Origin of the sequence: Lelliottia sp. CFBP8978 (assembly GCF_034046055.2) — a bacterium.
GTDB lineage: Bacteria > Pseudomonadota > Gammaproteobacteria > Enterobacterales > Enterobacteriaceae > Enterobacter.
Genome location: NZ_CM188253.1, coordinates 574794 through 631809, shown reverse-complemented (window position 1 = coordinate 631809; position 57016 = coordinate 574794). Strand labels below are relative to the sequence as shown.

The following is a 57016-nucleotide window of genomic DNA, read 5'->3' as shown; positions in this document are numbered from 1 at the left end:
ATCACAATCTGCAGATTGTTGCCGTTGCGAAGGGTCCCCAGCGCCCCGGCGGCTTTCAGTGCTTTATCATCCATGACCCGCGCCGGATCGTTGATCACCAGCCGAAGACGCGTCTGGCAGTTACTGATGGTATCGACATTTCCCGCCCCGCCAACGCAGTGCAGGATCGCAATCGCCTTCTCACGGTCGGGCTGTTTTCCCGCCGCTTTTTTATCGCGGTAATCCTGTTTGGAATAAAGGCGCACGTCGTCTTCATCCTCGCTGCGGCCCGGCGTCAGGATGTTGTATCTGAGGATAACGTAGCGGAAGACCACAAAGTTGATCGCCGCAAAGCCAAAGCCGATCGCCAGATGGATCCAGATCAGATGCGCATGGTTTTGCGCGTAGAAGATCCAGTTAAACAGGATCATATCGTTCATCCCGCCGCCCATAAAACCGACCACACCGGCCATATACAACACCATGCACAGCACCGCGCCAATCAGCGCATTTAACAGATACAGAACCGGGGAAATAAACAGATAGGTGAACTCAATCGGCTCGGTGATCCCGACGCTCATGGCGGTGATAATCGCCGGAACCACCAGTGCCGCCACTTTTTTCTTCTGATTTTTATTGGCGGTGGCATAAATCGCCAGCCCCGCGCCCAGCGAGCAAAAGACGCTGATATTGCCGTAAAGCGAATAACCACCCGCCGGGAACTGTTCGCGCAGCGGCACGCTGGAGGCCGCATAAGTCGAGACGTTCTCAATCCAGTGAGTGTACAGGCCACCGTCGACGACCGCCGGGCCGAAGAAGAACGGGAAATAGACAAAACGGTGCAATCCCGTCGGCACCAGAATGCGTTCAACAAAGGCAAAAAGCCCCATCCCCAGTACATCAGCTTCGATGTAGAACGTCTGCATCGCATTAATGCCCAACTGCACTTTTGGCCACACCAGACAGGTCAGCCACGCCAGTGGGATCATGATGAAGAAGGAGATGATAAATACCAGCGCCATGCCCTGGAAAATCGAGAAGTAGTCGTGCAGTTTTTTCTCGAAAAAGCGGTTATGGATCCAGGTGACGATCCCGCCAACGATCAGCGAAAAAACGATGCTGGTATCGAGCGTTTTGATTCCTCCCACCAGCGCCAGCCCGCTCTGCCCGCCAACCTCCTGATTAAAGTTCACGCCAAAATCCGCGCCCCAGAAAGTGAGCATCCCGTTGGTAAAATAGTTAAACGCCATGTAGGAGAAAAAGGCCACCAGCGCCGCGCGCGCCTGGGCCGATTTTGCCAGGCCAATCGGCAGCGCCATACAAAACAGCAGCGGGAAGTTGCGGAATATTGTCCAGCCGCCGGACTTCAGAATGGTCATCACTTTGAAGAAGTTAGAGTCCGGATGGGCCAAATCGCCCATGATGTCGGGCATGGTCAGGATGTTGGTGACGGCCAGCAGCAATCCGGTAAACGGCAGGAAGGCTATCGGGACCGCCATCGCGCCGCCAAACGTCTGGAAGGCGCCCATGATATTGCGTTTTTTCATTTATTATTATCTCCAGCTATCCGCTCTCGCGGGTCAGGTCACAGAGGTTTTTTCAGGCCAGTCACCCTGCTCCATCTCCAGCAGGAGCAGCATGGTTAACGCCTGAGCGTAAGGAACCGGGGCCATCGCGATATCGCAGTAATACTGAATATCCCAGCCCAGCATGGTGCCGCGTGACGCTTCGAGGACAATTCCGTTGTCGTCAATACGCGCCATCACCGCGTCAAATGCCCGCAGCGCGTTCGCGCTCACGGCTTCATCCAGAATGCCCATCCGCACACCGCGCAGCATGCCGTAGGCGATCCCCGCCGTGGCGGACGACTCCTGCGGTGAGAGCGGATCGTCGAGCACCGTATGCCACATGCCGTTGTCAGCCTGCAGTTCACACAGCGTGCGCACCTGCCGCGACACCACCTGCGACAGATAACGGCGCACGCCAGTATCCAGATGCTCTCCCATCAGTTCGATAAACTCCGGGATCGCCACGGTGATCCACGCGTTACCGCGCGCCCAAAACGCCCCGGCAAAATGGTGCTTATCGACAAACGTCCAGCCGTGATACCACAGCCCGCTGGCCGGATCGCTGAGGTAGCGGGTGTGCAGCAAAAACTGATATCCGGCTTCGTCGATCAGATCGCGGCGATTGAGCACGATGCCCGCCACGCCAAGAAACAGACAGGTCATAAACAGCGTGTCATCCCAAAGCTGGCCGGTATTCGGCTGCTCTTTCACCACATGCTGAAAACCGCCCTCTTCGGTTTTGGGTAAATCGCGCAGCAGGGCGTCGGCCCAGTCATTCACCGTTTGCAGCAGATCCTGACGCTGCTGCTGCCCCGCCACCAGCGCCAATGCGATCATCGGCGCGGTGGTGTTGATCTGCATTTCCGGCAGCCCTTTGCGGATCTGCGCGTCATACCAGCCGAGGATCGACTGTTGCAGCGCCGTATCCTGCTGGTACGCGGCATAACGCCAAAAGCCGTACAGTCCGACACCGATTTCCCACTCCCACTCTTCAAAGTGGATGGCAAACCCGTCGCTGGTCCCCACTTCGTCGAGATTTTTCAGCCGACAAAAACCACGCACCACGCGGTCCAGCGTGCTTGTTAACCCTTCCTTGTTCATGCTGTTACTCCCTTGCGTACCACGCGCGGTTCACCGCCGTTCAGGGGTGGAAAAGGTGGGAAATCGGTCAACCTCACCTCTCCCCGCTGCGGATGACGCAAAGTGGCCGTCTGCGTAGCCGCATCGACATGCAGCTCAAGTGCCGCGATGGCGGTACAGAAGTCAGCAAAGGCCGCGTCATCGCCGTAACCCGCTTCGAGATACCACGCCACATCGCGCCCGAAGGCCCGACACTCGGTTCCGGCCGTTAATCCCTGCTCAATCGTGTGCAGAGGAGCGGAACACAGCACCGCGGCAAATGCCTGACCCGCACGCACGATGCGGGCGTGCGTCGTCGCGATCAGCTGCTCAAACGCGTCGATGGGTAAATGGATGTGCGTCCACGGCAGGGCGTTTTCCGGTTCGATGTGCCAGAGCATTAACGCGCAGTTTTCCACCTGCGTGACGCGCGGCATCACGCCGTTTCCGGCCCAGAACGACGGACGTTTTTCGCCGCCTGGCTCGGCTTCGCCCGGATGATTTATCCAGATTTTGGCGTCAAAACGGGAGGCAAATTGCAGATCGACAAGATGTTGCTGATGGCCAGGCTCGCCGGTATGGTGATCGACACACGACGACAAACTGACGCCTGGCGCTTTCCACACGCAGATGTTGCCGCCGCCGCAGGTGTACCAGGCGGACAGCTCGCCCTCTGTCATCGTCGCGTATTCTGTCGATACGGATGGCGGCACGTAGTCGCTGGCGCAGAACAGCGGCAGCGAGGCGCATTTGCGGTTATATCCGCCGTTGCCCCAGGCCACCGCGCCGTAAGCGGAAAGCTCGGTCAACATGCCGGCCAACAGCTCTTTTTCGTAAACGCGTCCCATCGTGCCAGCGGCCACTCCGCTCTGGTAATGCAGTGCGCTTTGTAACATCAGGCGGTCAATCAGCTGGCCTGCACGGGTGCGAATCTGCTGGCTGTCGGCCATCTGATACAGCGCAAACAAGCCAATATAATCCACGGGATAATAGGGCGCGGAGTTCCACTCAACGAAGCCGTGAACCTCAATCGCATCAAACCACTGCATCAGCCGCGCTTCGGCAATACTCTGCTGCTCGCGTCCGCTGCGACCCGAGGCAATAAAACGCTCGTTCGGGAAAAACTGCCCGGCCAGATATTGGGCGGTATGGAAGCACAGCGCGTGGTTTTCGCTCCAGAACCACATCACATCGCAGCCCGGCTCGTCGATCCAGTAGCGATAGCCCAACAGGGTTGATTTGACGCGCCGCCACAGTGGCGCAGGAAAGTATTCCCCCTGGTGATAGCGCCAAATCCACAGCAGCGGCACCAGCGAGAAATCAGAGCAATCTTCCCGCGCGCTGATGCGCTTCAGGGTGCTGTTCAGCAGGCTTTCACACTGCGGGCCGTACTCACGCAAATGCATCATCGCCAGCAGGCGGCTGGTGCGGTCCATTCCGTTTTCTGCGATATAGCGCAGCGCCTCCTGTTTGCGTCCGTTAAGCGTGTTTGCGCGGGTGAGCGCGGGCGCATCGGGCATCACGTTGATCCCCATCTGACGCGTCAGCGCCAGGTCGTCGCATTGCAGGGTCAGGCGCAGCTGATAATGTGCCTCGCCGATATCGTGCGGCAATGGCAGAGTCAGCTCGCTCTGTTTCGCGTTTAGCGCACCAAAATCGAGGGTTTGCGGGGTGAAATTATCGTTGCCCATCCCGCGGATCTGCGCGCGAAGACGGATGCCCTCCGGCGCGGGAACGTTGCTGTGCAGGCGCACGGTATGGTTGTACGCGGCCAGCTCAGGGCGCAGTCCGCGCGCAAACTGACTCAGGGTATCGACGATAGCCCCGCTTTTACCAGGCAACGCCACGCCGAGGACGGTGTCACTCAGGTAAATCATTTGCAGGGCAAATATCGTGTCGCGTTCGAACAGCTCATCAAGATGGATCAGCAGGCTGTTTTTGCCCGCCTTTAACCCCAGCGTCACCTCGACATACTGCATCGCATTGCGCGTGAACGGCGTAAAGCAGGCCGCTAATTCGCTCTCAATCCACAGCCGAACGCCCCCGCAGGTGCCGATCCGGAACCTGAATTCTCCGCTGTAGGGAGCAAAAAGATCGACCGTCAGCCAGCGTTGAAGATGAAAAGGTAAATGGCGGAAATCAGAAAAGGAGACCGTGTCATTTTCGCCGGTGAAGGTCACTTCATGACAGGGCAGCGCCTGCGCGGGATCGACCACGCGCAGAGCATGCGTCTGGCGAAATACGCGGCGACAGAAAGCGTCCTCTTGCGGGCCGGAGCCATTGCGAAAGTGATAGTCGATCGTCGGATCGCCCGCCTCTCCGGTATAAAATTCAGCAAAGCGCGCTTCCTTCGCCTCTGAAAACAGAAAACGCGTGAGCGCGTCGCCCTGTGATAACTGCCAGTCACCCTGTGACATCTCTTCCTCACCTTCCCACGACGAATACATTACGCGTATATCATCAGCGGATTGCGGTGATTAAACGAGCACCCATTATTGGGGATTGGCGGGATCTGCCTGACCACTCACAAAGCGATCCACCGGCAGAGAAACGATGTGATAACGATCACACCTTATCGCAAACGAAAAAAAGGCGTGTGACGGCGATCGCGCGCGCAGTACGCAACGCGATCGCATGAGGTGATATTGATCACAGTTTGAGCGGCGTTAGCCCTTCAACGCTTTCAGTTCGACGCTCAGGCTATCCGCCAGCGCCCGTACCCGCGAGGCATCAAACAGGACGTGCAATCCGGGCGAGGCATCGGCGTGTTTCGTGCAGTAGTCTTCCATCTCAGACGCACTCCGATACAGCTCCTGAATATTAATCTGGCAGATTTCACGCATGCTCCAGCTGTTTTCGACCTCGCGGGCAAAGCGCAGGGTGAAGAAGGCTTTTTGCGCATGCAAAAACAGATGGCAGTAGATGGCAAAACCCTGCCACTCCTCAAGCCAGCGGCGTTTTAGCGCATACGGAAATTCGGCCCGGTCACTAAAGCGCAGCGCCTGTTCCCGCAGGGCCAGAGAGGCATCGCGGGCGTCGTCTTTCTCCTGCGCGATCCGCGTCAGGCAGGCGGCCGAGGTTTCAACATCGCTGGCATCAAAGGTGATATCACGCTCCGAACCGGGTAACCAGTGGTTGCGGTTGAGCTGCCCGTAAAGGCTCCACACCGCCTGGCCGTAGCTTTCCGGCACCTGACTGTGACGATGGAAAACGTGATCGCGCACGTAAATCGCCTTATACAGCACCTGTCCGGCCTGCTCCAGCAGCGAGGTAAATTCGTCGAAAATATCAGGATCCGGACGCCAGCCGTAACTTTCGTCGAGCCAGTATGTCATCAGCCGATCGGTGGAGAGATGCACGCCATCGCTGGCCAGCATACGGCTACAAGCCACCAGATTGCACTCGCTCAGCGTCCCCATGATCCAGTGGTTATCGACGCCCTCCCAGCTGGTTTTACACACCGCGCCCCGGATCGCCGGATTGCTGCGACACCACAGCAGGCGGCCCTGGAGTTCATCAATGCGCGGGAACGGGAAAATCCCCCAGCCCACCTCTTCGCCCACCAGATCGATATCCGCCCAGACCTCGCGTTCGTGAACAGCCAGCAGCGCCGGATTGTTGGGGAATGACGGCCAGAAACGCTCAGGGGTGAGTTTAATCGACACGCTTACGCTCTCCGGCAGCGGGCGGATCGCCTCCAGCACGTTACCGAGATCGTGATTGCCCGCCGGGAAGACCCGCAGCACCAGATGCTTATTCTCTTTCTGCATCGTGCGCGACAGGGCATGAAAACAGCGGCTGTACAGCGCAAAACTGCGTTCATCCCGCTGCGGTAAATTTGCGTTGTCCTGCGCCTCCAGCTCCCAGTTAGGACGCGAGATAGGCAGCAGACCGTCGGTATTGGAAATCGCCACCAGCAGGCCGCTCAGCGCCGGGATCCGCTGGCAAATCAGGGCCACTTTTTCGCTGAGATAATCGCACCAGAAATCAATGTCGAAGCGCACGCCGTGGCCGGGTTCAAACAGATGGGGATGCGCCAGCAGCAGGTCCGTGGGGAAGTTCAGCTCTTTGGCCTGCAGATAAAACCGCAGCCCTTTTTGCTGGCACAGTAATCCGAGACGATTGAGATAGACGCAGCGGGCGCGCTGTTGGCTGGAGAGGCGGTCATTATATTGATGAGGTGTATAGCCTTTCGGTGAAACCAGTTTGTCGAACAGATCGACCTGTCCGACAATCACGGTATTGAAATCATGCGCTACGGCATAATCCACCAGCTCACAGGCCTTATCCCAGTTCCAGTAAGCCTGATTATTCAGCTCCAGCGCCCTTGTCTGCCACATCCGTCCATTCCTTTTGTCGCCCCATTAACCGGCCAACAGTGATATCACAGAACGGAAAAAATGTGTGTGTCATCCTTCGCGAATGACGTAGCGCGTTGGCTCAAAGCAGTTGAGGATCAGATGAACCAGGAACACCAGCGTCAGGGTGGCGAGCAGCGCGACGGTGACCGAGACAATGCGATACAGATCGCTGAAGACCAGGTCGCCATCGGGATGCATATTCTGTCCGAACATAATCCCGATGGTGGTAATACTGGCGAATCCCACACCGGCACCGACCTTTTCCATCACATGCAGACGAGCGCCAAACGCCAGTCCGAGGCCAATCAGCGGCATCATTAACACCATATGGCTGCTGTGGTCGTAAAGCACCAGCTGCATCACCAGAATGTACAGACACCCGAGCACCACACCGACCACGCGCCAGATCGAGCTCATCACCGCCCCACGATAGTTCATCGGGAACAGGATCAGCACGCCCGCCATCAGCGCCGACAAAGAATCGCTGAGATCGCTTATCTGAAAGACGACAAAAATCAGCGTCGCCACCGTACCGGAAAGCAAAGATTCGTGCCGCACGCGCGCGGCATTTTTCTCAATCAGCGGCGGGCGTTGACGCGGCTCCACGTCCGGCAGCAGGTAGTGCATCAGCGCACTCAGGCACACCGCCATCACGCTCGCTTCGATATTGGAAAACAGCAGCGTGTGCCAGTTGGTGGTGGGATAGCTCATAAAATTGAGCATCACGCTCTGACACACCACGCCCATTGAGCCAAACAAAAACAGCGGTCCCTGGCTCATAAAGCGAAAACGCATCACGTACAGTGCAAATACCACCAGCGTCATGATCACCGGCCATTGCGACAAATAGCCGATGATAAACACCATTTCGACGCAGTTCAGCGACGCGCTAAAAACAAACTGCTTTGCCACCTGGCGGTTAAACACCGGCACGAGGGAGAGCAACATGATGGGGTACACCACGTAAAAGACGCCGTAGGTGGTGTTGTAAAAGCTCGAGATACTCAGCGCAATCATCCCGGCAAAGACGATGCGCAGCGTCTGGCGAAAATCATTTGCCGTATAGACGATGTTGTCGTGCGGGGTGAAGACCCGCGCAAGAGTATTAATAGACATAATGCAAAAGGCTGACGAGATGGATTTGCAGTCCGGAGAAGAACCGTGCGAACGGGCCTTCACTGTTATAGAGCTGCACCGTGGCGCGTGCGCCGGTAGGCAGATGCTTCGGCAACGCTTCATCCAGCGCGATATGAATGCGCATACGCTGGGCGTCGCGCACCCAGCGGTTGGAGGTTTCCGGTTGCGAAAGCTGACCGTTTACCGCTTCCTGTCCGGCCAGAATACCGGCATCGCTGCTGGTGACGTGGGCGTGGAAAACGTGTCCCGGGAAAGCATCAAACACCACGGCGGCATCCGTCCCCTGATGGGTATGACGCAGACTCTTCTCTCTAAAATCCGCGACGATGTCCATCTGATTATTGACCAGCGCCAGCGCGGCAGAACCGGAAGAGGCGTAAAAACCGGGGCTAAGCTGCACGTTGCTCACCGTTCCGTCGGCTTCGGCATAGACCTTTGTCCAGTTCAGGTTCAGCTGCGCCTCTTCCAGCGCGTTGCGGTATTTTTGCAGCGTCACATTGCGCTTTTCGTCACGTTCGCCGCGCTGAATGCGCAGATTGCGGATGTTCGCGTCCAGATTCGCCACCGACTGCTCGCTGCTCTGCCAGGTGGTGCGCACTTTATCCAGATCCGATTGCGAGACGTTTTGCATCGTGCTCAGACGCTGATAACGATCGAACGTCACTTTGTCATTCCGGGCGGTGAGCTGTGCCGTTTTCAGGCTGGCCTGCGCCGCGATAATTTGCGCATCCAGCTGCTGATTAGACAGACGCGCCTGTTCGAGCGCGATCCGGGCCGCCTCGACTTTATTACTGAACGGCGTCGGATCGAGCTCAAACAGCAGATCGCCCTTCTTAACCTGGCTGTTGTTGTGGACATGCACTGCCGACACATAGCCTGAAACCCGCGCTGATACCGGCGTCACCACGCGCATGGCGGTCGCGTCCGGCGTCAGCGGGATCCAGATATCCGCGACGATAAAATAGACAAACATCAGCAGGAAAGAGGCAATACTCACCCTTACCCAGCGGGCAAATTTTTGTTCAGGAGTCATTATTTTTGGGTCTTGTTATCTTCTTCGCGGATTGTCCGCAAATTGCAGGCGATTTGATTTAATGTTGCGCTGAAAATCGCAAGATGTTCAGGAGCAATATTCTGCGACACGCGTTCCTGAAAATTCTCAATCACTCGGGTGAGCGTTTTCAGTACCGCTTTGCCATCAGGCGTGAGTGTGAGCAGCCGGATGCGTTTGTCATAAGGCGATGTCGCACGCAGCAGATACCCTTGTTTTTCAAGCTGGGCCAGGGTGCGCATCAGCGGCGGCAGTTCGATACCCTGCACTTCCGCCAGCTCGCTCACCGAGACATTATCTCCCAGCTGTTTGAGCTGCATCATCACCGTCCAGCTCGACTGGGTTAACCCCGTATCAAGAATGGCGTCATCAATGACTGCGCGCCACTGACGCACAATCATGGCCATCCGCATGCCCATCGGCCTGCGGCAGAACAGATCTTCTTCGCTCACGGGAAATCCTCTCATCACTCACGGTCAAGATAATAGTTATCAGGGTAAGTATCAAGAAACGATATGAGAAACAGCAGGAATTGCGAAAGTATCTGGAGGTCAGCGCCCCTGCCCACGGTGTGAGAAGGATTCGGAAGAGGGAGATAAAGACGGGATGCAGACGATCCCCTCTCCCTTTCAGGAAGAAGGGCCACCGCGCGGGATTATTCCAGGTTAGCTTTGTTCAGACCATATGCCGCATCCATTGCGCCTGGCTCCATGCGAGAGGTGATCCCCAGGCGGTTCCAGGCGTTGATGGCGACAATGGCGAAGTTCAGCTCTGAAATCTCGATATCGGAGAAGTGCTCAGACACGCTGCGGTACAGCTCATCGCTGATCCCTTCCGGGCTGATTTGGGTCAGCGCTTCGGTGAAGGCCAGCGCCGCTTTCTCGCGAGCGCTAAACAGCGGCGACTCGCGCCAGACGGACAGGTGATAAAGACGCAGTTCACGCTCACCGGCGATTTTCGCTTCTTTCACATGCATATCCAGACAGAAAGTGCAGCCGTTCAACTGGGAAACGCGAATGTCGATCAGGTGCTTCAGCGTCGGATCAATGGCGGTTTTACCGATCGCCATGCTCAGGTCGGAGAGCGCTTTGGCAAGTGCCGGAGTAACTTTGTGATGGTTGACGCGAGTGCTCATTGTCTTTCCTCTTTTTGTGCGGCATATCAAATGCGATGGGGTAAATTTACGCCGATCATGACATAGTAAAAAGGTACAAAAAGCATGAAATGAGGTAGGACATGAAATCGGGCTATCACGCGATTTACACCCGCTATCGCGACAATATTACGCGCGGCATTCTGAAGCCTGGCGATAAAGTTCCCGCCATTCGCGTGCTGGCTGAAGAGCTAAAGGTGGCGCGGAAAACCGTCGAAACCGCCTACGCGATCCTGACCGGAGAAGGCTATCTGGTGAGCCAGGGCGCACGTGGTACGCGGGTGAACCCCGATCTGAACGTGCCCGCCGGACAAAAAGATCCCGCCGATCGCAGCACCGGCGCCCTGCCGGAATCCCTGATCAGCCAACGCGAACGCCCTGGTTTTTTGCGCCCCGGTATTCCGGCGCTGGACAGTTTCCCCTATAAAAAATGGCTGCTGCTGGCGGGCCAGGCGACGCGATCGATGCGTCAGGAAGAGATGCTCAGTCCGCCGGTGATGGGCTGGTATCCCCTGCGCCAGGCGATTGCGAGCTATCTGAATATTTCGCGTGGTTTGTCATGTTCGGCGGAACAAGTCCTGATCACCAGCGGCTACAGCGGCAGTTTACGTTTGATCCTCGACACCCTCGCCAGCCGCCGCGATAAAGTGCTTTTTGAAGATCCGGGCTATTTCATGGGCCAACAGTTGCTGAAACGCCTCGTGCCGCGTCTGCATACCGTGCCTGTGGATCGCTCCGGTATGGATACCGACTATCTGCTGCGCCATCATCGCGATGCCCGCTTCGCCATCGTCACCCCTTCACATCAAAGCCCCCTGGCGGTCACGCTCTCGCTTCCGCGTAAACAGCAGTTGCTCGACTGGGCGGCGCAAAACGAAGCGTGGATTATTGAGGACGATTACGACGGCGAATTTCATTACACCCGCAAAGTGCTGCCGTCTCTGAAAAGCCTGGATCGCCACGATCGGGTTATTTTCATGGGAACCTTCAGCAAAACCGTCATGCCTTCGCTGCGAATGGGCTATGTCGTGATGCCTGCCAGCACAGTGGATGCGTTTACCGACTGCGCGGATATTGTGGCCAGCGGCCAGCCGGTGTTGACCCAAAAAATCCTGACGTCTTTTCTGAATGATGGCCACTTCTTCCGCCATCTCAAAAAGATGCGTTCGCTGTATCAACAGCGCCGTGACTGGATGATTGCCGCGTTACAGGAGGTGTATGGCGAGCGGTTTTTCACCGAGCAAAACGACGGCGGTATGCATATCGTCGCTTTCCTGACCAAAGGCAGTTGCGATCGCGAAGTGGCTCGCTGCTGGCAGGCACACCAGCTACAGGTTAATGCGTTATCTGAATGGTATTTCGGCTCGGGCAAACGCTTTGGACTGGTGATGGGCTACAACAACGTGCGCTCTTATGAAGAGGCCCTGCTTCTGTTACGACGCCCACAGGCAGAGACGCTTCGGTTAATTGATTGACCGAATCCGGACCTGGGAATATTCGTAGGTGTGCGTGATCCAACATCTCTTTATACTCTGCGGGCTTAATTTGTCGATATCCGACATGATTCTAAGGACGAGAAAATGAAGTCAATTCTGGGATTTGATTATCTTTTAACACCCCGCGTGCTGGTATTTTTCTACTGGATCGCCATGCTGTTGATTCTGCTTGGCGGCGTATATTCCATGTTTACCGAGCACCTGATTGCCGGCTTTTTCGGCATGATTTTCAGCCTGATTGGCTGCCGCGTGATGTTTGAATTAATCATGGTGGCGTTTAAAAATAACGAATATCTGCGCCGCATTGCGGAAAACACCAGCAAAACGACAGTAGAATAATATTCAGGCATTTATCTGCCGCCGTGCAGATAAATGCCCCCTTCCGGCTTTAAATATTGCACGCGTCATTTCGTGTTAAACCCACATCCCGTAACTGCTCGTCGCTCATCCCCTGCAATATCCGACGCGTCTGTTCGCGACGACGCCATTTAGCCCATGCCCGCCAGACCAGAACAAAACCCATAAACGGCCTGAAGGGACGATTTTCGTGAAATTCCATGATGCTCTCCTCACTCGGTTTGAGGCTCTATCATCGTGAAATCCCTTTTTGCAATACAGATTCAAAAACAACTTTTCTTTAACATACAGATCCGCTAAATATGAATCTGCATGGCGATTTTCGCCGCTATCTGTACTGGTTTGATAATCTGTATGGTGAAAACTGAGGATACAGCATGACGCGCTACCAACATCTGGCCAATCTTCTGGCACAACGCATCGAACAAGGGCTGTATCGTAGTGGCGAGCGACTGCCCTCGGTGCGGGCATTAAGCCAGGAGCACGGCGTCAGTATCAGCACCATTCAGCAGGCTTATCAGATCCTCGAAAATCTTCAGCTGATTACGCCTCAGCCGCGTTCCGGCTACTTCGTGTCTCAACGCAAAGCCCAGCCGCCCGTCCCCGCGATGACGCGCCCGGTTCAGCGTCCGGTTGAAGTCACCCAATGGGACGAAGTGATGATGCTGCTGGATGCACGCGGCGATCGCGAGATGATCTCTTTTGGCGGCGGTTCACCGGATCTGACCCAGCCGAGCCTGAAGCCGCTGTGGCGCGAGATGAGCCGAATTGCGCAGCATAATCCGTGCGAAATGTTGAGCTACGACATCCTGGAAGGGCGCAAAGAGCTGCGGGAGCAGATCGCTCGTCTGATGCTCGACGGCGGCTCGACCGTCTCGCCGGAGGAGATTGTGATCACCAACGGCTGCCACGGTGCGCTCTCAATTGCCCTGCTTTCCGTCTGCAAACCGGGGGACATCGTGGCCGTGGAATCCCCTTCGTTTCATGGCACGATGCAGATGCTGCGCGGGTTCGACATCAAAGCGATCGAGATCCCAACCGATCCCGAAACCGGGATCAGCATCGAGGCCCTGGAGCTGGCGCTGGAGCAGTGGCCGATCAAAGCCGTGATTCTGGTGCCCAACTGTAACAATCCCCTCGGGTTCATCATGCCGGAGGCGCGCAAACGTCAGGTTCTGTCTCTGGCGCAGCGCCACGATATTGTCATCGTAGAAGACGATATTTATGGCGAGCTGGCGGCGGAGTATCCTCGCCCGCGCACCATTCACTCGCTCGATATCGACGGCCGCGTGCTGCTGTGCAGCTCATTTACAAAAACCGTGGCGCCAGGACTGCGCGTTGGCTGGATTGTGCCGGGTCGTTATTACGATCGGGTGATGCACATGAAATATGCGGCAGGCGGTTTTAATGTTCCCGCCACGCAGATGGCGGTCGCCGCGTTCATCCGCGACGGCCATTATCATCGTCATGTGCGCCGTATGCGTCAGATTTATCAACAAAACATGGAACGCTATACCTGCTGGGTGCGTCAGTATTTTCCCGCCGAGATTTGCGTGACGCGCCCGCAGGGGAGTTTTTTGCTGTGGGTAGAGTTGCCGGAAAACGTAGATATGGTCTGTGTCAGTAAGCAGCTGTGTCGCCTGAAGATTCAGGCCGCCGCCGGCTCGCTTTTTTCTGCCTCCGGGAAATATCGCAACTGCCTGCGCATTAACGTCGCGCTACCGCCCAACGAAAAGCATCGCGAAGCATTAAAGCAGATGGGTGAAGCGATTGTCATTGCGATGGAGGAGTGATTTTTTTGCCGGGGGGCGGCAGAGCCTTACCCGGCGTACACAACGATCAATAAATCGTAGGCCCGGCAGGCATAGCGCTACCGGGCTTCAGACAGAACGGACTCACATCAGAACGTCCAGGACACACTTCCCACGATGCTGCGCTCGGCGCCAAAGTAGCAGTATGAGAGCGAGTTACAGGCCGCCACGTAGTTTTCATCGGTCAGGTTATTAACGTTAAGCTGCGCGCTCAGCCCTTTCACACCCAGCTTCGACAGGTCATATCCCACAGCCATATCCACCAGCGTATAAGACGGCAGCGTGTGCGTGTTCTGGCGATCGCTGGTCACACCGTTAACGTAACGCACGCCGGAGCCGATAGTCAGACCATCCAGCGGACCAGTTTTGACATCATAACTCAGCCAGGCGCTGGCCATGTTACGCGGGGCATACACCGCCCGTTTCCCCTCTTCTTCCTGGCTGCTCTTTTTATAGCGGATATCCGTGTAGGTATAGGCCGCCTGCATACGCAGACTGTCGGTTAACTGGCCGATCGCTTCCAGCTCAACGCCCTCAGATTCGATTTCACCGATGGAACGATACGGATCGGTCGGCTCTTCTTTAGTGGCGATATTTTTCTGATTAATGCGGAACACCGACGCGCTGAACTGGCTGTTCATCCCCTCCGGCTCCACCTTCACACCGGCTTCCCACTGCTTGCCTTTCATCGGATCGAGGATCTGACCGTTCTCATCGGCAAAGCTGGTTGGAGTAAACGCCGTGGAGTAACTGATATACGGTGCTACGCCGTTATCGAACAGATACAGCAACGCCGCACGGCTGCTGAAGTTGTTCTTATCCAGATCGCTACGGGTATCATTGAGTTTGTCGATATTAGAGACGCTCACCTGGTCGTAACGTCCGCCAAGCGTCAGACGCCAGCGGTCAATCGACATCTGATCCTGCAGGTAGTAGCCCGTCTGGCGCAGCTTGTGCTTCTCTTTGCTGTACATGCTGATATCGTCAGGCTTCGCGCCATACACCGGATGGAAGGCATTAATCGGCGGGAAGCTTCCATAGTATCCGGTGGTGTTGTTACTGCGATCCTGATAATCCAGACCGATCAGCACACGGTGATTGACTGCCCAGGTATCGAAGCTGCCGTCGATCTGGTTATCAAGCGTGATGGCATTCATTTTCTCGTCAGAGCCGGAATAGCCGCGATTCAGGTCGGTTTCGTTGAGCCAGCCCGACGCGTAAACCTGATTCAGCTCGACTTTGGTGTGCAGATAACGCAGCTTCTGTCGCACCGACCAGCCGCTATCGAACAGATGTTCGATGTTATAACCCACCATATTCTCGCGGCGATCGTATTTATCGTAATCGTCCTCGCCTTCAAAGAAGTTATTGGAAATTTTCTTGCCATCATGTGGAACAACGGTTCCCTCATAAGGTAAACCGGAGTGGCTGCCGCCTTCAGGATCGCGATGCAGATAGGCCATCAGGTCGAGGCGCGTATTGTCGGTGATGCGCCAGGTCAGACTGGGCATCAGCGCGTAGCGTTCCTCTTTCAGCGGCCCGAACTGGGAATCGGCGTAACGGGTCATCCCACTCAGCCGCGCCGCCACGCGGTCGTTATCGTCCAGTGCGCCCGTAACGTCAAACATCGCGCCGCGCTGATCGTTATTGCCGGCGAACAGTTTGATCTCGCCGCCCGGATCGAATGACGGTTTACGCGAAGTGAGCGCAACAATCCCGCCCGGCGATGAGCGACCATACAGGACCGATGCCGGACCACGCACCACTTCAATATTTTCCAGGAACCACGGATCGACCACCAGTGAGCTGTGGGAATTCGTGTCGCCCATCATCTTCAGACCATCGAGATAGACGTTATCCAGGCTGCCGTCCGAGAAACCGCGCAGCACGATGTAATCAAATCGATTCGAAGCGCCAATCTGGTTGCTGTAAACCCCGGGCGTGTAGCTCACCGCCTGTCGTACGCTGGTTGCGCCCTGCTCTTCGAACTGCTCGCGCGTCACGATCGACACCGACTGCGGGGTTTCGATATCCGGCGTTTCGAGTTTGGTCGCGCCACTCTGCATTTGCGACGTCACCACAACGGTTTCGGTTTTCGGCGTTTCCTGCGCCAGCAAAGGGAATGCAACAGTACCGGTCACCCATCCCACGAGCAGTGCTAACCGCGATTTAGCAAACATGAAAATCTCCAAAGGCGTTTCTAATTGTTAATAAGAATTATTGCCTTTTTGAGATCGCAAATAGCTATGCGCACCGCCAGGTTACGTATGCGCAATGACAAACCGCACGTAACGCATTCGCGTGATGGGGAAAATTGGGTTAGCCGTGCCTGCGCACGTTGCCAGGAGAGAGACCGTACCGACGGCGAAAGGCGGTGGAGAAGTTGGTGGCATGCTGATAGCCGGACAGCCACGCGGCCTGCTGGACGCTGTGCCCTTCCAGCAGATAGCGGCGCGCCAGCGCAAGACGACAGTCGCGCAGATAATCAAACACCGTACAGCCATATGCCTGACGGAACTTGCTGCGCAGGCTGCTTTGACTCATCGCCGCCTGACCGGCCAGTTGCGCGAGGGTATATTCCTGTTCCGGAGAGTGTTCCAGCAAACGGCGGATCTGTTCCAGGCGCGCATATTCACCGCACACCGGCACTGAACAGGCATCTGTCTGCTGCTGGCAATGGTTCAGACCGTGACCCAGCAGCTGATACATCAGCCCTTCGAGCAGTAATTGACGCGACAGTGTGCTTAAGCCCCGCTGCTGTGCGTGCTGGATCCCGCTTAAAACGCATTCCGGAACCTGCCAGATAAAGGCTGGCACCTGCAAAGCCTGCCATTCCTGGAGTAGCGTTTCCAGTAAGCTCTCGCGATCGGTATCGTTGGGATAAACACCGAACGAGAGGGTTTTCAATGTGCTGTCAGCATCGTGACGCGCACTCATGACCTGCTGTTCGCTCAACCGGGAGCTGAACGCCATGCCGGAGCGCACCTGATACTCTTTACCGTTCAGCGCCAGCGTGACGCATCCTTCAAGCACCACCAGCATATAAAGCGGGCTGCTGTGGCGGGAAGTGGTTTCATAGGGCTGAAGAACGCGCACGTTCGATTGCGTTAACGAAATGCCGGAGGAGAGAGTCATCTCTTCGACATCACCGTGCAATACGGGGGTGCTGCTGACAACGCTGTCGGTCAAACGCGGGAAGTGGTAGTCAATGCCGTAGCGCTCGCCAAAACCGATAAAGTCTTCAACGCAGAACAGACGTTTGGAACACATGGGTAGGCTGGCGGAGCTGTTCATAAAAATTCCAAAAGATGAAAATACGTCTCAACCATAGCACTGCCAGAACATGACAACAATTGCCAGCGTCAGGCCGGAAAACGGCCCATGATCAAACTTAAATCTGTAGAGAGCAAAAAATACTATTTTTTATGTTCTGTGACCTGCTAAAGACTATAAAAATCAGGTAATTCCCATTGGTTGCCGTATCCATTAGACTGCCAGGTCCACACTATCCTTAACCTTATCTTGTAGCGTTTGAAATGGCTATTCTCAGCAAAAAAATAGTAACGGTAAAAGAGGCGCTTGAAAAATCGCTTTCTATTCCGGATTACCAGCGCCCGTATAAGTGGCAAGAATTACATGTCAATCAACTTGTTGATGATATTATCCAGCATCGGAATAAATCGCGATATCGTCTTGGAACACTCGTTCTGTATAAAGACAAGTATGACAGCGAGTTAGAAGCTGTTGTTGACGGTCAGCAACGTCTACTGACACTCAGCCTTCTTTGCGCGCTATTCGATCCACATCAGCAATACTGCTCTCCCTCCCTTCTTCAACATGCATTTAATAACAGTATCACGCAGCAGAATGTGGAAAAAAATGCCGGATTGATTCGTCGGCGACTTAACACATTATCCGCCAGCGATCGGTCGCAAATTTATCAATACCTTCTGCATAGCTGTGAACTCATTTGCGTGACACTGGACAACCTAAGCGAAGCATTTCAGTTCTTTGATTCGCAAAATGCCCGAGGCAAGACGCTTGAAGCCTACGATCTGCTGAAAGCCTTTCATCTGCGTGAAATGGAGGGGAACAGCTCTGAAGAGCGGCAACATTGCGTTGAAAACTGGGAAAAAAACGTTACCCAGGATGATAAACTCTCAACCCGCCCCGACCTCGACAAGTTAATGAGCAAAACGCTCTTCCCTTTACGCTGCTGGACAAACGGTGAAGCTGGCCATTCGCTCACTAAAAACCAACTCCATATTTTTAAGGGCATTTCAGCCAATAAAAAAAACTGGCGGTACACCACCAGTCTGCTGGCGTTAGATAAGATGGTCACGGAATTTAATCTCGATCCAAAGCGCAGTATTGATAATTCAAATATGGTTTTCCCTTTCCAGATTGATCAGCATCTGATTAATGGAAAACGTTTCTTTGAATATATTGAGTATTACGGCGCGCTCTATGAATCGCTGTTTGATCCTAAAAATTCCCCCGTTAATTCTCTGCTGCAACTCCTCACACACTATGACGGTGCAACCCGTACAGGTGATCGCTACGTGCGGAATCTCTTCAATTGCGCGCTACTTTACTATTACGATCGGTTTGCCGACGAGCACCTGGATAAAGCGGCTGAAATCTGCTTTGCGTGGAGCTACAGGCTACGCCTCCAGTATCATCGCATCACCATCGAAACGATCGAAAATGCTGCGCTCAGCCACAACGGACTGCTGTGGAAAATAAAGCTGGCTCAACAGCCAGGCGATATCCTGAATTACCTGGTTCCAGTGATCCATCAAAATGATATCAAAGGAACTAAGATCGACCCGCTAACCGAGGCGTTAAAGGAAAAAGGCTATGTTCAACCAGGCATATGAGCAAAAGGACGTGGCCGCATTAACGGTCGGTCAACTGTTTCACAATGATCATTACACTATTCCTATTTATCAGCGTAATTACGCCTGGGGGCAGGAGCAGATCGAGCAGTTAATCCTGGATATTTGGGACGTTGCCCGCAATAACAGGGGAGACAATCACTATTTCATCGGCAGCCTGGTGGTGGCACAAAGAGGCCATAACCACTTCGAAACCATTGATGGTCAACAGCGACATACCACACTGAGTATTTTACTCTCGGTGATGAAAAACGCGTTCTCCCTGCCATTACCGGGAATAAAGGGCATTAATCTCCATTTTGACTGTCGCGTTAAATCGGACGCCACGCTCAGCAGCTTATTCGAAACAGGTCGCGCGCCCGATGACGAGGATGCTGTTGAATCGTCGGTATTGCGGGCCTGGAAAATCATGGTCAGTTTCATACAAAAAATGGACATTGATCGCTCTGCATTCCTGCGCTATTTGCTGGAAAATGTCGTGCTTTTGCGCGTTGTTGTGCCTGCGGATACCGATTTAAACCACTATTTTGAGATAATGAATAATCGTGGCGAGCAGCTGGAAAAACACGAAATCCTCAAAGCCCGTTTAATGGATAAATTAGGCAATGGAACCGGGGATTCCGAACGAGCCGCATTTTCGATCATCTGGGATGCCTGCGCCAATATGCACCGTTATGTGCAGCTTAGCGTTCATCACTCCTTACGCAATATATGGTTTGGCAATGACTGGAATGAGATCCCCCAGCATTTTGAGAAGCTTTTGCACCCTGATCTGAATAAAGATCAACGTGAAACAAGCCGTACTCTGCATGATATTATCTTCCATCCCAAAGGGGATGGCACCGAAACGGCCCACTCTCATCATCCTGATGAAGAACAACCCGGCACGTTTGGTTCGGTGATTACCTTCCCGAATTTTCTGCTGCAGGTACTTCGTCTGGCGGATCGCGATACACCGCTTGATGACAAGCGTCTCCTTGAAACTTTCACAGCAAACGACCCGGATCCTCGGCAGTTCATTATGCAGTTGTTGAAATGCCGGATGCTGTTCGATCGCTACATCATCAAACGTGAAAATGATGATGAGTGGAGTCTTAAAGCCCTGACGCGTTATGAAAAGAGTTTTAGCTATACGAGTTCGTTTCCTCAGTCAGAAAAACCGTCAATCAGAGAGCGTAATATTCCGCATAACGTGAACGCGATTATGTTGCTGTCGATGTTCCACGTATCATTTCAGGCACAAATCTATAAATACTGGTTGAACGGAGCGCTGTACTGGCTGAATAAATATACTCAAGCCGATCGACTGAACGTAAATGCCCGGGAGTATCTCAATTATCTTGAGAACATGGCTAACCACTTTTTACTCGACCGCTTATCGGATCACGCGAGTGAACAAAATTATGACTTTGAGGTGCTGGAAAATACCCCGACCGCTTTCCCGTCTGAACTCGACGAGTCGCCATTACATCAGGGGACGGGTGTACAAAACTATATCTTTAACCGCCTCGACTATCTGCTGTGGGTGAATCTGAAAAATAAAAATCATTTTGACGGTGTCAATATGCAATACATCCTCAAACGAGCGGAAAAATTTACGTTTACCTTTCGCACGTCAGTCGAACACTATTGGCCCCAAAACCCCCTGGGCAATGCCTCACGACTTGAAGCTTCTCAGGATTTGGAAAAAGGTGCCGATAATTTTGGCAACCTTTGCCTTATTAGCCATAGCAATAATTCAAAGCTCAGTAACCATTCCCCTCTTGCGAAGAAGGATCATTATGAGAAAAGCTCTTACGCCGAAAGCCTGAAACAGGTATTCATGATGAGCTATGACCAGTGGGGACCGGCAGCGAAAGACAACATCGTCCATCACAAAAAAATGATGGTAAATGTTCTGCTCTACCGGCGCTAACTTAATGATAACGAAAGGAACGCGATACAGTGACTCATTCAATGACACCCTTTAAATTACAGGTCAGCAAAGGTGCACTCCCCACCGTTGAAATAGATATGGACATGCTGGATAAAGCAGGCCTGACGCTTGATGATTTTGTGGGACCAGTGCTCTCCGCTCTTGCTCGCTGTTCGCCTCACCCGAGCTGCACAATTTATCTGTACATGACCAATAGCGTTAATTTTATGCGTCATTGCTGGTCTGCCTTTTTGATTATTGATGGCAAAGAGGAAGTCCTTAACGCATTTGGCGATGCTATTCGCTATAAAAAAGAGAGTGAATCGCGCTTCAGCGACGAAATTCCAGCGTCACAGGGGACTCCCCTTTATCATCTTCAGGACGGCACAGCGTGGGTGATGGAAGATGGGGAATGGAAGCCGATAGAGAGTGACGAACAGCTGATTGAATACGATTACGAAGAAGAGGAAGAAGAGTCGGAGGAGGAAACAGACGCAGCACCGGCCACCCGAACAAACTCGAAAAGCCGCCAACGCGCCGCTCGCAACGATGCCCGCGTCGGAGGGATTAAAAAAACCATAGAGACGCTATTCGGCTTGCCAGAAGGTTCCGTTGCGCTCATTGGTCCTGATGGCCGGGCGCTACGCGCCGATGCCTTCATTCGCACATTACGTGCCCGCTGGGATTATAACGATTAATCCGCACAATACCCTGCGGCGGAAATACCCCCACCGCAGGGCTTTTATGCATTACTCTTCGAAGTACCAGTAACCCTGATTAATCAGGTCAGTAAGCTCCGCGACAAACGCCGGATTTTGCAGCGCATCGCCCAGTTCGTTCTGACCGAATTCGGTGTAACGGCACAGCACGTCAGCGGCTTTAGCATCCGATGTCTCCAGCTGTTCGCTGTTGATAAAGAAGCTGTCGCCGATATTCAACACCCGCAGACCGCTCAGGCGAGAGAGCGTTTCGCCGCCGAGCAGCGCATCCAGCACCTCTTCTGGCTCATACGGTGGTTCCGCCGCGGCGATATCCAGCTCATGGCGCGGGGTGCTGACAAAACTGCCAAACCATTTTTTGAACTCTTCCGGCTGGCTGATCATCTCGATCATCATGCTACGCAGGCGATCAAGTTCGTACTGCTCCACGCGGCCAGGATGTTCGCGACAGATCAGATCCGGATCGCTGTAGTGCTCACCGCCCAGATCGTTTTCCAGCGCGTAATCGGCAAAACTGCTGATCAGATCGCGGCCATTTGGCCCACGGAAGCCGACGGAGTAGTTCAGCGCCGTTTCATGGGTAAAGCCGTCATGCGGGAATCCAGGCGGAATATAGAGAATATCGCCCGGTGCCAGATCTTCGTCGATGATCGGCTCAAACGGATCGACATGCAGCAGCGCCGGATGCGGGCAGAACTGACGCATCGGTAGCTTGTCACCCACGCGCCAACGGCGGCTGCCCATGCCCTGAATGATAAACACATCGTATTGATCGATATGCGGGCCAACGCCGCCGCCAGGCACGGAATAAGAGATCATCAGATCGTCGAGACGCCAGTCCGGCAGTACGCGGAACGGACGCACCAGCTCGGCGGACGGCATATGCCAGTGGTTTACCGCCTGCGCCAGCAGCGACCAGCCGGTTTCACCGAGGCCATCGAAGTGTTCAAACGGGCCATTGCTCGCCTGCCACTCGCCGTTGAAATGGCTCACCAGACGACTGTCGACTTCCGGTTCCATTGCCAGGCCCGCCAGCTCATCTGGCGTGATCGGATCGATAAAATTCGCAAAGGCATTTTTCAGGACGACAGGTTTTTTTTGCCAGTATTTTTCGAGGAATTCCGGCCAGTTGAGATTCAGTTGATACGCCATGGGAAGCACCCGTGAAAAGAGAGTCAGGCGCGATTATGGAAGAGGTGCAGTCAGGCTGCCTTGTCGTGGGTCAAGTGGCGGTGAAATCCATTGTCCGTCACCCCATCGAATGACACTCCGTGACAGTTTCATTCTTTATCGTGATCGCGTGTTTCATCACGACTTATATCGTTAATTTATCAGAGCGGTCACGAGGCTGGCATGAGCAATTTCACTGAACTCCCGGTTTCCGGCAACGTTAATACCACCGTAATGGTGTATGTCCGTCAGAACTGTCCGTCCATGTTCGCGCCCGTCGCCCATGCACTTCCGGCAGGCAGTCCGCTGACTGTTTGCGGCGCAGTGGTCGGGGATGCGGTTGAAGGCAACGCGCACTGGTATCGGGTGGGAGAAAACACATTTATTTGGGCGGGGGCCTGTACGCGTCTGGAGCCGTACCCGGAATTCCCGGAAAGGATAAAAACAAACTGGCTGGCGATCATTTTGCATGAACGCTAGCGCCCGTCATCCGGGCGCCAGCGTGAACGATTAATCCAGCTTCAGATCGTCGTAATGGGTAATGATTTTGCCCACGATTCCGTAATCCAGCGCCTCGGAAGGCGACATCCAGAAATTACGGTCAGTGTCTTTTTTCACTTTTTCCAGCGGCTGTCCGGTGGCATCCGCGATCAGCTTATTCACTCGCTCCAGCATACGGATGATTTCACGGGCTTCGATCTCAATATCCGTCGCCTGGCCACGCACGCCACCCAGCGGCTGATGGATCATAAAGCGGGTATTTGGCAGAGAATAGCGATGCTCTTTTTTCGCCGCCAGGAAGATGGTGATCCCTGCGCTGGCCACCCAGCCGGTGCCAATCACGTGGACTTCCGGGCGAATGAATTTGATGAAGTCGTGAATGGTGTCACCCGCTTCAACGTGTCCGCCCTGGCTGTTGATGTACAGCTTGATAGGGTCGTTGCTCACGCTTTGCAGTAAGATCAGCTGGGTGATCACTTTCTCTGCCAGCGCCTGGTCGATTTCACCGGAGATAACAATCGATCGTGAGTCGAGCATCTTCTGCTGCAGTGCGCTCGTACCTGTTTTCCCTTCTGTTTTTTCCGTATCGCGATCTTTCTGTGTGATGTGCATTATTCTTATCCTCGGTTTTTAGCGCTCAAAATCAGAGTGTAGCCTGTTTTACCTGGCAAAGTCCTCAGGCGCACACAATGCGAACATCCTGCATGGCGAACGCGCTGAGCATATCTTGCTCCATACTGGCTTCTACCACCAGCACATCTATCTCACGGCTTTTCGCCACCACAAAACGCGCCACACCGGGGATCTTATCGGTGGTCAACGCGACGAGGGTTTGGTTGCTTTGCGCAATCACCGTTTTCTTGAACTCGCAATCGGCAAAATCAAATCCGGTCAGCCCCATCTCAGGATCCATCGCGCAGCCGCCGATAAAGGCCTGATCAAAAATAATCCCCTGGATCTGGCTGGCCGCAGTCGCCCCGACGGCGCCCCCGCAGCCGCGCTGGAGCTGGCCACCGGTCATGATCACGTCGCACAGCGGATGACGAAGCAGTTCTGCCGCGATGACCGGAGAGTTAGTCACGATCGTCACGTTGAGATCCGCGGGCAACGCTTTCGCCAGCGCCAGATTCGTCGTCCCCGTATCAATAAAAATGCAGCCGCCCGGTTTGATGAGTGTTGCCGCTTTTTGCGCGATTATGTCTTTTTTTGCAGGATTTTTTTGTTCGCGGCTAAAGAAATTGCCAGCATCCGGTAGCTGAAGCACCGCGCCACCGTAGACCTTTTTACAGATGCCTTCTTTGCTAAGCTCATGTAAATCACGACGAATAGTATGCTCTGACACCTTCATCCGGGCAGCGAGTTCCGCGCAGACCACTCTGCCGTTCTCCTGAAGGATCGTGCGGATCAGGTCTTGTCGTTGTTCCGGAAAAGCAGCATAATCGAGCATAAAGAGTCCTGTTAAAATCTAAATCGAGCATCAATGCGCATAATGTTGCATGACGCTTACCCTGTCAATCCACAGAGCCAACCCGCGAGCATGATGATGAAAAGCCCTGTTCAGCCCCGGCAGTTGCTGGCCAGTAAACCTGATGACGGATTCTGGTTTCAGCCCGTCACTCATACCGAACGATCCCGGGAAAAGGTGCGGCGGGAAGAGCTTCCTGCTCGTTTTCAGGAACCGTGTTCAACCAGGCATATCAGACAACGAGGGTTAATATGAAAATCGCACACGTCGCACTCTGGACCCGCCACCTGGACGCTCAGGTGCAGTTCTGGGAAACGATTTTTGCTGGTCGCTGCAACGCGCGGTATGTCAGCCAGAATCGTCCCGGCTTCGAATCCCACTTTATTACGCTGGATGACGGGCCGACGATTGAGTTAATGACGTTACCGGAACTTCCTGAAGCCCCCGTGTTTCCGGAATTTGTCGGGTGGGCGCACATCGCGATCAACGTGGGGGCAAAAGCAGTTGTGGACACCATGGCCGAGAATGCCCGTCAGACCAACACGCTGTTAAGCGCACCGCGCATGACGGGCGATGGCTATTATGAAGCCGTGATCGCCGATCCGGATGGCAACCGGATCGAGCTGGTGGGCGAGTAATCCGCTACACGGGTGGCCTGGAATCCCCCGTTCAGGCGACCATCACAGGAATGACGCGCATTCCGGCACATTTTTCAGACGTATTTTTTCTCGTTTTCAATGGCTCCAAAGCCTTTTGCGTCTTAACGATAAAACTGCATACCGGCATACGGTTTTTCCCGACACGCCGCCAGTCGCGCGGCGAGATCGCCCACATGCAGCTCCAGCTTGTGTCCGTCCGGATCGAGAAAATAGAACGACGCCCCTTCGCTTTTATTGCTTTTCCAGACTGTCACACCGGCTTGCTCCAGCTGGCGTGAGAATGAGTCGAAATCTTCCGGGGCAATGCTAAAAGCGTAGTGAGTGTAATCGCTCTTCTGTGGCGGCACGTTTTTGCGGGTTTCATCAAAGGAGAGGCACAGCCAGAGATCCCCGCAGGTCAGGTAGGCTCCGGTGTCCCACTGCGCATGCAGCGATAACCCCAGCAGATCGCGCCAGAACGCCACGCTGGTGGGCAGGTGGCTGACCGCCAGCGTGAGGTGGTTAAGTGACTGCAGCATGGCATTCCCCTTTTGTATTTTGCGCAGAACATGATACGGTAATTTCATGAACAGAAAACACACCACCCGCGCTTTACATCACAACCTGTGGTGGCTGCCTTCCTGAGGGCGGCCCGAATTTCAGTTCTTCATATTCAGATAGCCGCCGAAAGGCGGCTATTGCATTTCAGAGACGTCTTTCGGCTTTTAAACCTTAAGGAGTCTTGCATGAACAGTAAAACCACCATTCTGACCGGCGATCGCCCCACCGGCCCTTTGCATCTTGGCCACTATGTCGGCTCGCTGCGCCAGCGCGTTGCCCTGCAGCAGGATTATCAACAGTTTGTGCTGGTGGCGGACCTGCAAGGTCTGACCGATAACGGCAGCAACCCGCAAAAAATCCGCGATAACATCCCCGAAGTGTTGGCCGATTATCTGGCCGCGGGTATCGACCCCGGGCTCACCACGATTTGTCTGCAATCGGCCCTGCCCGCGCTGGCAGAGCTCACCGCGCTGTATATGAATATCGTCACCGTCGCACGCGTGGAACGTAATCCGACGGTGAAAAACGAAATCGCGCAGAAAGGATTTGCCCGCACGCTGCCTGTCGGTTTCCTGGTTTACCCTGTCAGCCAGGCGGCGGATATTACCGCTTTCAAAGCGGAGGTGGTGCCGGTTGGCGATGATCAGCTGCCGATGATCGAACAAACCAACGAGATCGTGCATAAGATGAATAGCCTGCTGCCAGCGCCGGTGTTACGCCACTGCAAGGCCATGCTGAGTGACACCAGCCGTCTGCCGGGCGTGGACGGCAGCGCCAAAATGTCGAAATCACTCGGCAATACGCTGCACCTTTCGGCAAGTGAAGAGATGATTCATCGCGCGGTCAGCGCCATGTATACGGACTCTCACCATTTGAAAGTGAGCGATCCAGGGCAGATCGAAGGTAACGTGGTCTTCACCTGGCTCGATGCCTTTCATCCGGATAAAGCCAAAGTGGCGGCAATGAAAGCCCATTATCAGCAAGGAGGCCTGGGCGATCGCGCCTGCAAAAACGAGCTGGAAATCTGCCTGCAGGAGCTGATTGCGCCAATGCGCGAGCGCCGGGCGACCTTTATTCAGGACAAAGGGATGCTGATGGCGTTGCTAAAAAAAGGCAGCGAACGCGCGCACGACGTCACACAGCACACCCTGAGAGAAGTAAAACGCGGGCTGGGCATTCCGGTGTTCTGAAGGAGAGGATGACGCCTGGCGGGCAGGCGTTGTCACTGGGTGCGCATGGCGGAGTAGAGCGAGCACAGCTCCTGCAGGCTCTTGGTCCCCATGCGTTTCATCAGCCCGTTGCGTTGTACGCTGACCGTCGTGGGGCTGACTCCACGGATACGGGCGATATCATCCAGCGAGTGTCCGCGCAAAATAAGCCGCATGATCTGTTGCTCGGCGTTGGTAAATTTAAACGTATCGGGCAGGTAGCCTGCACTTTGGTTTTGTGCCGATAACAGGCTCATCACCCTGAGCGCCTGACGCAATTCATCCACCGTCAGCTTTTCTGACAGGCAGAGCTTTAATAGCCCCGGAAACAGGCGGTTGAGCGAATCAAAATAGCGCTCGGAGGTGATAAATATGGCGTGGTGCTCCGGCGGGCTGCTGAAGAACAGAGAGTACATTTCCTGGATATCCATTCCGGAGGTGACGTACACGCAGGGCGGATCGCCGCTCGCACCCGCTCCCCGCTCACCACGCAGCTGCTTCAGTATTTTCTCAATGCCATAAATGAATAAACGATCCTTTCCGTAGATGGTCATATTGAGGCTCCAGAGGTCACGATCTTTTTATTATCCTCCCCGCAGGCAGGCTTTTCTTCCGAGTGTTATATCGACAGCCGGGCAGATCAATGCTCCCTGCCCGCTCGTTTAGCTTTCGTTTAAGTTCAAAACCGCAAAAGACGCCTTGTCTCTTTCACAGCGATATTTTCAGATAAGTTTACGGCATTTTTAATGTCGTGTGTCACGCATCATCCAGGAATAAGTTTACCCTCACTTTATACCCTGTCTCAAATTGGCTATATCACATTATGAAAAACGACCCAAAAAACACCACAACACACTGAATAATAAGATAATAAAATCATTAGGATTATCTTTATAATTATTAAATAAAATAATTTTTATCTCTTATTCATATTCCGATCTCGATCTCAAAACATCATTTCAATTTGTGTAAAAGTTTATTCCATAAAATACAAATGCCTTTTAAGGCCGTCAACACCAGGGCCTGACAGAATAATGTGTGGTGAATCCCCCTCAGCGGTGGGGTCATGCTGGCATGAGGAAATCCTCAATGAAATTTCGTTTTTATGGACGGATTAGGAAATCAGCGCCTAATTCACCGGGAGGCACCCGGCGCCACACGCCTTTTTAATTGTTTCATTTTTACCACTATGTCTGCTTTCTGGCAGAGAACATCTTATACCTTTGGAAAATAAAAATAGAGGACCCCTATGTTTCGCTCATTATTATTATTCACCGTCCCTTTTATGAGTATCGCCGCACACGCTGTCACCTTCGATTATCGTCATGAAATGAATGACAGCGGGGGTAATAACCATAAAGATCGACTGGTTATGTCTCATCGCTTCGCAAATGGTTTTGGATTATCACTGGAAGGGAAGTGGAAAGGCTCACAGGATAAAGACAAAGCCTTTGATGAAACCGTCAGTAATGGCACTGAAGTGGTGGCGAGCTACGTCTATAAAATCAATAATACGTTCCAGATTGAACCGGGTTTCTCGCTGGATACCAGCTCGTCTTCAAATAACTATCGCCCCTATCTGCGCGGTAAAGCCAACCTGACCGATGACGTGAGCGCCTCCCTGCGCTACCGCCCTTACTACAAGCGTAATTCCGGCAATATCGGGACCACCAAAGACACCTCGGAAAACGGCTATAACCTGACCAGCGTGCTGTCGTGGAAATTCCTGAAAGATTATCAGCTCGATTATGAACTGGACTATAAAAAAGCCAATTCCGCCGGCGTTGTGCTGGCTGATAATGAAAGTTACGACTGGACGCATGATTTTAAGCTGACCTATAAACTGGATAAAAACTGGTCCCCTTATATGGCCATCGGTAATGTCTCCGGCAGCAAAGTCACGGATGAACGGCAAACACGTTACCGCGTCGGCGTGAAATATTCCTTCTGATGAAAGCTAAATAGCCTGATAAAAATAAATAAGGGTTTATTAAAACCCTTATTTTTATAACGAGGAAAATAATGAAGACGTCAAGAATAGCTCTGGCAGTCAGTTTTCTGAGCCTCTTTTCATTCAGCGCTGCCGCCGCGCAGGAGAGCCAGCGTCTGAGCAGCGTGAAACAGTTCGCGGATGCGGTTTTCGACAAGGCTGGCGATCGCTATGGTCACAACGTGCCCCTGCTGGCAAACGGCGTGGATCCGCGTACCGGCAAGCAGCTGGAATGGATTTTCCCGGATGGTAAAGCCGCGGTGCTGTCGAACTTCTCGGCCCAGCAAAATCTGATGCGGGTGCTGGCGGGGTTAACCAGCCTCACCGGCGAGGAAAAGTATAAGCAGCGGGTCGAAGAGAATATTCGCTACTACTTTGACCACTATCAGGACGCCAGCGGGCTACTGCTGTGGGGCGGACATCGCTTTATCGACCTGAAAACCCTGCAGCCGCAAGGTCCGAGCGAAAAGGAGATGGTCCACGAGCTAAAGAATGCTTATCCCTGTTACGACATGATGTTTGCCGTCAATGACAAGGTCACCGCGCGCTTTATCAAAGCGTTCTGGAATGCCCATGTCTACGACTGGAAAACGCTGGAAACCAGCCGCCACGGGGAATATGGCAAACCGATGGGCGCGCTCTGGCAAAGTGATTTTGAGCAACAGCCGCCGTTTTTCGCCACCAAAGGCCTGAGCTTTCTGAATGCCGGCAATGACCTGATCTACTCCGCTTCGCTGCTCTATCAATACGATCGCGACGCAGGTGCGCTGAAGTGGGCAAAACGGCTTGCCGAACAGTACGTGCTGCCACGCGACAAAAAAACCGGGCTGGGCGTGTACCAGTTTACTCAGCCGCTTAAACGCGCCGAAACCACCGATGACAGCGACACGCACTCGAAATATGGCGACCGCGCGCAGCGTCAGTTTGGCCCCGAACTGGGAGCCGACGCGCTGGAAGGCAATATGATGTTGAAAGGCCGAACCAGCACGCTCTACTCGGAAAACGCGCTGATGCAGCTGGCGCTGGCGAAATCGCTGGGTAAAGAGGGCGACGACATCAAAAAATGGACGCTTGATGGCCTCAAGGCCTTCGCCACCTACGCTTACGATGAGCAAAGCAACACCTTCCGCCCGATGCTGGCCAACGGCACGGATCTCTCCGGCTACGCGCTAAAACGGGATGGTTATTACGGCAAAAAGGGGACGGTGCTGAAAGCGTATCCGGTAGGAAACGAGTTTTTACTCTCGTATGCCAGGGCCTGGACGCTTGAGCCGGATCACGCCATCTGGACGGTGGCTCGGGGCATCGCCAAAGGCCAGGATCTTGGCGATATCGGCGAGCCCGGCGGCGCGAACCGTCAGCTCAATATGAATACCGACAACCACCAGCCGTACGCCATCTTTGCGCTCATCGATCTGTGGCAGGCGACGGGACAGCAGGATTATCTGACGCTGGCGAATCGTATCGGCACAAATATCCTCACGACCCAACGCATCAACGGCTTTTTTGTTGATGATCCCGAAGCGGAGTTTGCCAGTATTGATCATATCGCCCCGTATGCGCTGATCGCGCTGGAAGCGGCATTCCAGAACAAGCCCGATGCGGTAGCCCCGTTCCTGAACGGGGCCGGGTTCACCGAAGGGGCTTATCTGCTGGCGGACGGAACGGTCCGCTACTCCACCCGCGATGACGAGCTGTTCCGCCTCAGGCCGGGCGAGCAGCTTAAACCGAACGGCAAAAAGTAAAGCCCTCCCCCGTCGCAGGACGGGGGGTTCATTGATACACGGCGCGCCGCTGACCGCGTTATTCGCCCTGCACCGGCGGGGCGATCTGGCGAAGCCGGCGGACCAGCGCCATCTCCTGGCGGGAAAAAGGAATACCGTTCTCGTCAAAGACGTCGTGGAACCAGAGACGGCAGTAATCCGTCGATCCTTGCATAATCGACGGCCACGGCAGCCAGGTCTGGGTTTTGCCACGCACCAGGCCCCACTGATACGACGCAACTTTCGCGATATACATCAGCGGGAGCTGTTCTTCGGGGGTGCTGCCGACGTGGCGCGCCAGCCATTCGGTACAGAACAGCGGGCGTCCGCTCGTCTGTAACTGCTGGATAATCGCCGTCATGCGCGCGGTGTTGGTATAGGCGTGATAACTCACCACGTCCGACAGGGCCAGCGCCGTGTGATCCAGCGGATGCCGGAAGAATGTCTCCCCCTCCTCTTCTGCCGGGAGCCGCCACGCGCAGACGGTGAGCGGCTGGGACGGATCTTCATCCCGCGCCCACTCAAACGCGAGCCGTATCAGCTCGTGTGCATACGCTTCGAGCTTTTCGTCGTACTGTGTTTCGACAGTACCGGTGGCAAAAATGCCGCGGTTTCCCGGCTCGTTATACAGATCCCACAGCAGAACGCGCTTATCGTCGCGGAAATGGTGGATAACGTCGCGGATATAGCGCTCAATCTGCGGCCAAACCTCGCGATCGCACACCTTATCGCGCCCCGGACTGGCCGCCGCCTGGCTGTTGTGTTTACCCGGCACGGGCGGCTTTTGCGGCCCGAGATACGGCTCGTCGCCCGAGAAACCGCAGTCGTCCATCAGCGCCAGCATGGTGCTGAAGCCGTGACCGTCGGCGAGCCGCAGAAAATGCTCAATGCGTGCCAGCAGCCCGTCGCGATCGTGCTCCCAGACAATAAACGGCAAATTGATGCGCAGCGAGTTATAGCCCGCCTGCGCCGCCCAGCCCAGCTCGCGGTCTATCGTGGCGGGATCGAACGTCTCCTGCTGCCAGATATCCGTCCAGTTCACCGCCGTCGAGGGCAGATAGTTAAACCCGCACAGCCAGCCCTGCCGCTGATACCATTCATTCGCCTGCTCCTTGCTCCACTGCTGTTTCATCGTCGTCTCATCCGTTGATAATATTTAGTTCATCATTTTTAGTTGTACGCCAGTTGAGCAAATAAAGGCGTCCGGAAAAGCGATGGCGATCACAGCGTCCAGGGTCTGTGTGACGATGCGAGTGCGTTTCAGGGTGCGGGAATTGAGTGAGGGGGAGAATGGCTGAAAGTCGTTAAATAAAGACTATGCCGATAAATAAAGTAGCCATAATTCATTCGTCGTAAATATATATATTCAAAACCCTCCTGAACGCTCTTATTACGTTCTATTTTTAGCTGGACTTTTGCTTATCCACTGAGTAAATATACAGTGTATTTAACGCGATGCGGACATGCGCCAACACGTCCGCCCCGCTCATCACAATCACTATTTACCGAGAATAGAAATCATGACTAACGTCGATTGTATTGCAGATTCATGTGAACCAGAAGTGTTGTCCGCCGATAGCCGTCATTTTACCGTGGCGATTCAACAATCCGTAAACGCCGTGTAGAAACGGAAACGGAGGCAAAGGCACAAAATGTGGAATGGCGGCAGATGTTCCATGAAAACCAGGGACAGGTAACGCCAAAGATGAAAAAGCTCCGGGCTGAGATTGCCCTGGGTCGGGAGACGCTCGAAGAGTTTGATGATCTGCTTGCAGCCCATGCCGGAGATAATGAATTACTGCCCTGGAATACGGCGAAACTGGCCCGTGGGTACATTCAGGCGCACGAGGACCTAATCGAGATCCATGTTACCCGGCTATGGGATGATTTCATGGGACAGCATGGTAAGAATCTTATTCAACTGCTGAGCCTGCTCAAAGTGACAATGGGACGGCGCGCCAGCGCTTATGTGGGCGTTGTCCATGAGGTGAATGACCCTGAATTACGGAATTTCGTTTTCTCAAAAATTACCGACCCAGCACTCAAACAGGATGGATCATTCCAGAATGATCCTTTCCTCAAAACGATTGGTGTACGTGCTGACAGTATTGCCTATCAGGACATTAAGAACTGAATAGACCCGGGTTTCGTAGACACTTTTTTGCCTCATAATGGAGGCCTAATGAAGGAGTGTTTATGTCAGTCAAAACGTTCACTGAAGAATTCAAAATTGAAGCCGTAAAACAGATCACTGAGCAGGGGTACCCTGTATCTGAGGTCTCCTCTCGACTTGGTGTATCCACTAATAGTCTTTACGCCTGGGTTAAGCGCTACCAGAAGCCCGAGCCGCAGCGTAAGCAGGACGATGCACTTCAGCATGAAGTAAAGCGCCTCAGGCAAGAACTTAAGCGAGTAACTGAAGAGCGGGATATCTTAAAAAAGGCCGCTGTAGATTCAATTGGTCAACGCAACAGTCATGTGAAAACATGGGGTTGCGGAGGGTTTTTGAATGAGACGGACATTTACAGCAAAGGAAAAAGCATCTGTTTTTGAACTGTGGAAGAACGGAACAGGCTTCAGTGAGATAGCTAATATCCTGGGTTCGAAACCAGGAACAATCTTCACCATGTTAAGAGATACTGGCGGCATAAAACCCAATGAGCGCAAGCGGGCTGTAGCTCACCTGACGCTGTCTGAGCGCGAGGAAATACGAGCTGGTTTGTCAGCCAAAATGAGCATTCGTGCGATAGCGACTGCGCTGAATCGTAGTCCTTCGACGATCTCACGTGAAGTCCAGCGTAATCGAGGCAGGCGCTATTACAAAGCTGTTGATGCTAATAACCGGGCCAACAGAATGGCGAAAAGACCAAAACCGTGCTTACTGGATCAGAATTTACCGTTGCGGGAGCTTGTCCTGGAAAAGCTGGAGATGAAGTGGTCTCCAGAGCAAATATCAGGATGGTTAAGGCGAACGAAGCCGCGTCAAAAAACACTGCGAATATCACCTGAGACAATTTATAAAACCCTGTACTTTCGTAGCCGTGAAGCGCTACACCACCTGAATGTACAGCATCTGCGCCGGTCGCATAGCCTTCGTCATGGCAGACGCCATACCCGCAAAGGTGAAAGAGGCACGATCAACATAGTGAACGGAACGCCAATTCACGAACGCTCCCGGCATATCGATAACAGACGCTCTCTGGGGCACTGGGAAGGCGATTTAGTATCAGGCACAAAAAACTCGCATATAGCCACACTTGTAGACCGAAAATCACGTTATACGATCATCCTTAGGCTCAGGGGCAAAGATTCTTTCTCAGTGAATCAGGCTCTTACCGACAAATTCCTGAGCTTGCCGCCTGAACTCCGGCAATCACTGACATGGGACAGAGGAATGGAGCTGGCCAGGCATCTGGAATTTACTGGCAGCACCGGAGTTAAAGTTTACTTCTGCGATCCTCAGAGTCCCTGGCAGCGGGGAACAAACGAGAACACTAATGGGCTAATTCGACAGTACTTTCCTAAAAAGACATGTCTTGCCCAATATACTCAACATGAGCTGGATCAGGTTGCAGCTCAGCTAAACAACAGACCGAGAAAGACACTGAAGTTCAAAACACCGAAAGAGATCATTGAAAGGGGTGTTGCGTTGACAGATTGAATCTACAGCCGTACTTTGCAAGAACGTCAGGCTGAAGTACGCCTTCATTAAAAAAATGTCGTCCTTTTATGCTGTACGCAGGTTATGCCTGGTTCTTGGCCTCCATCACAGCGGTTATTACCAGTGGCTAAAGCGGCCTAAATCTTTGCGTACCCGGCAAGATGAACGGCAAACAGGCTTGATTAAACAACTGTGGCTTGAAAGCGGTACGGTTTACGGCTATCGAAAAATCTGGCTCGATATGAAAGATCTGGGTGAATGCGTCGGACGTAACAGGATCGCGCGCCTGATGAGGCTCGCTGAACTAGCATCTCAGACTGGATACCGAAAACGACGCTATTACGGTGGCGGAAAGCCTTCTTTTGCCAGTCCAAATTACCTTGAACGCCAGTTCGTTGTCCCAACCCCAAATACGCATTGGGTGAGTGACATGACTTATATAAGGACGCATGAGGGTTGGCTGTATCTGGCTGTTGTTCTTGATCTCTTCTCACGCAGGGTTATCGGCTGGAGCATGGGCGGACGAATGACCGCTGAGTTAGTAATGGATGCATTATTGATGGCGGTATGGCGACGTAAACCAACGGCAGAAGTATTAATCCATTCAGATCAGGGCTCTCAATATACGAGCGAAAGATGTCAGCATTTTATGACAGCTCACAATTTAAAAAGCAGCATGAGTCGTCGGGGCAATTGCCATGACAACGCAGTGGCAGAAAGCTTTTTCCAGTTGCTAAAACGGGAACGCATAAAGAAACGGATCTATAAAAATAGGGAAGAAGCGAAGGCGGATATCTTCGATTATGTCGAAATGTTTTATAATGCTAAACGCCGCCACAGTGCCTGTGAGGATCAAGCCCCTGCAGTTTATGAAAGTGCCTGGTTCATGAGGCACGGAACAGTCTAGGAAACTAGGGTCTATTCAATCATTGGTTATTACAGCCAGCTCAGACCCCACCAATATAACGGTGGCTTAACACCCAATGAGTCAGAGCGATTGTTCTGGAAAAACTCTAAAACTGTGGCCAGTTTTTGTTGACCACTTCATATTCCCTTCCAGCCAAACGCCTACACTGCTGCCGCATACCTTCAAAAATACACTCAGCAAGCTCAGGTGGAAACGACTCTGGAAGCAACGTAGATACACGCTCAATGACTTCTGGCGTGCTGGATATAATGTCATCCATCATGGACTCAACTTGTCGCCTTCCCAATCCGGTTAATTCACCATGATTGATCCAATGCCGCCGTTGAATTCTATAAATGTGGTAATAATTACTGCTACCGCGAACAGCCATTGCCAGTTTGCATCTCTGCCAGGAAATCTGATTATTACCATGACCAATTACCGGCCATGCTGATAAAACATCGTAAAGAGGCGTAAGGTGGTAATGACTTTGTGGCTCAATAGCGATACTGAAATTTTTGGCATGGCCGTCAGTAGCAGCCAACAACCAGAAAATAATTTGCGCCCTGAAGAACTGCTCTTTGTCCTGCTCAGCCTGATCTGAATGACTCAATATGTCCATAATATCGGAAATACCCGGCCCACCATCAGACTGGTATTTTCGTAACGGAGAAACACCTAAAGCCTGACACATATCCTCTTGGGGCAAACGAATGATCCATTGCCGATCGCCTGACCATCTTCTGTCGAAACGCTCAACCACTAATGCCTTTTGATCTTCAAACTGCGCAATCTGCGTTTTTGCTACAGGGATCCCGTAGTGCTCAAGAAGCAAAGAACACAGCCATTCATTTTCAACCGATGTACTCATATCCGCTTGCATGTTCCCAACCAACCCAAGCGGTAGCTTGAAGATATGCGTTGTTGGGGTATTACCTTCTGGTAAACACCATTGTTCTTCATGCCACAATAAAGCCGTTTTTTCCTGCGCACCGGCAATTGATAAACGCAAATCGTCAGTTTCGTCCTGCCGACCAGGCAACGATGCCGCCGTAGTATTACGCAATGTAGTGGCGATATCAGCTTCAGAAAGTGGGCGATAATTTACGGAAAATAAATCCGTGGGCTCTTCATCAACATCCAGTAACTGTATTGCGCCAACGCAGTCTCTTCCCAGCTCAGCCAATAGATCAAAAGGCTCAAGGCTTTCAGACTGGTAACGTACGGCTAAACGCCTGCGTATACCTTCGCTGTCAGGCAATAAATTATCAAAATAGTCACGAACAACGTTACCGCGCCAAAGCTGATTACCGGGAGTGAAAGGCAAAGAAAGCGATAAAGGTCTTCCCTGTTCATCAACTACCCATTCTGGAAGATATTGTAATGAATCCTCGCCTCTGGCCTTCTCCCAGAATCCGACCCGGATTCCATTCATCCATATTGCTAAACGCTGCTGTGTTCGACGCATATCGTCACCATTTTTCCCTTCTGGCAGGTGAATCTTTTTGTTGTTCTGATTCATCCATTGTTGAAGATGACATCGAGGAAAGTATCTGTGGTCCAGAAGAGAGTACCATTTCAACACCCAGCACGGTAAATACCCTGAATAGTCGCTCCATACTGGCACTGGCTGGATTCGCTTCCAGTCGGGCATAGGTTTGCTGAGTTACTCCTAACCTTTCAGAAACTTCCTTTTGTGTCAGTCCATTAGCCTTGCGAAAGCCAATCAGCAATGGGCGTATTTGATTCAAAGTTTTCAACGGATAAACAGTATTCATAAGGCATTTACCATTGTTAGAAGCGCTGATACAGTCTATAAGCTGTTTTTAAACAATACACCCTATAAGCTGTAAATGCAAAATACAGCCTATAAGCTGTTAAGTTAATAAAACACCCTATAAGCTGTAAAAAGAGGTCTCTTTATCTGATGAGTTCTCATCAGCAGCATTCTGAAACGGGAAATGATAAAGCCACCATAGTTACCCAATCCTCAATTCAAGTTTTTCGCGCGAAAAACTTGAAGAAAAGATGTGAAATAATTCTAACGCCAGGTGCCTAGGCCAAGAGTGACAAAAATACGCTTTGATGTCAGTGGCATCACATAAACGCCTATCAATCCATCACCAATCAATAGGTAAAAGGGTGATGCCACTGGCATCACATAAACACCTATCAATCCGGCGCCAATCAATAGATAAAAGGGTGATGCCACTGGCATCAATACCCCACCGTATTCAGCTAAAACTTCCGCGCCCCATATACAAAACAATCTGTTCCGCCCTCCAGGATTTCCCCAAACTCCAGCACTATCGCTACAGGGAGATCCTAATGAAACTCGCCCCTTACTTGATAACACTGACGCTGCCGTTTATCTCGTTATCTGCCAGATCGGATTACCATACCCAGATTAACGCCGGAGATTCTGTTTCTGGTGATGTTGTTGATGGCTCAAAGGGTAATCAGCATGTCTATGGCACACTGACTAACTCCACCATCACTGGCCCCTATGCCTATAGCTACGTTGGCGATGGCGGGCAAACCAATCACATCACTGTTACCGATCACGGTGAGCTGTTTCTGGAACCGGGCGGTAGCGCTTATGACACACAGATAACCGCCGACGGTGATCTACAGGTGAACGGTTATGCTGAAAATACCTATGTGGATAGTGGCGGACAGGTTTATGTTAACGCGGGAAACAATGGCATCGAAGACCCAGACCAAGGTGGCCAGATTGTTAATACCACCGTCGGCGCTGGCGGCCTGGTCGTTAATCGCTACGGCATCGACACGAATACGGTTATTGAAGCAGGTGGCGAACTGGATACCGGCTGGAACTATCCTTACGAAACCCGTAACACCGCCATTTCCCGTGATGCCGTTATACAAAACGGTGGCATTCAGCAGGTCAGCAACGGTGGAACAAGCGAAAATAGCCGGGTAGACGATGGCGGCACATTAATCGTCACCGGCACATGGCACTACGATGTCGTCACCGACAGCCAGCCTTCGGCCTGGTATCGCGGCACCGCAGATAACACTGCTGTTTATGGCGTGATGCGAAATAAAGGCGGACTCGATGAAAACACCACAGTGCAATCCGGTGGACAATACACGCTGAGCAGTTATGGCCTCTCCCGCCAGCTCACCGTAGCACAGGGCGGCAGTGCCCAAATAAATGATGGTGCTCTGGAGAGCTTCTGGCTCTATGGGATGATGGACGTCAACAGCCAGGCAACGCTGACAGGTACAGGCGTAGTGGGTAACAGTGGCGAACTGGTACTTCACGAGGGCGCAAAAACCTCCGGCCTGACCTTAGCGCTGGATGGAGTGCTTTCCCTGCAAAACGGAAGTGATGCTTACCCACATAATTATCAGATTGCAGGTCTGGAGATGAATAGCGGTACGGTGCTGTTTGACTCAACCTCCTTCGCCACACTGAGTATGGAAACGCTCTCTGGCAGCGGCAATTTCTGGATGAATACCAATATCGCCGCACAACAGGGCGATATGATTAACGTCTCCGGGGACGCCAACGGCGATTTTGGGATCTGGATAAACGACACTGGCGAATCCCCCGCTGATCCACAGTCGCTACAGGTTGTACAAACCGGAGGTGGAGACGCGCAGTTTACGTTGTTGAATCCAAACCAGCAGGTAGACATCGGCACCTGGGAATATGGCCTCACTCCCGACGGTCAGGGCAACTGGTCGCTGACGCCGCAGGCAACTCCCACGCCATCAACTGAAGCCATTCTGGCGATGGCAAATGTCACTCCTACCATTTTTCAGGCCGAAGCCAGTGCGCTGCAAACCCGCCTGGACGTTACTCGTTCCCGTCCGCATCAGGGAGAGCTATGGGTGCAGGCGCTGAGTAATCGCTTTGACGTTAACCGCACTGGCAATGCAGCTTATCGCCAGCGGCTCGGTGGGCTGATAATGGGCTATGACAAAAGCCTTTCTCACCAGACTGGCCTGCTTACACTCGGTATTGCAGGCGGCTATAGCCGTTCCGATCTTGATCTCGCCAAGAACAGCGATGGTTCAGTGGATAGCTACAGCGCCGCGTTATACACCAGCTATTATGATCAAAGTCGTTTCTGGCTGAACGGGATGCTGAAAGGCAATCTGTTTAACCAGCACCTTAATGCCCGCATGAGTTCCGGCGGCCATGCTGACGGCAATTACACTATCCCCGGTATGGGTGGCAGCCTGATTGCCGGGTATGACACTAGATTTGCCAGGACCACCCTTTCTCCCTTTATTGGTTTCACTGGCTTCATCTCCCAAAGCGATAATTACAGGATGTCGAACGGAATGCAGGCGCATCCTGGTACGGCTAAATCCGCGCTGGGGCAAGTCGGGTTCCGGCTGCGCCAGAATATTACTACTCGCAGTGGTATGCAGTTCATTCCGTGGCTGAAAGTCGCGATGGAGCATGAGTTTGTGCATAACAACCCGGTCAGAGTTAATGACGATAATTTCAATAACGATATCGCCGGAACAAGAGGAAGCTACCAGGCTGGCATCAGCGCCGCTCTCACGCCGCACATGCATATTTACGCCAGTATCAATTACGAGAAAGGTGATGGGATGGAATCGCCGTGGACCGGGAATGCGGGTTTCAGCTACTGCTTTTAATAACGCCGTAAAGCTTCAGCGATAAACACCACGCTGTTCCATAAAAAGGTCCTAGTATCAATATACGCCCCATTAATGGAACAAACAGGCCCTTTGTTATGGCAATGGTTCAACTACCTCTTTTAACCAAGTCCAGTAATATACTGGTGAAATTTTCAACTTCGCGTTAGTCTGAACTACCAATAATAGGCTGTCCAACAGTCTGCCAAACTCCTCATCGTCAACGCTGGTAACTCATGGATAAGAAAAGACTTTTTATCGTACATGGTTTTATGGCAAAACCTTCAGATCACTGGTTCCCGTGGCTAAAATGTGAAGCTGAAAAACAGAACATTGACGTTATTATTCCTGAACTTCCCTCCCCTGAATCCCCTGCACTATCGAAGTGGCTTGCTGTTTTGCGGGATTCCGTAGGCAAGATAGATAACAATACATGGTTCGTCGCCCACAGCCTGGGATGTGTGACAATACTTCGGTTGTTAGCACAACTAACGGTAAATGAGATGCCAGCGGGTATTATTCTTGTTTCCGGGTTCAATGAGACACTCCCAATATGGCGACAACACGGTCTTTCAGAAATGGAGGCATTTATCGATCCCCCACTAGAAATGGGGCAGATAGTTAACGGAGTAAAACACCGCTATGTCATTGGCTCATTAAATGACACCATCGTGCCGACGGAACTAACGCTTAAACTAAGTCAGCAACTCAATGCCCCCTTCTATGCGCTTCCCGATTCAGGTCATTTTTTAGGTGACGATGGTATCAACGAATTACCACTGGTTTTGCAACTATTAACATAGCCATTGCGCAGTAATCCCGCCGTCGTTTCATAAGGTTGTAGTAGGCAATATCTTCTGTTGACTTCAGAGGAAGTGAGGTCACTTTGCAATTTCTGATGCTTCTGGATCACAGCTGTAGCTATCAATCTCAATCAACTGATAGGGAAAAGGGTGATGCCAGTGGCATCAAAATCTTCGTCAAATAGCCTTCCCACCTGCGTTTTCGTTTCCCCATTGCCCACAGCCCCTCACACCATCACTTTGCGCTGAGCTGGGAGGCTTTACCAGTATTCATATTTTAGCTGAGATCAATCTATCTCAAAAATAATAAATATTGAGATAGTTTTGAATGACAGTCTATACTATCTCAAATCCATGAGATTTTGAGATAGTAAAATGCCAATCAAAAGACCACCGGCACTTATTCCGTTTTCCCAACTCGCCGGAGCGGATCTGGAAACCCACCAGCATTACAGTCGTGTGACAGACGATAAAGGCCGCTATCTTCCGTTTGACGAATTTTGCCACCGCGCGTCTAGTGGAGAAAATGTCTCGATTGCTTGGACACTTACGCGCCGGGCGCGTAACTCAGCCATGCAGCGGATTAATTATCGCAACGAAGCAGGCGAACAGGCGGGTTTTGTCCTGACGCCTAATATTATGTCAGTATGTGAGCTGGTAGATAAATACGCCACAAGGCTGGCGCTTAAAGAACTTACCACCAGGCTCAGGGGCGCAGGTAAAGAGTTAACGGTACTAAGCCTGGAAGAACCAATTACCTCATCGCAACTGGAAGGCGCTAACACAACCATGCTTGTGGCGCGGAACATGCTGGAAAGCGGAAGGGCTCCCCGCACCGAAGATGAACACATGATCGCGGGTAATGCGCGGTTGATGGCCGAAATACCGGACCTCATCCAGGAGCCATTAACACCGGACTTAATCCGTCGCTTCCATGCCGTTGGCATGGGTGGAATTAACGACGAAAAATACCGTCCCGGCAAATTACGCGATACCGATGATGTGGTGATCGCCGACTATGACGGTAACATTGTTCATCAGCCTCCAGCCGCCGCCGACCTGCCAGAACGTCTGCAAATGGTATGTGATTTCGTGAACGACACCGAACACTACGTTCACCCGCTGGTAAAGGCCTGTGTTCTTCACTTCATGATCGCCCACGAACACCCTTTCAGAGACGGTAACGGGCGCACAAGTCGTGGGCTGTTTTACTGGTACATGTTGAGATCAGAGTATGACGTGTTTAAGTACGTATCTATCAGCCAGCTACTGCATGCCACCCCGATTAAATACGCCCACAGTTACCAGTACACTGAAACCGATGGCATGGATCTGACATACTACCTTGAATATCAGGCCAGTATTATCCATCGGGCAATGGTAAAACTCTTACAGCATGTAGACGATCTGGTTGCCCGCGCGGCCCGAGTTGATCATTTTTTGTATCAGTCAGGAAGCTTATCGAGGTTGAGCGGGCGACAAGTCACACTACTCAACATCATTCTGGCAGAGCCTGGTAAGAAATATTCCGCAGCAGGCGTCGCTGAGGCGCTGGGCGTATCGGATAATACTGCGCGTAATGACCTGCGGACTCTGGTGCGTGAAAATCTCTTAACCGAGATATCAGAAAACGACCAGAAAACGGTTTATAGGGTATCCCAGGAGCTGAGCTAAACCCCGCAACAAAAACTGCCTCTGATAAATCAGCACAATGTTATGGGGATTAATGCCACTGAAATCACGCTATCGCCTATCAATACCTAGCGACCGATAGGCTAAAGGGTGATGCCAGTGGCATCAAAATTTCTGCCAAACAATCTTCCCACCTGCGTTTTTGTTTTCCCATTGCTCACAACCCCTCACGCCATCACTCTGCGCTGACACCCATCCGCAACAGGAAACACATATGTCGGACTACACCTTCAACATGGGTCCCCTGCGTAGTGCGATCCATATTCAGCTTCACACCCATAACGCTACCCGGCTGTGGACCGGGCGACGGGCGACCGAGAACGGCCCTGCGCCAATCATCGGAATGCCGCGCTTTATCGAAATCCTCAACCAGATGCGCATTGCCGCAGAACATAACGATCCTTACGCCGATCTGTGGATGCTGCGTATGGAAGAGAAACTGGTGCAATCGCGTAAGCTGATGCAAGTGATGCTGGATCAGGCGAAAGCCATGTTCAGCGAATTGCCAGAAGGCATCGATATTGAAACCTGCTTCAATGTTCAGCCTGCTCGCTTTCCGCTGTTTATCAACGCCCCACTGGCCTATCAGGGTGTTTATCTGCTGACCGATTTCGACCAGCTCGCCCGTCAGCTTTTGCTGGCCTCGCATATCGCCATCATCTCCCGCAGGGAAATGCACAACCGGTTGAATAACGGCGCAAAGGTTATTCGCAGCGCCTTTGGTCTGGCGCAGAAATATCGGGGTTCCGGTCTGACCCATCAGGACTTTATCGACAATACGCCACAGGCCAGAACCGCTATTGAGCGTTTAGGCCCACTGCCGGAAGCGATACTGAGCGGCAAACTGCGATCATCGTTTTCATCACTGCTGCCTGGCAAGGCCGAAAATCCCGGAGTTGGCGATGATGAATAACCCCATAACCGGCTATCAGTCGCTGGCTGATGAAGACTATAAAATGCTGGCTTACGTCTCCTCGCTAAAAGGCCTTTTAAAGCCTTTTAAGAGTAAGGGGGAGCTGGAGCTACTGGAGAGCAACGCCCGAAGCGTGCGCGAGATGATGGAACCATTGATGCAACGTCTAATCCGGAGCGCCAGACGCTACCCCGTGCGCCAGCTTCCACTGATATTCACCATCGGCCCGGCCCCGTCCGGTGCAAACTTCCTGCGCTGGCGGAACCAGCAAAATAACAAATCCGGCACCCCGGCATTCAGCAATCTGATTGGCGATCCCAAAATCCCGCAACGCGCCAGAGATGCCTTGCTGGAGATCGAGCGGGATCGCATCGTGTTCAATATGCAGATGTCGGTACTGACCTTCATCATCCGCCAGGCGCGGGAGTGTAAGGAAAAGATGAACCAGGCAGAAATGCTGTATCAGGGACGGCAAAATAGCTGACGCAGGACATGAGTACTGCACGACACCAAGCAGCTGCGCGATTACTCCCACGCCATACCTGACAGTGCGGCTTGTGTTGCCTGTTCACGCTCGTGACGTTTCCGTCGCGCAAAACGCCCTTTACGCCCCTGTTCAGCATCACTCCGGGCGGATCGCCAGGCGACAGCCGTCTCTCTATCCGCCCGGACCGCCTGCATTTTTCCGGCACCCACCGGATACCAACGGGAGCCGTTTGTGCGCAAGCGCCAGTTATGAAGATTTACACTATCGCGCGTAGCCCCACGCGGCCAGTGATGTCTTCAGCCCGCTGCACCTTAACAGGCTCCGAGCGAAACACGATTTTTAAGGTGCAGCAAACAGAATATCGCCTCGCAATTTCACTTTCTCCTCGCTTAAATCCCCTTGCTTATCCGGTAGCCGGAACCTGCGAGCTACCCGCCGTATGGCGCGGTTCCATCACCCTTTTATTCGTGCAGCATCATTCAGCACATTTATTTCACCCCGATGCACTCTGCATATCACTAAGCGTCGCGTTCAGCCACGCGGGAGGATCCTATGAACGAGAAAACTTACTTCAATCTGTACACCAGCGGTCTGGGTTACGTTAACCGTGTCCGCACCGTCACCCCAAAACGCGGCGAACCCTTTTTATGCTGTGACATTGCCGCATTAAGCGGGGCTGCCGATGACGTGGACTATGTCCGCTTTGACTGCAAAGTCACCGGCAGCGAAGCGCGTAAGCTGATTACCCGCTGCGAGCAGGCGGTCAATGAAAAGCGCAAGGTGCTGATCCACTTCCGGCTGGGCGATTTATACGTCGATATGTTCACCTACAGCAAAGGCGAGCGTAAAGGCGAAACGGGCGTCAGCCTGAAAGCCCGACTGCTCTATATTGGCCTTATCAAAATCGACGGTGAAGTCGTCTGGCAGGCCGGAAATCAGGAAGTAGAGGCAGAAGCTGATGCTGCCTGAATCTTTATCGTGACGCCCACTCCGGGCGTCTTTTTTTCATCACCGAAAAACAATTTCGCGTTGTCTGCCTTCTCACCATTGCGCACCCTCGGGCTATTCCTCAACAGATTCAGAGAAACAATGGTTCGAATAACAGGATGGGTTATCACATTGCTGATGCTGGGCGGCTGCACCGCGCCCCTTCAACCCGTTGCGACTGCGCCAAAATCAGCCACACCACCCGCGCCTGAAGTGGTGCGCTATGACCGCTACCTGCTGATCAACACCCGCCCCGACGAAGCCCAGCGCAACCCGCTTCACCAAATCGTCAACATCAACCTGCCGCTGAACCTGAAGCTCACCGTTGGCGACGCCTTTACTTGGCTGCTGAAACAGAGCGGCTACAGCCTGTGCGCCGATGACCATCCAACGCAGTTTCTGGCTGGCAAACCGCTGCCGCTTTCGCAATACCGACTCGGCCCGATACGACTGGAAGAGGCGCTGAAAATGCTGGCCGGACCGGGCTGGTTGATGCAGACAGATGTACTGAATCGCGAAGTTTGTTTTCACCTGAACACGCCGGAAACGGGAGACCATCATGCTTAAACGTCTGGCCTACCTGATAGCAGGCAGCGCTCTCCTGCTGCTGGCGGCGGCGATGTTCTGGGGCTTCAACCGCCTGCATACCCTGGCGCTGACGCAACAGCAGACACAACGCCAGATGGCGCAATGGCACGACCAGCCACAGCCAGACAGCAACTATCGCGAGCTGGAGGTTGCCGTAAAAAACATTACCGGACGCACAGAAACCCTTGCTAAACAGCTTAACGATGCCGCCAGCGATCAGGCCGAACGACTTCACCCCATTAACGAACAGATCAATGCGCTGGAGAGACAGGTCCAGACCCTGAACACTAGTTATCAACACCTGCAACAACAGACCGCCACGCGCAGCCGCGCAAAGGCAAAACGCCCCGCCCCATCTCCGCTTTGGGCCGCAAAGGCCCCTTTTTCTCTTATCAGCAGCGAGTTTCGCGCCGGACGACAGTTCGCCGTCATTGCCCCATCCGGCTATCGTTCGCTTTCACAGCTTCAGCTTGTTGCTCCCGGCAATAGCGTACAGGGCTGGCAACTGTTGCAAATGGACGATAACCGTGCAACCTTCCGCAAGGGCGGTCACCACCTGACGCTGAATGCCGGAGGGTAAACATTGATGCGCTGCTATGTTCTGGCTCTCTTTGCAATTCTCCCCACGTTGCTGTTTGCCAGCCCGCAACAAACCCGTATTGAAGAACAGGCCATCACTCACACGCAGGCGCAGCAGTGGGGGCTGACCGACAGCGAATGGCAGCGCTACCAGCAACTGCGACAGGGCGAGCGCGGCATCTGGTCGCCGGGACTCGATCCCCTCACCACCCTCGGCGTGGAAGCCAACAACGACGCCGAACGCCAGCGCTTCGCCGAGCTGCTGGCCCGTAAAGAACATCAGCGAGTAGAGAAAGAGCTGGCGTTCCAGCGCGCTTACAACCAGGCGTGGAAGCGGCTTTACCCGACGCTGACGCCCATCCGCAGCGTCATCGAGCCACGTCTGGCGCTGTTCGTCAGCGAAAAATGCCCGGCCTGCGAGACGCTGGCGCAAGAACTCATCAACGATGACCGCTCGCTGGATATCTGGCTGGTCAACAGCCGTAACGATGATGCCAGCCTGCAACGCTGGGCGCAGCGCCAGCATATTGATATGCGCAAGGTCGAACGCGGGCAGGTAACCCTTAACCACGATAACGGGCGCTGGCAACGCCTCGGTGGTGGAAAGTTACCGTTATTGCTGGAACAACAGGGGGAGCAATGGCGTCCCGTTTCTGCACCCTGATAGCCCTGCTCATCAGCGCTCACGCCTGTGCCGTGCCGCCGCTGTACGAACAAATCGCCCGCCAGCAGCGGGTTCCGGCTGAACTGCTCTACGCGGTGGCCCGCGCTGAAAGCGGCACCCGACTGGCACAGGGACTGCATCCGTGGCCGTGGACGCTGAATATTGCCGGAACCGGCTACCGTTACCCCAGCCGTACTTCAGCCTGCCGGGCATTGCTGACCTTCGCCCGTACCCGTAACCTGAAACGCATCGACGCCGGGCTGGGACAGATTAACCTCGGCTGGAACGGCCACTGGTTCCCCTCGCTGTGCGCCAGCTTTGATCCAGAAGACAATCTCACTGTTACCGCCCTGCTGCTGCGTCAGCACTACATCGCATCTCCCGGAAGCTGGCTGGACGCCGCCGCCCGCTATCATCACCCTGCCGGAGGCAAACCCGCCGCCGTTTACCGCCAGAAAATCAGCCAGCAAATTCGGCTGCTCTCAGCATCAGGGACGTCGCCATGAAACACCTTATTCCAGCCATGCTGCTGGTCGCTGTCGCCGCTGTTGCCGGGCCTGCCGTTCCCATACAGGCGCTGGATGAATCTCGCCTGCTACCGGTCGTCACTCACAACCTGTATCCCGGCCAGCAACCTCGTCTGGCGCTTAGCCTGCCGGGGATGATGCCGCTGTTCTTAATCGGCGACGATCCGCTGTCCACAGAATGGCTGCGCCAGCACCGGGAAGCGTTAAAAACTCTGCACGCTACCGGACTGATAGTGAATGTTTCCACGCTGGCGCGGCTGAATGCTCTGCGGACCATCGCGCCGGAACTGACGCTGCTGCCGGTCAGCGCCGACGATATGGCAAAACACCTGCCCATCACCGCTTATCCGGTACTGATTACCGACAAGGGACTGGAACAGTGAGGCTCGATTTTATCCTGCGCCCGGCGGTGGAGCTTTACAGCGCCAGCGCGGCCCTGCTGGCGGCGATATGGTGTGTTATCGCCCCGCAAACGTTGCTGCTAACGCCTTATTCCGGCTGGCTGTTGGCGCTGGCATTGCTTGCACTATCTGCCCTGCGGCTAAAACAGGGAGTACGCATCCTGCGCTTTCGCCGCCGCGTGCGTCATCTGCCGCTCTGGACGCTCTCCGCGAGCCGTATCCCGCAGTTACCCGACGCATTATTTCTCGGGCGTGGTTTTCGCTGGCTACCCACGCATACCCAGCGGCTGTATCTGTGTCGTCTGCCACAATGTGAACACTGGCTACGCACGGACAGCCCTTCCGCCAGCGGCGGCGATCCACTGTTACACGGCGTGGAGCTGCGTGAAGGTCGCGTTACGTTACCGCTGCGCGACCGACCGGGGCATACGCTGGTACTCGGCACCACCCGCGTTGGCAAAACCCGGCTGGCGGAGCTGCTGATTGCCCAGGATATCCGCCGTGGCGACACGGTGATTGTTTTCGATCCGAAAGGCGACGCTGACCTGCTACGTCGGGTCTGGGCGGAGGCGCACCGCGCCGGGCGGGAAAGCGTTTTCTGGCTGTTTCATCTCGGCTGGCCGGAGATCTCCGCCCGCTACAACGCCGTCGGACGCTTTGGCCGTATCTCAGAAGTGGCCAGCCGCATCGCCGGGCAGCTCTCCACGGAAGGCAACTCCGCCGCCTTCCGCGAGTTTGCCTGGCGCTTCGTCAACATCATCACCCGCGCCCTGGTGGCGCTGGGCCAGCGCCCGGACTATGCCCGTATCGCCCGTCACGTTATCAATATCGACGAACTGTTTATCGACTACGCCCGCGTCTTTCTGCCCGGTCACGACCGGCAGGCATGGGACAACGTGGTGCGGATTGCCGGTGGAATTACCGAAAAGAATACGCCACGTAACCTTCAGGGACGGGACAGCTACGTCGTCGCACTGGAGCAGTACCTTTCCACCACCCGACTGCATGACCCGATCCTCGACGGCCTACGTTCTGCCGTGCGCTACGACAAAACCTATTTCGATAAGATCGTCGCCTCGCTGCTGCCGCTGCTGGAAAAACTGACCACCGGGAAAATAGCCCAACTGCTGGCTCCGGACTACGGCAACCTCAACGACCCACGCCCGGTATTTGACTGGCAGCAGGCGATTCGCCAGCGGGCGATTGTCTATGTCGGGCTGGATGCGCTATCCGATGCAGAAATTGCCGCCGCCGTGGGCAACTCGATGTTTGCCGATCTGGTCAGCGTCGCCGGGCATATCTACAAGCACGGTGTGATGGACGGCCTGCCGCAGGCGGAAGAAAAAGTGGCAATCAACCTGCACTGCGATGAGTTCAGCGAACTGATGGGCGATGAATTTATTCCGCTGATCAACAAAGGCGGCGGCGCGGGCGTGCAAGTCACGGCCTACACCCAGACGCTCTCCGATATCGAAGCCCGCATCGGGGAACGCGCCAAAGCGGGACAGGTAGTTGGCAACTTCAACAGCCTGATCATGATGCGGGTACGGGAGTCCGCCACCGCCGAACTGCTGACCAGACAACTGCCGCAGGTGGATGTGCTCAGCAACAGCGTCAGTTCCGGCGTCACCGACAGTGCCGACGTTCAGGGCAACATCGGTTTTTCCAGCAATACCCAGGATCGGGTGAGCAGCGTACAGGTGCCGCTACTGGAACCCGCGTCACTGGTTCAGCTCCCTAAAGGTCAGGCGTTCGCCCTGCTGGAAGGCGGTCAGCTCTGGAAACTACGCATCCCGTTACCAGACACAGCGCACGATCCGCTGATGCCGGAAAACATCGCGCAAATCGCCCGCTATATGGAAAAACAGTACGACAGCACACCCGTATGGTGGAACCGCCCGGAGACAGTTGTAACGGCGAAAAATGACCCTATTTTATGGCTGAACGACAGCGAAACCACGGAGAAACTGACCGATGATACCCCGGACACGCCGCCAGCTCGTGAGCGTTGAAGTGATGTGGCCTGCACAGACGCTGCCTCTTCCCCTGCAACAGGCGGTGGATGCACTGGCACAGGGCGAAACGCCTGACCAGATTATCACCCGTATGAATTTACAGGGCTTTCAGGCATGGCGCGAAGCAACGTCACCACAGGATGAACACGACATTTTTCAGATACGGCTGGATGAGGCCCACAAGGCACGATTCCTCTGCAGCTATATTACGCTACCGCTGCACTGATGCCCGAACATGCACCGCCAGGATCAGTACGCCGTCCCGGACTACTCGGCTGGATCGCATTGCTGCCCGGCGTGCTGCTTGGCTTTTGTCTCGGCGCATGGATGCTGGCTATAGCGCTGGAGTGGCTGGGCGATGCGTTTTTCTGGCGGAATACCTGCACCAGCCATAGTGAACAGCTATTGCAGGCAACATGGCAGTGGTGGCGGGATTCCGCTGGCACACCGGTGTGGTTAGTCGAAGGTCTGACTATTGTCAGCGATAAGTTACAGCGGGGGATCGCGGCTCTGGTTTCCTCACTCCACGGGCAAAGCGGGTTGTTCTGGACGGAGGCTGTCACGACGGTAATTCGCTGCACGTTACTGTCTGCGGGCAATATCACCCTCACCTTTCTGCTGCGGCTGGCGATCCTGTTGCAGGCGCTGCCGCTATTTGCGCTGATTATCGTTGTCGGGCTTATTGACGGACTGGTAAGGCGCGACCTGCGGCGTTTCTCCGCAGGCCATGAGTCCGGGTTTGTTTATCACCATGCCAGGCGTATGATTTCATCCAGCTTGATAGCGACGGGACTGGTGTGGCTGGCGGTGCCGATTTTTCTTGAGCCGGAGTATGTGTTGATGCCGGGTGTTGTAGGGATGGGGCTAGCAATTTCAATGACGGTAGGGGCATTTAAAAAACATGTATAAATCACGTTGAATAAGTAGCCAACCAGAAATGTCAGAGAGTATTATGTAATACAATACTCATTATACTATAGGTGATTAAATGTCTGAAGTAGCAAAAGCTTTAGATGCATTTATGCAATCAGATAATAGCGTACTAGTTATTAAGGGAGATTGGGGAGTAGGAAAAACTTTCTTCTGGAACAAATACTACAATGAGAATAAAAGTAATTTAAAGCAAATTGTTTACTCATACGTATCACTATTTGGTAAGAATTCACTATCCGATATTAAAAGAGAAATTTTTCATTTAGCAAAGCCAATTAAAAAAGATAAAATCGAATCTTCTTTTCAGCAGCAAACTGAAGAAATTAGCGGTATTTATGAATGCATTCCGTGGTTAAACCCTAAAGAAAAAATAGTTCACAAAATACCATTCCTCAAACCTATTGTGAAGTATGCTGATAACACGCCTTTATTATTTAGGGCTACAAATTTAATTTCCAGCCTTGAATACTCACTAATCAATAATTATCTAGTATGTTTTGATGATTTAGAAAGACGTGGCGATGGATTATCTATAAAAGAAGTAATGGGATTTATTGATGAACTTGCACAAAGAAAAAAATGCAAGGTAGTTCTTATATTCAATGAAGAAACATTACACAATGAAGATGATAAAGAGATCTTTAATATTTACCGAGAAAAGATAGTTGACATCGAGCTAAAATTTTCGCCTACAATAAAAGAAAATTTTGACCATGTGTTTTTTACCAATACGCAGAATTATGATTATATCTTAGGCATTATAGAAAAACTGAAAATAAATAACATTAGGTTTTTCAAAAAACTGAAGCAGGTTCTCTTATCGTATGAAACCCTCTTTAAACATGCAGATAGTGATGTAAGGGAGGAGTTTATTCTTCGTGCTTGTATATTATGCTGGGGATATTATACCCCATTACCTAATTTACCATATGACGAACTAAGATTAAGACTTGAAAAAGGTGCACTATTTGCAATTTATCCTGATGAAGACTACCAAGAGAGTGAAATAGATAAAGCCTTTCAGGGATTACAAGAAAAATTCGCCTTATATTCATCACCTTTCGACACCGAAATAGACTTCTATCTTAATAATGGCTATATTAATGATAGTCATGAATTACAGAAAATTATAAATGCAAAAAAATCTGACTCCGCAGTCAGAAGATTAAATCAAAAAATAAGCAATGTATGGCGTATTTATCACCAATCGTTCGATAATAACGATGAATTATTCATTAATGGCTTAGAAGACCTCCTGAACGATGAGTTATTCAGCATACCGATAAACCGCTTTGATGACATAATCAGAATTTTAAGAGACTTTGGCATTTCTTGCGATAACTATGTTGAGGAATATTTTTCGAACATTGAACAACAGGTTGATTTTTCAGAACGTGATATTGAATATTCTCTAAGTGATCTTTATTGCAATGATATTAAAGAAAGATTGAAAAGAAATATTGAAATTTTCAAAAATGGTAAGCGTAGCATTACAAATATTGCAATAAGACTATCTGAGAGCAATGGGTGGAACCCTGAGGACATTCATTATTTAAATACATTTTCAACTCAAGATTTTGCTGAATGGATGAGAAATCGAGGAAATGGGGCTGTAGATGATGTTCGCTATGGGCTATTAAAATTCAGAAATTTAAGAAGCAATGAGCCAGTCTATGATGAATTAACAACAAAAGTCATAGATGTTTTGAAAATAATCTCAACCGAAAGCAAAATAAATTATCTAAGAGTCAGAAATATTCTGCGAATCGAAATTGACAGTCAGTAGAAATCATTCAACCACAATGAATAATTAAACCTATACATCCCCAAAATCATGCCACATCCTGAGATAAAAAATTTCAGGATGTCGTCATGAAAAATTATCCTCTTCCATTTTATATCATGCTTTTAGCATTTTCATTTCCTGCACTCGCCGCCCCCCTCACCGAGCGCGAAGAGCTAACCCTGTCCCTCAACCAGCTTAGCCAAATCGAAGCCTCGCTTCATCGTGCCCAGCAAAGTGCCAGAACCGGTATCAACGAGCGCTACTACTTCGACTACCCACGCATCCACAGCGATATCACCACCCTGCGTAGCGGAATTGAACATTACCTGACGCCAGCCCGCGCCCAACCGCGAGATACAGCTACGCTTGGCGGGCAATACCAAAAGGAGAAAACCACGCCATGAGCCCAGAACAAATCAGCGCTTTCCAGGCTGCCGGCCAGGTAAAACCCGCCGCCGTCAACCTGGTCATACTTGGCCTGTTTAGCGCCTTTTTACTGCTGTGGGTCGTCTGGGTGCTGAATGACGCTTACCGGGGCGTGACAACCGCGCGGGTAAGCTGGCGGGCGCTGGGTAGCATCGCCGGACGAACCATCTTACTGCTGCTGGTCAGCTTCTGGCTGGTGCTGAGCTAACCGCTTCAGGAGGCACAATGAAAAAATGGCTATTCAGATGGCTGCTGGGGTTCCCTGTTTTGTCTGCCCGCGCCGATCTTCCGAAAATGGAGGATCCCTCCCGTGGGCAGGGCGAGGGCATCATGCAAACATTGCAGAATTACGGTTACGACATTGTGATCCTGATGACACTGGGCATCTGCGCCATTGGCTTTCTGGTCGTCGCCAACAACTGCATCGCCACCTATTCCGAAATCCAGGCAGGACGAAAACAGTGGAAAGACCTGGGCGCAATGGCGGGCGTTGGCGCGGTATTGCTGGTGATCACCATCTGGTTGCTTAATCAGGCCTCGGACATTCTGTAAACCATGAATACCATCCCCTTTCTCCCGGAACGACTGAACCGCGAGCCAGCTGTGTTTCGCGGCCTGACGGTCAGCGAGCTGCTGATAGCGCTACTTATCGGGCTGGCTACTGGCGCAATCGCTGGAACCATTCCGGCAATACTGTGGCGAAACTGGAGCCTTATCCCCGGCAGCGCCCTGCCCGGCGGTGCGCTGGCGATCCTCTGCGGTGGACGCTGGCTGGCGCGGCTAAAGCGCGGACGCCCGGAGAGCTGGCTATACCGGGCGCTGGAGCTGAAACTGGCCCGCTTCGGCATCGGCGCACAGCGCTTTGTCCTGCAGGATGGCGTCTGGACTATTCGCCGGAGCCAACGATGAGCGCCTTCAAGCACACTCTGGCCGCACGGGATGAGCATATCCGCACCCTGCATATTGCGCTAGTCGCGTTATTCCTGCTCGCATCAGGCATGGGATTCGGCTGGTACAGCGCACCACGCCAGCTCACGGTGTATCTGCCGCCGGATCTCCGCGCTGCCAGCCAGCGTCCGTGGTGGGAGGTACCACCCGCCACGGTGTACGCTTTTGCGTTTACCGTGTTCCAGCAGATAAACCGCTGGCCGACCAGCGGCGAGACAGATTATCCGCATAATCTCAACGCGCTGAGGAGTTACCTGACACCCGGCTGTTACAGCCAGATGGAACAGACTTTCCGTCAGCGCCAGCAAAATGGCGAGCTGCGCGACCGGGTACGCGGCGTTTACGAAATCCCCGGTCGGGGATTCAGCGATAAGCAGGTGCAGATCCTCGACCGCGACAACTGGGTTGTGACGCTGGATCTGACCGTCGATGAATATTTCCACTCTGAACCCGTCAAGCGGGCCATGATCCGTTATCCAGTCAAAGTGTTGCGCTATGACATTGACCAGCAGAAAAATCCGTGGGGCCTGGCGCTGGACTGCTTTGCGTCACCGCCGCAAAGACTGGAGGCGGCAACATCATGAATCTTCGCCCGCTACTCATCCTGCTGTTCGCCCTTCCCTTGCATGCCGTCGAACTCGTGAAATGGGAACGTATTCCGCTACCGGTAGCGCTGAATATCGGGCAGGAGCGCATTGTGTTTGTCGATCGCAACGTCCGGGTGGGCTATCCTGCCGCACTGGAAGGCAAACTGCGCATTCAGAGCAGCAACGGCACGCTGTACCTGCTTGCAAGTCAGCCGTTCGCCGCTACCCGGCTACAGCTTCAGGACACGGAAAACGGTGAGCTGATTTTGCTGGATGTCTCTGCCAGCAAGAGCGAGCTCATCCGGGAATCGATGCGCATTGTCCGCGAAGAGAAGAAAACGCCTGCTGCGAAGCCCGATACAACTCCTGACCCCTTACCCTCCACGCCGCTTCCGGTCGCGCTCACCCGCTACGCCGCGCAGATATTGTATGCCCCGCTACGCACCGTGGAGCCTTTACCGGGCGTTCAGCCCGAAGGCGTGCGGCTGGCAAAAACGCTCACCACTCTGCTGCCTGCGTTACCCGTCAACGCCATGCCAATTGGCGGCTGGCGACTGGATCCTTATCACCTGGCGGCGATCCGGCTTCAGAATAAAAGTGCCACCCGGCTCGAACTCGATCCGCGCCAGCTTCAGGGGCAGTTTTACGCCGCATCCTTTCAGCATCGCTGGCTGGGGCCTGCGGGCAGTGCCGAAGACACCAGCATGCTCTATCTCATCACCCGTAATTATCTTCCTGAACAGGCGATCCTGCCTGAATCTGCGCCGGAGAAGAAGAAATGAAACTCCAGGCGAATATTCTGCTACGGATTCTTACGCCGCTCATTCTGCTGGCGGGCAGCGTCATGCTATTTCATGCCTGCCAGGACCGCAAAACTACACATGCAAAACCATCTGACCCAGGTACGACTCTTAGCAAGGACGAACTGAAAGCGCTGGGGATCGAAGGTGACACGCCTGCCGATACCGTCGCCACGCTGGTCGGCCAGATGAAACTCTGGCGTAAGGAGCTGGCAACGGTAAAAGCCAGCAATACCGCCTTGCTGAAGGAAAATCAGCGCCTGCGTGAACGTGAGCATGATACCGACAGCCGCATCAACGAGGCCATTAACCGTCAACAGACCAATGCCTCACACCAACAAAACGAAATGCTCAGCACATTGCAGGCACAAATCCGGCAGCTTAAAGAGCGCAGAACAACGGATGAATCGCTGGCCGGGCTGGGTATTGAAGAGCCGGAAGCCATATCCGGAGAGCAGCTACGCTGGATAGTGCCCGCCGATGCTCTGCCAACGGATAAAAACGGTCGCCCGCTGCAACCTGCGCTGGCCTTTCCTTCCACGATGCAGATCACCACGCCACCGCCCGAAACACCGCCGCCTGCCGTCGTCAAACCGGTCTACACCCTGCCGCAGAACAGCACGTTAATCGGCTCTGTAGCGATGACCGCTTTGCTGGGACGCATTCCGCTTAACGGCAGCGTCACCGACCCTTACCCGTTCAAAGTGCTGATTGGCCGCGATAACCTCATTGCCAACGGCATCGAGTTACCCGACATTGAAGGCGCAGTGATCTCCGGCAGCGCCACCGGCGACTGGACGCTCTCCTGCGTGCGCGGCAGCTTAACGTCAATCACCTTCGTCTTCCGCGACGGTACGGTGCGCACGCTCCCCGCTGAAGGCGCTAAAACCGGAAACAGCGCGGAAGGCAATATCGGCTGGCTGTCCGACCCTCACGGCCTGCCCTGCATCCCCGGCGAACGCAAATCCAACGCCGCCGAATATATCGGCTCGCAGTTCCTGCTGGCCGGATCGTCCGCCGCCGCGCAGGCGCTGGCGAACAATCAGACCACCTCCACCGTGGAGGATGGCTCTGTCACGACCGCGCTGACGGGCGACAGCGGGCAGTATGTGCTCGGCCAGGCGCTGGGCGGCGGCCAGAAGGAGAGCGCCGACTGGTTTAAACAACGCTACGGCCAGATGTTCGATGCCATCTACGTGCCGCCTGGCCAGGCCGTTGCCATCCACATCACTCGCCAGCTAGCCATTGATTACGATCCTGACGGACGCCGCGTGAACTACCACACGGCGGGCGATCGCACTGGAGGCCTGGACTGATGCGTATCCTGATTTTGCTGTTATCACTGTTGCTGGCAGCGTGTAGTACCGACCAGAAAACGCTGCTACCAGTGGATGAAAACACCACTATGCTGAGTATCTGGGGCAAACAGAATAACGATGCGCAGGCGCTGTACGACGCGCGATCGGTCCTGCGCCGCCCGCTGGATGACGCCACACTGATCGCGCAACAGCAGCAGGCCACACTAAGCGACGATAATGCCGCTCGAGCGCTGTTCCGACGGCTGCCAAACCCGGATCTGGAGCTGTATATTTTCCCCCATCTGGCAGGCAGCGAAGGCGTCCCGGTACCGGGATACACCACCGTCTTCCCCTTCTATAACCGGGTGCAATACGCCCTGCCCGGCGAGCGGACCGATCCGCTGTGATAATACGTAGCGGCACGCTGACCGAACAGACGGTTGACAGCCTGTACCAGAAAGGCGCGTCGTTCGTCGATTTTCTGCCGTGGGTGGAGTACCAGCCGGAAAGCAA

General features: G+C 53.3%; 57 protein-coding genes and 2 pseudogenes (2 of these 59 only partly in view). 39 read left to right on the top strand and 20 right to left on the bottom strand.

Annotated features, from left to right (window positions below; genetic code table 11):
- The 8 genes from SOM82_RS02950 to SOM82_RS02915 all read right to left on the bottom strand — a co-directional run.
- A protein-coding gene (locus tag SOM82_RS02950) for an alpha-glucoside-specific PTS transporter subunit IIBC (protein ID WP_320460412.1) crosses the window boundary here: on the bottom strand, nt 1-1526 show its 5' portion. 100 nt of this gene lie to the left of the window's left edge; the window shows 1526 of its 1626 coding nt (coding positions 1-1526); it begins with the start codon at nt 1524-1526; the stop codon falls past the left edge of the window.
- Nucleotides 1527-1559: 33 nt separating this feature from the next.
- Nucleotides 1560-2648 (bottom strand): beta-galactosidase BglB, encoded by a 1089-nt coding sequence (bglB, locus tag SOM82_RS02945; RefSeq protein WP_320460413.1) that lies wholly within the window; start codon nt 2646-2648, stop codon nt 1560-1562.
- The gene (locus SOM82_RS02940) at nt 2645-5083 is read right to left on the bottom strand and encodes a hypothetical protein (protein WP_320460414.1); all 2439 of its coding nucleotides are present in this window, start codon (nt 5081-5083) and stop codon (nt 2645-2647) included. Before SOM82_RS02940 ends, bglB begins: the two co-directional genes overlap by 4 nt.
- 249 nt (nt 5084-5332) lie before the next feature.
- Nucleotides 5333-7006 carry a hypothetical protein gene (locus SOM82_RS02935; RefSeq protein ID WP_320460415.1) on the bottom strand — a complete coding sequence of 558 codons (1674 nt, stop codon included), beginning with the start codon at nt 7004-7006 and terminating at the stop codon, nt 5333-5335.
- A 69-nt stretch (nt 7007-7075) separates the two neighbouring features.
- A complete protein-coding gene (locus SOM82_RS02930; protein WP_154127080.1) occupies nt 7076-8143 on the bottom strand; it encodes a DUF2955 domain-containing protein in 1068 nt (355 codons plus the stop codon).
- Nucleotides 8133-9200: an HlyD family secretion protein gene (locus tag SOM82_RS02925; RefSeq protein WP_320460434.1), complete on the bottom strand. Its 1068-nt coding sequence runs from the start codon at nt 9198-9200 to the stop codon at nt 8133-8135. The genes SOM82_RS02930 and SOM82_RS02925 overlap by 11 nt, the downstream gene beginning before the upstream one ends.
- Nucleotides 9197-9667 carry a MarR family winged helix-turn-helix transcriptional regulator gene (locus SOM82_RS02920; RefSeq protein ID WP_320460416.1) on the bottom strand — a complete coding sequence of 157 codons (471 nt, stop codon included), beginning with the start codon at nt 9665-9667 and terminating at the stop codon, nt 9197-9199. Before SOM82_RS02920 ends, SOM82_RS02925 begins: the two co-directional genes overlap by 4 nt.
- A 203-nt stretch (nt 9668-9870) precedes the next feature.
- Entirely contained in the window at nt 9871-10350 is a 480-nt protein-coding gene (locus SOM82_RS02915) for a carboxymuconolactone decarboxylase family protein (protein WP_154127077.1), read from the bottom strand.
- 101 nt (nt 10351-10451) lie between these two features.
- Here SOM82_RS02915 and pdxR point away from each other — a divergent pair, with 101 nt between their 5' ends.
- Together pdxR and SOM82_RS02905 are read left to right on the top strand one after the other, a co-directional pair.
- Nucleotides 10452-11843: a MocR-like pyridoxine biosynthesis transcription factor PdxR gene (gene pdxR / locus SOM82_RS02910; RefSeq protein ID WP_320460417.1), complete on the top strand. Its 1392-nt coding sequence runs from the start codon at nt 10452-10454 to the stop codon at nt 11841-11843.
- A gap of 105 nt (nt 11844-11948) precedes the next feature.
- The gene (locus SOM82_RS02905) at nt 11949-12203 is read left to right on the top strand and encodes a DUF4282 domain-containing protein (protein ID WP_154127075.1); all 255 of its coding nucleotides are present in this window, start codon (nt 11949-11951) and stop codon (nt 12201-12203) included.
- 49 nt (nt 12204-12252) lie between these two features.
- Here the strand turns inward: SOM82_RS02905 and SOM82_RS02900 are convergent, their stop codons facing one another.
- The gene (locus tag SOM82_RS02900; protein ID WP_154127074.1) at nt 12253-12423 is read right to left on the bottom strand and encodes a DUF1127 domain-containing protein; all 171 of its coding nucleotides are present in this window, start codon (nt 12421-12423) and stop codon (nt 12253-12255) included.
- 175 nt (nt 12424-12598) lie between these two features.
- Between SOM82_RS02900 and SOM82_RS02895 the strand changes: the two genes are divergently transcribed.
- The gene (locus SOM82_RS02895; RefSeq protein WP_154127073.1) at nt 12599-14014 is read left to right on the top strand and encodes an aminotransferase-like domain-containing protein; all 1416 of its coding nucleotides are present in this window, start codon (nt 12599-12601) and stop codon (nt 14012-14014) included.
- A 107-nt stretch (nt 14015-14121) separates the two neighbouring features.
- On the opposite strand, the gene foxA is transcribed toward SOM82_RS02895, so the two are convergent.
- The gene (foxA, locus tag SOM82_RS02890) at nt 14122-16212 is read right to left on the bottom strand and encodes a ferrioxamine B receptor FoxA (protein ID WP_320460418.1); all 2091 of its coding nucleotides are present in this window, start codon (nt 16210-16212) and stop codon (nt 14122-14124) included.
- A gap of 139 nt (nt 16213-16351) precedes the next feature.
- On the bottom strand, nt 16352-17326 hold the full coding sequence (locus tag SOM82_RS02885) for a helix-turn-helix domain-containing protein (RefSeq protein WP_501083550.1): 975 nt from the start codon (nt 17324-17326) through the stop codon (nt 16352-16354).
- A 242-nt stretch (nt 17327-17568) separates the two neighbouring features.
- Here SOM82_RS02885 and SOM82_RS02880 point away from each other — a divergent pair, with 242 nt between their 5' ends.
- The 3 genes from SOM82_RS02880 to SOM82_RS02870 are packed head-to-tail and all read left to right on the top strand — an operon-like array spanning nt 17569 to nt 21543.
- On the top strand, nt 17569-18912 hold the full coding sequence (locus SOM82_RS02880; RefSeq protein ID WP_154127070.1) for a DUF262 domain-containing protein: 1344 nt from the start codon (nt 17569-17571) through the stop codon (nt 18910-18912).
- Complete coding sequence (locus tag SOM82_RS02875; RefSeq protein ID WP_320460420.1) at nt 18893-20845, top strand: DUF262 domain-containing protein; 1953 nt, start codon at nt 18893-18895, stop codon at nt 20843-20845. The genes SOM82_RS02880 and SOM82_RS02875 overlap by 20 nt, the downstream gene beginning before the upstream one ends.
- A gap of 29 nt (nt 20846-20874) precedes the next feature.
- Nucleotides 20875-21543: a hypothetical protein gene (locus SOM82_RS02870; protein WP_154127068.1), complete on the top strand. Its 669-nt coding sequence runs from the start codon at nt 20875-20877 to the stop codon at nt 21541-21543.
- 51 nt (nt 21544-21594) lie between these two features.
- Here SOM82_RS02870 and SOM82_RS02865 read toward each other — a convergent pair whose 3' ends face one another.
- On the bottom strand, nt 21595-22716 hold the full coding sequence (locus SOM82_RS02865) for a ribosomal protein uL16 3-hydroxylase (RefSeq protein ID WP_320460422.1): 1122 nt from the start codon (nt 22714-22716) through the stop codon (nt 21595-21597).
- Between the two features lie 201 nt (nt 22717-22917).
- Here SOM82_RS02865 and SOM82_RS02860 point away from each other — a divergent pair, with 201 nt between their 5' ends.
- The gene (locus SOM82_RS02860) at nt 22918-23214 is read left to right on the top strand and encodes an SH3 domain-containing protein (protein WP_154127066.1); all 297 of its coding nucleotides are present in this window, start codon (nt 22918-22920) and stop codon (nt 23212-23214) included.
- A gap of 30 nt (nt 23215-23244) precedes the next feature.
- Here the strand turns inward: SOM82_RS02860 and SOM82_RS02855 are convergent, their stop codons facing one another.
- Nucleotides 23245-23847, bottom strand: coding sequence for an ATP-dependent Clp protease proteolytic subunit (locus tag SOM82_RS02855; RefSeq protein ID WP_154127065.1), 603 nt, complete (start codon nt 23845-23847; stop codon nt 23245-23247).
- Between the two features lie 64 nt (nt 23848-23911).
- A complete protein-coding gene (locus tag SOM82_RS02850; protein WP_320460423.1) occupies nt 23912-24682 on the bottom strand; it encodes a DeoR/GlpR family DNA-binding transcription regulator in 771 nt (256 codons plus the stop codon).
- Between the two features lie 269 nt (nt 24683-24951).
- Between SOM82_RS02850 and SOM82_RS02845 the strand changes: the two genes are divergently transcribed.
- On the top strand, nt 24952-25338 hold the full coding sequence (locus SOM82_RS02845) for a VOC family protein (protein ID WP_320460424.1): 387 nt from the start codon (nt 24952-24954) through the stop codon (nt 25336-25338).
- A gap of 122 nt (nt 25339-25460) precedes the next feature.
- Here the strand turns inward: SOM82_RS02845 and SOM82_RS02840 are convergent, their stop codons facing one another.
- On the bottom strand, nt 25461-25877 hold the full coding sequence (locus SOM82_RS02840; protein ID WP_154127062.1) for a FosA family fosfomycin resistance glutathione transferase: 417 nt from the start codon (nt 25875-25877) through the stop codon (nt 25461-25463).
- Nucleotides 25878-26084: 207 nt separating this feature from the next.
- On the opposite strand from SOM82_RS02840, the gene trpS reads away from it, so the two are divergent.
- Nucleotides 26085-27089 (top strand): tryptophan--tRNA ligase, encoded by a 1005-nt coding sequence (trpS, locus tag SOM82_RS02835; RefSeq protein ID WP_320460425.1) that lies wholly within the window; start codon nt 26085-26087, stop codon nt 27087-27089.
- A 32-nt stretch (nt 27090-27121) separates the two neighbouring features.
- Here trpS and SOM82_RS02830 read toward each other — a convergent pair whose 3' ends face one another.
- The gene (locus tag SOM82_RS02830) at nt 27122-27661 is read right to left on the bottom strand and encodes a helix-turn-helix transcriptional regulator (RefSeq protein WP_154127060.1); all 540 of its coding nucleotides are present in this window, start codon (nt 27659-27661) and stop codon (nt 27122-27124) included.
- Between the two features lie 695 nt (nt 27662-28356).
- Here SOM82_RS02830 and SOM82_RS02825 point away from each other — a divergent pair.
- Together SOM82_RS02825 and SOM82_RS02820 are read left to right on the top strand one after the other, a co-directional pair.
- Nucleotides 28357-29058 carry an oligogalacturonate-specific porin KdgM family protein gene (locus SOM82_RS02825; RefSeq protein WP_154127059.1) on the top strand — a complete coding sequence of 234 codons (702 nt, stop codon included), beginning with the start codon at nt 28357-28359 and terminating at the stop codon, nt 29056-29058.
- 71 nt (nt 29059-29129) lie between these two features.
- The gene (locus SOM82_RS02820) at nt 29130-30842 is read left to right on the top strand and encodes a pectate lyase (protein ID WP_320460426.1); all 1713 of its coding nucleotides are present in this window, start codon (nt 29130-29132) and stop codon (nt 30840-30842) included.
- A 58-nt stretch (nt 30843-30900) separates the two neighbouring features.
- On the opposite strand, the gene SOM82_RS02815 is transcribed toward SOM82_RS02820, so the two are convergent.
- The gene (locus SOM82_RS02815) at nt 30901-31992 is read right to left on the bottom strand and encodes a cellulase family glycosylhydrolase (RefSeq protein ID WP_320460427.1); all 1092 of its coding nucleotides are present in this window, start codon (nt 31990-31992) and stop codon (nt 30901-30903) included.
- Nucleotides 31993-32514: 522 nt separating this feature from the next.
- On the opposite strand from SOM82_RS02815, the gene SOM82_RS02810 reads away from it, so the two are divergent.
- The 4 genes and pseudogenes from SOM82_RS02810 to SOM82_RS02795 form a co-directional block, all read left to right on the top strand.
- The gene (locus SOM82_RS02810) at nt 32515-32994 is read left to right on the top strand and encodes a phage polarity suppression protein (RefSeq protein WP_320460428.1); all 480 of its coding nucleotides are present in this window, start codon (nt 32515-32517) and stop codon (nt 32992-32994) included.
- Nucleotides 32995-33056: 62 nt separating this feature from the next.
- A pseudogene (locus SOM82_RS02805) lies at nt 33057-33302 on the top strand (transposase); the annotation flags it as partial.
- 67 nt (nt 33303-33369) lie between these two features.
- The gene (locus tag SOM82_RS02800) at nt 33370-34521 is read left to right on the top strand and encodes an IS30 family transposase (protein ID WP_064562008.1); all 1152 of its coding nucleotides are present in this window, start codon (nt 33370-33372) and stop codon (nt 34519-34521) included.
- Nucleotides 34522-34531: 10 nt separating this feature from the next.
- Nucleotides 34532-35428: pseudogene (locus SOM82_RS02795) on the top strand (IS3 family transposase); the annotation flags it as partial.
- Between the two features lie 106 nt (nt 35429-35534).
- Here the strand turns inward: SOM82_RS02795 and SOM82_RS02790 are convergent.
- Both SOM82_RS02790 and SOM82_RS02785 read right to left on the bottom strand, forming a co-directional pair.
- Nucleotides 35535-36896 (bottom strand): type II toxin-antitoxin system HipA family toxin, encoded by a 1362-nt coding sequence (locus tag SOM82_RS02790; RefSeq protein WP_320460851.1) that lies wholly within the window; start codon nt 36894-36896, stop codon nt 35535-35537.
- 4 nt (nt 36897-36900) lie between these two features.
- Nucleotides 36901-37206 (bottom strand): helix-turn-helix domain-containing protein, encoded by a 306-nt coding sequence (locus tag SOM82_RS02785; RefSeq protein ID WP_001314389.1) that lies wholly within the window; start codon nt 37204-37206, stop codon nt 36901-36903.
- A gap of 550 nt (nt 37207-37756) precedes the next feature.
- On the opposite strand from SOM82_RS02785, the gene SOM82_RS02780 reads away from it, so the two are divergent.
- The 5 genes from SOM82_RS02780 to SOM82_RS02760 all read left to right on the top strand — a co-directional run bounded on the left by SOM82_RS02780 (nt 37757) and on the right by SOM82_RS02760 (nt 43961).
- Nucleotides 37757-40069 carry an autotransporter outer membrane beta-barrel domain-containing protein gene (locus SOM82_RS02780; protein ID WP_320460846.1) on the top strand — a complete coding sequence of 771 codons (2313 nt, stop codon included), beginning with the start codon at nt 37757-37759 and terminating at the stop codon, nt 40067-40069.
- Nucleotides 40070-40305: 236 nt separating this feature from the next.
- Complete coding sequence (locus SOM82_RS02775) at nt 40306-40872, top strand: RBBP9/YdeN family alpha/beta hydrolase (protein ID WP_320460845.1); 567 nt, start codon at nt 40306-40308, stop codon at nt 40870-40872.
- 375 nt (nt 40873-41247) lie between these two features.
- On the top strand, nt 41248-42546 hold the full coding sequence (locus SOM82_RS02770) for a Fic family protein (protein WP_320460844.1): 1299 nt from the start codon (nt 41248-41250) through the stop codon (nt 42544-42546).
- A gap of 232 nt (nt 42547-42778) precedes the next feature.
- Complete coding sequence (locus tag SOM82_RS02765) at nt 42779-43477, top strand: PFL_4669 family integrating conjugative element protein (RefSeq protein ID WP_320460843.1); 699 nt, start codon at nt 42779-42781, stop codon at nt 43475-43477.
- On the top strand, nt 43467-43961 hold the full coding sequence (locus SOM82_RS02760; protein ID WP_150342316.1) for a DUF3158 family protein: 495 nt from the start codon (nt 43467-43469) through the stop codon (nt 43959-43961). Before SOM82_RS02765 ends, SOM82_RS02760 begins: the two co-directional genes overlap by 11 nt.
- Nucleotides 43962-44002: 41 nt before the next feature.
- On the opposite strand, the gene SOM82_RS02755 is transcribed toward SOM82_RS02760, so the two are convergent.
- Entirely contained in the window at nt 44003-44203 is a 201-nt protein-coding gene (locus SOM82_RS02755; RefSeq protein WP_501083549.1) for a hypothetical protein, read from the bottom strand.
- Nucleotides 44204-44516: 313 nt separating this feature from the next.
- Between SOM82_RS02755 and SOM82_RS02750 the strand changes: the two genes are divergently transcribed.
- From SOM82_RS02750 to SOM82_RS02660, 19 genes are all read left to right on the top strand, one after another.
- Nucleotides 44517-44933, top strand: coding sequence for an STY4534 family ICE replication protein (locus SOM82_RS02750; protein WP_320460841.1), 417 nt, complete (start codon nt 44517-44519; stop codon nt 44931-44933).
- A gap of 120 nt (nt 44934-45053) precedes the next feature.
- The gene (gene pilL2 / locus SOM82_RS02745) at nt 45054-45518 is read left to right on the top strand and encodes a PFGI-1 class ICE element type IV pilus protein PilL2 (protein ID WP_320460840.1); all 465 of its coding nucleotides are present in this window, start codon (nt 45054-45056) and stop codon (nt 45516-45518) included.
- Nucleotides 45511-46119, top strand: a complete 609-nt coding sequence (locus SOM82_RS02740) for a hypothetical protein (RefSeq protein WP_320460839.1) — start codon at nt 45511-45513, stop codon at nt 46117-46119. Before pilL2 ends, SOM82_RS02740 begins: the two co-directional genes overlap by 8 nt.
- A 6-nt stretch (nt 46120-46125) precedes the next feature.
- Entirely contained in the window at nt 46126-46782 is a 657-nt protein-coding gene (locus SOM82_RS02735) for a TIGR03759 family integrating conjugative element protein (protein WP_320460838.1), read from the top strand.
- Complete coding sequence (locus SOM82_RS02730) at nt 46758-47288, top strand: lysozyme family protein (RefSeq protein ID WP_320460837.1); 531 nt, start codon at nt 46758-46760, stop codon at nt 47286-47288. Before SOM82_RS02735 ends, SOM82_RS02730 begins: the two co-directional genes overlap by 25 nt.
- Nucleotides 47285-47692, top strand: coding sequence for an integrating conjugative element protein (locus SOM82_RS02725; protein WP_320460836.1), 408 nt, complete (start codon nt 47285-47287; stop codon nt 47690-47692). The genes SOM82_RS02730 and SOM82_RS02725 overlap by 4 nt, the downstream gene beginning before the upstream one ends.
- Complete coding sequence (traD, locus tag SOM82_RS02720) at nt 47689-49722, top strand: type IV conjugative transfer system coupling protein TraD (protein ID WP_320460835.1); 2034 nt, start codon at nt 47689-47691, stop codon at nt 49720-49722. Before SOM82_RS02725 ends, traD begins: the two co-directional genes overlap by 4 nt.
- Nucleotides 49685-49951, top strand: a complete 267-nt coding sequence (locus SOM82_RS02715) for a hypothetical protein (protein ID WP_320460834.1) — start codon at nt 49685-49687, stop codon at nt 49949-49951. The genes traD and SOM82_RS02715 overlap by 38 nt, the downstream gene beginning before the upstream one ends.
- A complete protein-coding gene (locus tag SOM82_RS02710) occupies nt 49951-50634 on the top strand; it encodes a TIGR03747 family integrating conjugative element membrane protein (protein ID WP_320460833.1) in 684 nt (227 codons plus the stop codon). Before SOM82_RS02715 ends, SOM82_RS02710 begins: the two co-directional genes overlap by 1 nt.
- Nucleotides 50635-50713: 79 nt before the next feature.
- Complete coding sequence (locus SOM82_RS02705; RefSeq protein ID WP_320460832.1) at nt 50714-52444, top strand: P-loop NTPase fold protein; 1731 nt, start codon at nt 50714-50716, stop codon at nt 52442-52444.
- A gap of 86 nt (nt 52445-52530) precedes the next feature.
- Nucleotides 52531-52848, top strand: coding sequence for an integrative conjugative element protein, RAQPRD family (locus tag SOM82_RS02700; RefSeq protein WP_320460831.1), 318 nt, complete (start codon nt 52531-52533; stop codon nt 52846-52848).
- Nucleotides 52845-53078, top strand: coding sequence for a TIGR03758 family integrating conjugative element protein (locus SOM82_RS02695; protein WP_320460830.1), 234 nt, complete (start codon nt 52845-52847; stop codon nt 53076-53078). Before SOM82_RS02700 ends, SOM82_RS02695 begins: the two co-directional genes overlap by 4 nt.
- 17 nt (nt 53079-53095) lie before the next feature.
- Nucleotides 53096-53422, top strand: a complete 327-nt coding sequence (locus tag SOM82_RS02690; protein WP_079822065.1) for a TIGR03745 family integrating conjugative element membrane protein — start codon at nt 53096-53098, stop codon at nt 53420-53422.
- A gap of 3 nt (nt 53423-53425) precedes the next feature.
- Nucleotides 53426-53779 (top strand): TIGR03750 family conjugal transfer protein, encoded by a 354-nt coding sequence (locus SOM82_RS02685; RefSeq protein ID WP_320460829.1) that lies wholly within the window; start codon nt 53426-53428, stop codon nt 53777-53779.
- Entirely contained in the window at nt 53776-54402 is a 627-nt protein-coding gene (locus SOM82_RS02680) for a PFL_4703 family integrating conjugative element protein (RefSeq protein WP_320460828.1), read from the top strand. The genes SOM82_RS02685 and SOM82_RS02680 overlap by 4 nt, the downstream gene beginning before the upstream one ends.
- Nucleotides 54399-55187, top strand: a complete 789-nt coding sequence (locus tag SOM82_RS02675) for a TIGR03749 family integrating conjugative element protein (protein ID WP_320460827.1) — start codon at nt 54399-54401, stop codon at nt 55185-55187. The genes SOM82_RS02680 and SOM82_RS02675 overlap by 4 nt, the downstream gene beginning before the upstream one ends.
- Nucleotides 55184-56521: a TIGR03752 family integrating conjugative element protein gene (locus SOM82_RS02670; protein WP_320460826.1), complete on the top strand. Its 1338-nt coding sequence runs from the start codon at nt 55184-55186 to the stop codon at nt 56519-56521. The genes SOM82_RS02675 and SOM82_RS02670 overlap by 4 nt, the downstream gene beginning before the upstream one ends.
- Nucleotides 56521-56910 (top strand): TIGR03751 family conjugal transfer lipoprotein, encoded by a 390-nt coding sequence (locus SOM82_RS02665; RefSeq protein ID WP_320460825.1) that lies wholly within the window; start codon nt 56521-56523, stop codon nt 56908-56910. The genes SOM82_RS02670 and SOM82_RS02665 overlap by 1 nt, the downstream gene beginning before the upstream one ends.
- Nucleotides 56910-57016: the beginning of a conjugative transfer ATPase gene (locus SOM82_RS02660; RefSeq protein ID WP_320460850.1), read on the top strand. Its footprint extends 2548 nt past the window's final position; the window shows 107 of its 2655 coding nt (coding positions 1-107); the start codon lies at nt 56910-56912; the stop codon falls past the right edge of the window. Before SOM82_RS02665 ends, SOM82_RS02660 begins: the two co-directional genes overlap by 1 nt.

Bases quoted from the DNA above. Each gene is read 5' to 3' on its own strand.
- bglB (WP_320460413.1), bottom strand. From the start codon at position 2,648: ATGAACAAGGAAGGGTTAACAAGCACGCTGGACCGCGTGGTGCGTGGT.
- SOM82_RS02940 (WP_320460414.1), bottom strand. From the start codon at position 5,083: ATGTCACAGGGTGACTGGCAGTTATCACAGGGCGACGCGCTCACGCGT.
- SOM82_RS02935 (WP_320460415.1), bottom strand. From the start codon at position 7,006: ATGTGGCAGACAAGGGCGCTGGAGCTGAATAATCAGGCTTACTGGAAC.
- SOM82_RS02930 (WP_154127080.1), bottom strand. From the start codon at position 8,143: ATGTCTATTAATACTCTTGCGCGGGTCTTCACCCCGCACGACAACATC.
- SOM82_RS02915 (WP_154127077.1), bottom strand. From the start codon at position 10,350: ATGAGCACTCGCGTCAACCATCACAAAGTTACTCCGGCACTTGCCAAA.
- pdxR (WP_320460417.1), top strand. From the start codon at position 10,452: ATGAAATCGGGCTATCACGCGATTTACACCCGCTATCGCGACAATATT.
- SOM82_RS02905 (WP_154127075.1), top strand. From the start codon at position 11,949: ATGAAGTCAATTCTGGGATTTGATTATCTTTTAACACCCCGCGTGCTG.
- SOM82_RS02900 (WP_154127074.1), bottom strand. From the start codon at position 12,423: ATGGAATTTCACGAAAATCGTCCCTTCAGGCCGTTTATGGGTTTTGTT.
- SOM82_RS02895 (WP_154127073.1), top strand. From the start codon at position 12,599: ATGACGCGCTACCAACATCTGGCCAATCTTCTGGCACAACGCATCGAA.
- foxA (WP_320460418.1), bottom strand. From the start codon at position 16,212: ATGTTTGCTAAATCGCGGTTAGCACTGCTCGTGGGATGGGTGACCGGT.
- SOM82_RS02885 (WP_501083550.1), bottom strand. From the start codon at position 17,326: ATGAACAGCTCCGCCAGCCTACCCATGTGTTCCAAACGTCTGTTCTGC.
- SOM82_RS02880 (WP_154127070.1), top strand. From the start codon at position 17,569: ATGGCTATTCTCAGCAAAAAAATAGTAACGGTAAAAGAGGCGCTTGAA.
- SOM82_RS02875 (WP_320460420.1), top strand. From the start codon at position 18,893: ATGTTCAACCAGGCATATGAGCAAAAGGACGTGGCCGCATTAACGGTC.
- SOM82_RS02865 (WP_320460422.1), bottom strand. From the start codon at position 22,716: ATGGCGTATCAACTGAATCTCAACTGGCCGGAATTCCTCGAAAAATAC.
- SOM82_RS02860 (WP_154127066.1), top strand. From the start codon at position 22,918: ATGAGCAATTTCACTGAACTCCCGGTTTCCGGCAACGTTAATACCACC.
- SOM82_RS02855 (WP_154127065.1), bottom strand. From the start codon at position 23,847: ATGCACATCACACAGAAAGATCGCGATACGGAAAAAACAGAAGGGAAA.
- SOM82_RS02850 (WP_320460423.1), bottom strand. From the start codon at position 24,682: ATGCTCGATTATGCTGCTTTTCCGGAACAACGACAAGACCTGATCCGC.
- SOM82_RS02845 (WP_320460424.1), top strand. From the start codon at position 24,952: ATGAAAATCGCACACGTCGCACTCTGGACCCGCCACCTGGACGCTCAG.
- SOM82_RS02840 (WP_154127062.1), bottom strand. From the start codon at position 25,877: ATGCTGCAGTCACTTAACCACCTCACGCTGGCGGTCAGCCACCTGCCC.
- trpS (WP_320460425.1), top strand. From the start codon at position 26,085: ATGAACAGTAAAACCACCATTCTGACCGGCGATCGCCCCACCGGCCCT.
- SOM82_RS02830 (WP_154127060.1), bottom strand. From the start codon at position 27,661: ATGACCATCTACGGAAAGGATCGTTTATTCATTTATGGCATTGAGAAA.
- SOM82_RS02825 (WP_154127059.1), top strand. From the start codon at position 28,357: ATGTTTCGCTCATTATTATTATTCACCGTCCCTTTTATGAGTATCGCC.
- SOM82_RS02820 (WP_320460426.1), top strand. From the start codon at position 29,130: ATGAAGACGTCAAGAATAGCTCTGGCAGTCAGTTTTCTGAGCCTCTTT.
- SOM82_RS02815 (WP_320460427.1), bottom strand. From the start codon at position 31,992: ATGAAACAGCAGTGGAGCAAGGAGCAGGCGAATGAATGGTATCAGCGG.
- SOM82_RS02800 (WP_064562008.1), top strand. From the start codon at position 33,370: ATGAGACGGACATTTACAGCAAAGGAAAAAGCATCTGTTTTTGAACTG.
- SOM82_RS02790 (WP_320460851.1), bottom strand. From the start codon at position 36,896: ATGCGTCGAACACAGCAGCGTTTAGCAATATGGATGAATGGAATCCGG.
- SOM82_RS02785 (WP_001314389.1), bottom strand. From the start codon at position 37,206: ATGAATACTGTTTATCCGTTGAAAACTTTGAATCAAATACGCCCATTG.
- SOM82_RS02780 (WP_320460846.1), top strand. From the start codon at position 37,757: ATGAAACTCGCCCCTTACTTGATAACACTGACGCTGCCGTTTATCTCG.
- SOM82_RS02775 (WP_320460845.1), top strand. From the start codon at position 40,306: ATGGATAAGAAAAGACTTTTTATCGTACATGGTTTTATGGCAAAACCT.
- SOM82_RS02770 (WP_320460844.1), top strand. From the start codon at position 41,248: ATGCCAATCAAAAGACCACCGGCACTTATTCCGTTTTCCCAACTCGCC.
- SOM82_RS02765 (WP_320460843.1), top strand. From the start codon at position 42,779: ATGTCGGACTACACCTTCAACATGGGTCCCCTGCGTAGTGCGATCCAT.
- SOM82_RS02760 (WP_150342316.1), top strand. From the start codon at position 43,467: ATGATGAATAACCCCATAACCGGCTATCAGTCGCTGGCTGATGAAGAC.
- SOM82_RS02750 (WP_320460841.1), top strand. From the start codon at position 44,517: ATGAACGAGAAAACTTACTTCAATCTGTACACCAGCGGTCTGGGTTAC.
- pilL2 (WP_320460840.1), top strand. From the start codon at position 45,054: ATGGTTCGAATAACAGGATGGGTTATCACATTGCTGATGCTGGGCGGC.
- SOM82_RS02740 (WP_320460839.1), top strand. From the start codon at position 45,511: ATGCTTAAACGTCTGGCCTACCTGATAGCAGGCAGCGCTCTCCTGCTG.
- SOM82_RS02735 (WP_320460838.1), top strand. From the start codon at position 46,126: ATGCGCTGCTATGTTCTGGCTCTCTTTGCAATTCTCCCCACGTTGCTG.
- SOM82_RS02730 (WP_320460837.1), top strand. From the start codon at position 46,758: ATGGCGTCCCGTTTCTGCACCCTGATAGCCCTGCTCATCAGCGCTCAC.
- SOM82_RS02725 (WP_320460836.1), top strand. From the start codon at position 47,285: ATGAAACACCTTATTCCAGCCATGCTGCTGGTCGCTGTCGCCGCTGTT.
- SOM82_RS02715 (WP_320460834.1), top strand. From the start codon at position 49,685: ATGATACCCCGGACACGCCGCCAGCTCGTGAGCGTTGAAGTGATGTGG.
- SOM82_RS02710 (WP_320460833.1), top strand. From the start codon at position 49,951: ATGCCCGAACATGCACCGCCAGGATCAGTACGCCGTCCCGGACTACTC.
- SOM82_RS02705 (WP_320460832.1), top strand. From the start codon at position 50,714: ATGTCTGAAGTAGCAAAAGCTTTAGATGCATTTATGCAATCAGATAAT.
- SOM82_RS02700 (WP_320460831.1), top strand. From the start codon at position 52,531: ATGAAAAATTATCCTCTTCCATTTTATATCATGCTTTTAGCATTTTCA.
- SOM82_RS02695 (WP_320460830.1), top strand. From the start codon at position 52,845: ATGAGCCCAGAACAAATCAGCGCTTTCCAGGCTGCCGGCCAGGTAAAA.
- SOM82_RS02690 (WP_079822065.1), top strand. From the start codon at position 53,096: ATGAAAAAATGGCTATTCAGATGGCTGCTGGGGTTCCCTGTTTTGTCT.
- SOM82_RS02685 (WP_320460829.1), top strand. From the start codon at position 53,426: ATGAATACCATCCCCTTTCTCCCGGAACGACTGAACCGCGAGCCAGCT.
- SOM82_RS02680 (WP_320460828.1), top strand. From the start codon at position 53,776: ATGAGCGCCTTCAAGCACACTCTGGCCGCACGGGATGAGCATATCCGC.
- SOM82_RS02675 (WP_320460827.1), top strand. From the start codon at position 54,399: ATGAATCTTCGCCCGCTACTCATCCTGCTGTTCGCCCTTCCCTTGCAT.
- SOM82_RS02670 (WP_320460826.1), top strand. From the start codon at position 55,184: ATGAAACTCCAGGCGAATATTCTGCTACGGATTCTTACGCCGCTCATT.
- SOM82_RS02665 (WP_320460825.1), top strand. From the start codon at position 56,521: ATGCGTATCCTGATTTTGCTGTTATCACTGTTGCTGGCAGCGTGTAGT.